At 67.0% G+C, this 54854-nt stretch carries 55 protein-coding genes (1 of these 55 running past the window's edge); 25 read left to right on the top strand and 30 right to left on the bottom strand.

What is annotated here, in order from left to right; all coding sequences use genetic code 11:
• Both AC1DN0_RS12730 and AC1DN0_RS12725 read left to right on the top strand, forming a co-directional pair.
• On the top strand, nt 1–810 hold the final stretch of the coding sequence (locus tag AC1DN0_RS12730) for an efflux RND transporter permease subunit (protein ID WP_477145755.1). The gene continues 2355 nt to the left of window position 1, outside the view; the window shows 810 of its 3165 coding nt (coding positions 2356–3165); the start codon falls outside the window, past its left edge; it ends in the stop codon at nt 808–810.
• Nucleotides 807–2252, top strand: coding sequence for an efflux transporter outer membrane subunit (locus tag AC1DN0_RS12725; RefSeq protein WP_441628935.1), 1446 nt, complete (start codon nt 807–809; stop codon nt 2250–2252). Before AC1DN0_RS12730 ends, AC1DN0_RS12725 begins: the two co-directional genes overlap by 4 nt.
• 38 nt (nt 2253–2290) lie before the next feature.
• Here the strand turns inward: AC1DN0_RS12725 and AC1DN0_RS12720 are convergent, their stop codons facing one another.
• The 3 genes from AC1DN0_RS12720 to AC1DN0_RS12710 form a co-directional block, all read right to left on the bottom strand.
• Nucleotides 2291–3595: an MATE family efflux transporter gene (locus AC1DN0_RS12720; protein ID WP_441628971.1), complete on the bottom strand. Its 1305-nt coding sequence runs from the start codon at nt 3593–3595 to the stop codon at nt 2291–2293.
• 70 nt (nt 3596–3665) lie between these two features.
• Nucleotides 3666–4205 carry a winged helix-turn-helix transcriptional regulator gene (locus AC1DN0_RS12715; RefSeq protein ID WP_441628937.1) on the bottom strand — a complete coding sequence of 180 codons (540 nt, stop codon included), beginning with the start codon at nt 4203–4205 and terminating at the stop codon, nt 3666–3668.
• Between the two features lie 377 nt (nt 4206–4582).
• Nucleotides 4583–5509: a LysR family transcriptional regulator gene (locus tag AC1DN0_RS12710; RefSeq protein WP_441628939.1), complete on the bottom strand. Its 927-nt coding sequence runs from the start codon at nt 5507–5509 to the stop codon at nt 4583–4585.
• A gap of 170 nt (nt 5510–5679) precedes the next feature.
• Here AC1DN0_RS12710 and AC1DN0_RS12705 point away from each other — a divergent pair, with 170 nt between their 5' ends.
• From AC1DN0_RS12705 to AC1DN0_RS12695, 3 genes are all read left to right on the top strand, one after another.
• Nucleotides 5680–6606 carry an SDR family oxidoreductase gene (locus AC1DN0_RS12705; RefSeq protein ID WP_441628941.1) on the top strand — a complete coding sequence of 309 codons (927 nt, stop codon included), beginning with the start codon at nt 5680–5682 and terminating at the stop codon, nt 6604–6606.
• Nucleotides 6606–8111, top strand: coding sequence for an acyl-CoA synthetase (locus AC1DN0_RS12700; RefSeq protein ID WP_441628943.1), 1506 nt, complete (start codon nt 6606–6608; stop codon nt 8109–8111). The genes AC1DN0_RS12705 and AC1DN0_RS12700 overlap by 1 nt, the downstream gene beginning before the upstream one ends.
• 63 nt (nt 8112–8174) lie before the next feature.
• Nucleotides 8175–9152, top strand: coding sequence for a Bug family tripartite tricarboxylate transporter substrate binding protein (locus AC1DN0_RS12695; RefSeq protein ID WP_441628945.1), 978 nt, complete (start codon nt 8175–8177; stop codon nt 9150–9152).
• On the opposite strand, the gene AC1DN0_RS12690 is transcribed toward AC1DN0_RS12695, so the two are convergent.
• On the bottom strand, nt 9139–9276 hold the full coding sequence (locus AC1DN0_RS12690; protein ID WP_441628947.1) for a hypothetical protein: 138 nt from the start codon (nt 9274–9276) through the stop codon (nt 9139–9141). The genes AC1DN0_RS12695 and AC1DN0_RS12690 overlap by 14 nt on opposite strands.
• A 29-nt stretch (nt 9277–9305) precedes the next feature.
• Here AC1DN0_RS12690 and AC1DN0_RS12685 point away from each other — a divergent pair, with 29 nt between their 5' ends.
• The 3 genes from AC1DN0_RS12685 to AC1DN0_RS12675 all read left to right on the top strand — a co-directional run bounded on the left by AC1DN0_RS12685 (nt 9306) and on the right by AC1DN0_RS12675 (nt 11982).
• On the top strand, nt 9306–10769 hold the full coding sequence (locus AC1DN0_RS12685; protein WP_441628949.1) for a chloride channel protein: 1464 nt from the start codon (nt 9306–9308) through the stop codon (nt 10767–10769).
• A gap of 128 nt (nt 10770–10897) precedes the next feature.
• Nucleotides 10898–11218 carry a hypothetical protein gene (locus AC1DN0_RS12680; RefSeq protein WP_441628951.1) on the top strand — a complete coding sequence of 107 codons (321 nt, stop codon included), beginning with the start codon at nt 10898–10900 and terminating at the stop codon, nt 11216–11218.
• Nucleotides 11219–11313: 95 nt separating this feature from the next.
• On the top strand, nt 11314–11982 hold the full coding sequence (locus AC1DN0_RS12675; protein ID WP_441628953.1) for a hypothetical protein: 669 nt from the start codon (nt 11314–11316) through the stop codon (nt 11980–11982).
• A 77-nt stretch (nt 11983–12059) separates the two neighbouring features.
• Here AC1DN0_RS12675 and dapB read toward each other — a convergent pair whose 3' ends face one another.
• Together dapB and AC1DN0_RS12665 are read right to left on the bottom strand one after the other, a co-directional pair.
• Nucleotides 12060–12869: a 4-hydroxy-tetrahydrodipicolinate reductase gene (gene dapB / locus AC1DN0_RS12670; RefSeq protein ID WP_441628955.1), complete on the bottom strand. Its 810-nt coding sequence runs from the start codon at nt 12867–12869 to the stop codon at nt 12060–12062.
• Between the two features lie 92 nt (nt 12870–12961).
• Nucleotides 12962–13411 (bottom strand): Lrp/AsnC family transcriptional regulator, encoded by a 450-nt coding sequence (locus AC1DN0_RS12665; protein WP_441628957.1) that lies wholly within the window; start codon nt 13409–13411, stop codon nt 12962–12964.
• A gap of 312 nt (nt 13412–13723) precedes the next feature.
• On the opposite strand from AC1DN0_RS12665, the gene AC1DN0_RS12660 reads away from it, so the two are divergent.
• The 3 genes from AC1DN0_RS12660 to AC1DN0_RS12650 all read left to right on the top strand — a co-directional run bounded on the left by AC1DN0_RS12660 (nt 13724) and on the right by AC1DN0_RS12650 (nt 16710).
• Nucleotides 13724–14851: a saccharopine dehydrogenase family protein gene (locus AC1DN0_RS12660; protein WP_441628973.1), complete on the top strand. Its 1128-nt coding sequence runs from the start codon at nt 13724–13726 to the stop codon at nt 14849–14851.
• Nucleotides 14848–16368 carry an L-piperidine-6-carboxylate dehydrogenase gene (amaB, locus tag AC1DN0_RS12655; protein ID WP_477145754.1) on the top strand — a complete coding sequence of 507 codons (1521 nt, stop codon included), beginning with the start codon at nt 14848–14850 and terminating at the stop codon, nt 16366–16368. The genes AC1DN0_RS12660 and amaB overlap by 4 nt, the downstream gene beginning before the upstream one ends.
• Nucleotides 16369–16500: 132 nt before the next feature.
• A complete protein-coding gene (locus tag AC1DN0_RS12650; protein ID WP_441628961.1) occupies nt 16501–16710 on the top strand; it encodes a hypothetical protein in 210 nt (69 codons plus the stop codon).
• 45 nt (nt 16711–16755) lie between these two features.
• On the opposite strand, the gene AC1DN0_RS12645 is transcribed toward AC1DN0_RS12650, so the two are convergent.
• The 6 genes from AC1DN0_RS12645 to hemA form a co-directional block, all read right to left on the bottom strand.
• Entirely contained in the window at nt 16756–17355 is a 600-nt protein-coding gene (locus AC1DN0_RS12645) for a UbiX family flavin prenyltransferase (RefSeq protein ID WP_045238842.1), read from the bottom strand.
• Between the two features lie 7 nt (nt 17356–17362).
• Nucleotides 17363–17674, bottom strand: coding sequence for a Grx4 family monothiol glutaredoxin (gene grxD / locus AC1DN0_RS12640; RefSeq protein ID WP_035875397.1), 312 nt, complete (start codon nt 17672–17674; stop codon nt 17363–17365).
• Between the two features lie 115 nt (nt 17675–17789).
• Nucleotides 17790–18713: a peptide chain release factor N(5)-glutamine methyltransferase gene (prmC, locus tag AC1DN0_RS12635; protein WP_441628964.1), complete on the bottom strand. Its 924-nt coding sequence runs from the start codon at nt 18711–18713 to the stop codon at nt 17790–17792.
• A gap of 200 nt (nt 18714–18913) precedes the next feature.
• Nucleotides 18914–19240, bottom strand: coding sequence for a hypothetical protein (locus AC1DN0_RS12630; protein WP_045238844.1), 327 nt, complete (start codon nt 19238–19240; stop codon nt 18914–18916).
• Nucleotides 19241–19474: 234 nt separating this feature from the next.
• Nucleotides 19475–20557 carry a peptide chain release factor 1 gene (prfA, locus tag AC1DN0_RS12625; RefSeq protein WP_441634173.1) on the bottom strand — a complete coding sequence of 361 codons (1083 nt, stop codon included), beginning with the start codon at nt 20555–20557 and terminating at the stop codon, nt 19475–19477.
• Nucleotides 20558–20690: 133 nt separating this feature from the next.
• Nucleotides 20691–21995, bottom strand: a complete 1305-nt coding sequence (gene hemA, locus AC1DN0_RS12620; protein ID WP_035875423.1) for a glutamyl-tRNA reductase — start codon at nt 21993–21995, stop codon at nt 20691–20693.
• Between the two features lie 263 nt (nt 21996–22258).
• Here hemA and AC1DN0_RS12615 point away from each other — a divergent pair, with 263 nt between their 5' ends.
• Nucleotides 22259–22495 carry a hypothetical protein gene (locus AC1DN0_RS12615; RefSeq protein ID WP_441634171.1) on the top strand — a complete coding sequence of 79 codons (237 nt, stop codon included), beginning with the start codon at nt 22259–22261 and terminating at the stop codon, nt 22493–22495.
• Nucleotides 22496–22574: 79 nt separating this feature from the next.
• Here AC1DN0_RS12615 and AC1DN0_RS12610 read toward each other — a convergent pair whose 3' ends face one another.
• Nucleotides 22575–23342 (bottom strand): 5'-methylthioadenosine/adenosylhomocysteine nucleosidase, encoded by a 768-nt coding sequence (locus AC1DN0_RS12610; protein ID WP_441634169.1) that lies wholly within the window; start codon nt 23340–23342, stop codon nt 22575–22577.
• Nucleotides 23343–23498: 156 nt separating this feature from the next.
• Between AC1DN0_RS12610 and AC1DN0_RS12605 the strand changes: the two genes are divergently transcribed.
• Genes AC1DN0_RS12605 through AC1DN0_RS12595 form a run of 3 tightly spaced genes read left to right on the top strand, consistent with a single transcriptional unit; the run spans nt 23499 to nt 26169 of the window.
• The gene (locus tag AC1DN0_RS12605; protein ID WP_441634167.1) at nt 23499–24554 is read left to right on the top strand and encodes a DUF2157 domain-containing protein; all 1056 of its coding nucleotides are present in this window, start codon (nt 23499–23501) and stop codon (nt 24552–24554) included.
• Complete coding sequence (locus tag AC1DN0_RS12600) at nt 24551–25672, top strand: DUF4401 domain-containing protein (protein WP_441634165.1); 1122 nt, start codon at nt 24551–24553, stop codon at nt 25670–25672. The genes AC1DN0_RS12605 and AC1DN0_RS12600 overlap by 4 nt, the downstream gene beginning before the upstream one ends.
• Complete coding sequence (locus tag AC1DN0_RS12595; RefSeq protein WP_441634163.1) at nt 25669–26169, top strand: GDYXXLXY domain-containing protein; 501 nt, start codon at nt 25669–25671, stop codon at nt 26167–26169. The genes AC1DN0_RS12600 and AC1DN0_RS12595 overlap by 4 nt, the downstream gene beginning before the upstream one ends.
• A 258-nt stretch (nt 26170–26427) precedes the next feature.
• Here the strand turns inward: AC1DN0_RS12595 and AC1DN0_RS12590 are convergent, their stop codons facing one another.
• On the bottom strand, nt 26428–26832 hold the full coding sequence (locus tag AC1DN0_RS12590) for a PIN-like domain-containing protein (protein ID WP_441634161.1): 405 nt from the start codon (nt 26830–26832) through the stop codon (nt 26428–26430).
• The gene (locus tag AC1DN0_RS12585; protein WP_441634159.1) at nt 26829–27467 is read right to left on the bottom strand and encodes a DUF433 domain-containing protein; all 639 of its coding nucleotides are present in this window, start codon (nt 27465–27467) and stop codon (nt 26829–26831) included. The genes AC1DN0_RS12590 and AC1DN0_RS12585 overlap by 4 nt, the downstream gene beginning before the upstream one ends.
• A 595-nt stretch (nt 27468–28062) precedes the next feature.
• On the opposite strand from AC1DN0_RS12585, the gene AC1DN0_RS12580 reads away from it, so the two are divergent.
• Nucleotides 28063–28353, top strand: coding sequence for a hypothetical protein (locus AC1DN0_RS12580; protein ID WP_441634157.1), 291 nt, complete (start codon nt 28063–28065; stop codon nt 28351–28353).
• 128 nt (nt 28354–28481) lie between these two features.
• Here AC1DN0_RS12580 and ychF read toward each other — a convergent pair whose 3' ends face one another.
• Nucleotides 28482–29573: a redox-regulated ATPase YchF gene (ychF, locus tag AC1DN0_RS12575; RefSeq protein WP_441634155.1), complete on the bottom strand. Its 1092-nt coding sequence runs from the start codon at nt 29571–29573 to the stop codon at nt 28482–28484.
• A gap of 331 nt (nt 29574–29904) precedes the next feature.
• Between ychF and AC1DN0_RS12570 the strand changes: the two genes are divergently transcribed.
• The 5 genes from AC1DN0_RS12570 to AC1DN0_RS12550 all read left to right on the top strand — a co-directional run bounded on the left by AC1DN0_RS12570 (nt 29905) and on the right by AC1DN0_RS12550 (nt 37383).
• Nucleotides 29905–31161 carry a UbiH/UbiF family hydroxylase gene (locus AC1DN0_RS12570; RefSeq protein ID WP_441634153.1) on the top strand — a complete coding sequence of 419 codons (1257 nt, stop codon included), beginning with the start codon at nt 29905–29907 and terminating at the stop codon, nt 31159–31161.
• 50 nt (nt 31162–31211) lie between these two features.
• A complete protein-coding gene (locus AC1DN0_RS12565) occupies nt 31212–31961 on the top strand; it encodes a DsbC family protein (RefSeq protein WP_441634151.1) in 750 nt (249 codons plus the stop codon).
• 81 nt (nt 31962–32042) lie between these two features.
• Nucleotides 32043–33032 carry an acrylyl-CoA reductase (NADPH) gene (gene acuI / locus AC1DN0_RS12560; RefSeq protein WP_045238857.1) on the top strand — a complete coding sequence of 330 codons (990 nt, stop codon included), beginning with the start codon at nt 32043–32045 and terminating at the stop codon, nt 33030–33032.
• 54 nt (nt 33033–33086) lie between these two features.
• Nucleotides 33087–34892 carry a M61 family metallopeptidase gene (locus AC1DN0_RS12555; RefSeq protein WP_441634148.1) on the top strand — a complete coding sequence of 602 codons (1806 nt, stop codon included), beginning with the start codon at nt 33087–33089 and terminating at the stop codon, nt 34890–34892.
• A gap of 25 nt (nt 34893–34917) precedes the next feature.
• Complete coding sequence (locus AC1DN0_RS12550; RefSeq protein ID WP_441634146.1) at nt 34918–37383, top strand: FUSC family protein; 2466 nt, start codon at nt 34918–34920, stop codon at nt 37381–37383.
• 27 nt (nt 37384–37410) lie between these two features.
• Here AC1DN0_RS12550 and AC1DN0_RS12545 read toward each other — a convergent pair whose 3' ends face one another.
• Both AC1DN0_RS12545 and AC1DN0_RS12540 read right to left on the bottom strand, forming a co-directional pair.
• Nucleotides 37411–38763, bottom strand: coding sequence for an ABC transporter ATP-binding protein (locus tag AC1DN0_RS12545; protein ID WP_441634144.1), 1353 nt, complete (start codon nt 38761–38763; stop codon nt 37411–37413).
• Between the two features lie 70 nt (nt 38764–38833).
• Nucleotides 38834–40588, bottom strand: coding sequence for an ABC transporter permease (locus tag AC1DN0_RS12540; protein ID WP_441634142.1), 1755 nt, complete (start codon nt 40586–40588; stop codon nt 38834–38836).
• A gap of 268 nt (nt 40589–40856) precedes the next feature.
• Here AC1DN0_RS12540 and AC1DN0_RS12535 point away from each other — a divergent pair, with 268 nt between their 5' ends.
• Nucleotides 40857–41129, top strand: coding sequence for an acylphosphatase (locus AC1DN0_RS12535; protein ID WP_441634140.1), 273 nt, complete (start codon nt 40857–40859; stop codon nt 41127–41129).
• 9 nt (nt 41130–41138) lie between these two features.
• On the opposite strand, the gene AC1DN0_RS12530 is transcribed toward AC1DN0_RS12535, so the two are convergent.
• From AC1DN0_RS12530 to rpe, 8 genes are all read right to left on the bottom strand, one after another.
• The gene (locus tag AC1DN0_RS12530; RefSeq protein ID WP_477145753.1) at nt 41139–41930 is read right to left on the bottom strand and encodes a uracil-DNA glycosylase; all 792 of its coding nucleotides are present in this window, start codon (nt 41928–41930) and stop codon (nt 41139–41141) included.
• A gap of 57 nt (nt 41931–41987) precedes the next feature.
• Nucleotides 41988–42629: a CYTH domain-containing protein gene (locus tag AC1DN0_RS12525; protein WP_441634136.1), complete on the bottom strand. Its 642-nt coding sequence runs from the start codon at nt 42627–42629 to the stop codon at nt 41988–41990.
• Nucleotides 42630–42648: 19 nt separating this feature from the next.
• Nucleotides 42649–43452, bottom strand: a complete 804-nt coding sequence (trpC, locus tag AC1DN0_RS12520; RefSeq protein WP_441634134.1) for an indole-3-glycerol phosphate synthase TrpC — start codon at nt 43450–43452, stop codon at nt 42649–42651.
• Between the two features lie 41 nt (nt 43453–43493).
• A complete protein-coding gene (gene trpD / locus AC1DN0_RS12515) occupies nt 43494–44522 on the bottom strand; it encodes an anthranilate phosphoribosyltransferase (RefSeq protein WP_477102476.1) in 1029 nt (342 codons plus the stop codon).
• Nucleotides 44523–44578: 56 nt separating this feature from the next.
• Nucleotides 44579–45148, bottom strand: a complete 570-nt coding sequence (locus AC1DN0_RS12510) for an aminodeoxychorismate/anthranilate synthase component II (RefSeq protein WP_441634130.1) — start codon at nt 45146–45148, stop codon at nt 44579–44581.
• Nucleotides 45149–45172: 24 nt separating this feature from the next.
• Nucleotides 45173–46690: an anthranilate synthase component I gene (trpE, locus tag AC1DN0_RS12505; RefSeq protein WP_045238889.1), complete on the bottom strand. Its 1518-nt coding sequence runs from the start codon at nt 46688–46690 to the stop codon at nt 45173–45175.
• A gap of 456 nt (nt 46691–47146) precedes the next feature.
• Entirely contained in the window at nt 47147–47878 is a 732-nt protein-coding gene (gph, locus tag AC1DN0_RS12500; RefSeq protein ID WP_441634128.1) for a phosphoglycolate phosphatase, read from the bottom strand.
• Nucleotides 47875–48576 (bottom strand): ribulose-phosphate 3-epimerase, encoded by a 702-nt coding sequence (gene rpe, locus AC1DN0_RS12495; protein ID WP_045238867.1) that lies wholly within the window; start codon nt 48574–48576, stop codon nt 47875–47877. Before rpe ends, gph begins: the two co-directional genes overlap by 4 nt.
• A gap of 164 nt (nt 48577–48740) precedes the next feature.
• On the opposite strand from rpe, the gene apaG reads away from it, so the two are divergent.
• Nucleotides 48741–49115 (top strand): Co2+/Mg2+ efflux protein ApaG, encoded by a 375-nt coding sequence (gene apaG / locus AC1DN0_RS12490; RefSeq protein ID WP_035872641.1) that lies wholly within the window; start codon nt 48741–48743, stop codon nt 49113–49115.
• A gap of 67 nt (nt 49116–49182) precedes the next feature.
• On the opposite strand, the gene AC1DN0_RS12485 is transcribed toward apaG, so the two are convergent.
• Nucleotides 49183–49392, bottom strand: a complete 210-nt coding sequence (locus tag AC1DN0_RS12485; protein WP_441634123.1) for a hypothetical protein — start codon at nt 49390–49392, stop codon at nt 49183–49185.
• 114 nt (nt 49393–49506) lie between these two features.
• Here AC1DN0_RS12485 and mltA point away from each other — a divergent pair, with 114 nt between their 5' ends.
• A complete protein-coding gene (gene mltA, locus AC1DN0_RS12480) occupies nt 49507–50676 on the top strand; it encodes a murein transglycosylase A (RefSeq protein WP_441634121.1) in 1170 nt (389 codons plus the stop codon).
• Between the two features lie 36 nt (nt 50677–50712).
• On the opposite strand, the gene paaK is transcribed toward mltA, so the two are convergent.
• From paaK to paaG, 3 genes are read right to left on the bottom strand one after another with little or no spacing between them, the layout of a single operon-like run.
• The gene (gene paaK, locus AC1DN0_RS12475; RefSeq protein ID WP_441634119.1) at nt 50713–52014 is read right to left on the bottom strand and encodes a phenylacetate--CoA ligase PaaK; all 1302 of its coding nucleotides are present in this window, start codon (nt 52012–52014) and stop codon (nt 50713–50715) included.
• 52 nt (nt 52015–52066) lie between these two features.
• The gene (gene paaI / locus AC1DN0_RS12470) at nt 52067–52510 is read right to left on the bottom strand and encodes a hydroxyphenylacetyl-CoA thioesterase PaaI (protein WP_441634117.1); all 444 of its coding nucleotides are present in this window, start codon (nt 52508–52510) and stop codon (nt 52067–52069) included.
• 51 nt (nt 52511–52561) lie between these two features.
• Nucleotides 52562–53365, bottom strand: coding sequence for a 2-(1,2-epoxy-1,2-dihydrophenyl)acetyl-CoA isomerase PaaG (paaG, locus tag AC1DN0_RS12465; RefSeq protein WP_441634176.1), 804 nt, complete (start codon nt 53363–53365; stop codon nt 52562–52564).
• 195 nt (nt 53366–53560) lie between these two features.
• Between paaG and AC1DN0_RS12460 the strand changes: the two genes are divergently transcribed.
• Nucleotides 53561–54337: an enoyl-CoA hydratase gene (locus tag AC1DN0_RS12460; RefSeq protein WP_441634115.1), complete on the top strand. Its 777-nt coding sequence runs from the start codon at nt 53561–53563 to the stop codon at nt 54335–54337.
• The last annotated feature ends 517 nt before the right edge of the window (nt 54338–54854 follow it).

The following is a 54854-nucleotide window of genomic DNA, read 5'->3' as shown; positions in this document are numbered from 1 at the left end:
CTCTACGTACGCCAGCAAAGCGGGGCGATGGCGCCGGTGTCCGGCCTGCTCAAGACCACCTACAGCAGCGGCCCCGACCTGCTGTCGCGCTTCAATAACTTCCCGGCGGCCAAGATCACCGGCGATRCTGCGCCTGGCTACAGCTCGGGCCAGGCGCTGGCGGCGATGGAGGCGGTGGCGAAGGAAGCGTTGCCGGTGGGCTACGCCTACGGCTGGAGYGGCGAGGCGTTCGAGGCGAAGAAGTCGGGCAACACCACCACCATCGTGTTTGTGTTCGGCATCGTGATGGTGTTCCTGATCCTGGCCGCGCAGTACGAGTCGTGGTCGTTGCCGCTCTCAATCCTGAGTGCGGTGCCGTTTGGCCTGTTCGGCGCGCTGCTCGCCATCCTGATGCGTGGCTTGTCCAATGACGTGTATTTCCAGATCGGCATGGTCACGCTGATCGGGCTGGCGGCGAAGAACGCCATCCTGATCGTGGAGTTCGCGGTGATGAAGCAGAAGGAGGGCATGTCGCACGCCGACGCCGCGGTGGAGGCGGCCAAGCTGCGGCTGCGGCCAATCGTGATGACGTCGCTGGCCTTTATCCTGGGCGCGGTGCCGCTGTTTATCGCCAGCGGTGCGGGCTCCAACGCCCGGCACTCGATCGGCACCGGCATCATCGGCGGCATGATTGCCGCGACCACGCTGGCGCTGGTGTTCGTGCCGCTGTTCTCCTACCTGATCGGCACGGCCGCCGACAAATGGGCCAGCCGCAAAGGCGCGCCGGCCCCGGCTGTGCAGTCCGAAGCCGCGGCGGGAGAGGCATCGTGAGCGCGCGCCGCCTGCTCCTGGCCGCATGCGCGATGGCGCTGGGCGCCTGCGCGCTCGGGCCGGACTATCGCCGTCCGGACGTCGCGCAGCCGCCGCAGTACCGCCTCGATACCGGCGCGCTGACCGTGGCCGCGGACAGCGCCTGGTGGGACAGCTTCGGCGATCCGGTGTTGAACGCACTGGTCGACGCCGCGCTGCGCAACAACTACGACGTACGCATCGCCGCCGCGCGCATCGACGCGTTCCGCGGGCAGTTGCTGGTGGCGCGCTCCGGCCTGTTCCCGCAAGTCGGGCTGTCGGCATCGGCCACGCGCCAGCGCGCCGGCACCTTCAACGGCACGCCGTTCGCATCGCTGGAGCGGCCAGGCAACAGCTACCAGCTGCTGGCCAACGCAAGCTGGGAAATCGACCTGTGGGGCCGTATCCGCCGCCAGGCGGAAGCCGCCGAAGCCGACCTGTGGAACGCGGAATATGCGCGGCGTGGCGTGGTGCTGGCGCTGGCCGCCTCGGTGGTGCAGGGCTATGCCAGCCTGCGCGGGCTTGACGCGCAGCTGGATGTTGCCCGCCAGACCCTGGACTCCCGCAGCCGCGCGCTGGATATCTTCCGCATGCGCTACGCGGGCGGCGTGGTCTCGCAGCTTGAGCTGGCGCAGGCCGAGAACGACTACTACGCCACCGAGGCATCGATCCCGCCGCTGCGCGCGTCCATTGCACAGACGGAGAACGCGCTGTCGGTGCTGCTCGGGCGCGAGGCCGGGCCGATCGAGCGCGGCAAGTCCATCGCGCAATTGCAGGTGCCGCCGGTTGGCGCCGACCTGCCGGCAGCCCTGCTGGCGCGCCGCCCGGACGTGCTGCAGGCCGAGCAGAATGCGGTGGCGGCCAACGCGCTGCTGGGTGCTGCCGAAGCGCTCTACCTGCCGGCCGTGAACTTGTCGGGCCTGTTTGGCGCAATCGCGGCCTCGCCGGGCGCGCTGTGGCACAGCGCCTCGCAGGTGTGGGGCATGTCTGCCGGGCTGACGCAGCCCATCTTCCAGGGCGGCGCCATCCGCGGCCAGGTGCAGACTGCCGGCGCACAGCGCGAGCAGGCCATGCTGGCCTACCAGAGCAGTGTGCTGGCGGCGCTGGCCGATGTGAACACCGCGCTGGCCAACGGGCTGGAAACGCGCAACCGGCTGGGCAGCCTGCAGAATCAGGAGCGCAGCCTGACGGTGTACGCCGACCAGGCCGGCGCGCGCTACGAGAGTGGCTACTCCAGCTATCTCGAAGTCACCAACGCGCAGGAGAAGCTGTTCGACACCCAGCTTGCTGCGATCCAGGGCCAGGTCGACGTGCTCAATGGCGCGGCGGCCTTGTACAAGTCGCTGGGCGGCGGATGGCCGGCGGTGCCGGCCGAGGTCAGGGACGCCGGGATGGGCGGCGACGCGCGTGTGGTGCAGCGCTGAGGCGATGCGCGCGATTCGCGCAATTCGCCTAGCTAGCCCTAGCGTGCGGACCAGTTGGCATCGCGCACGCCCAGCGCGGTCACCACGCCGTAGGCGCTGATGCCCAGCGCCACGCCCAGGAAGTGCCCGTCCAGACCCATGCCGGCCATGTTAGCCAGCACCCAGCCGCCACCGGCGGCCAGGGCGATGCGGGCCACGCCGGCCCCCATCGGCCAGCCCATGCGGCCCGCGCCCATCGAGGCAAAGTACAGTGCCATGCCCAGGCCGAAGCCACCAAAGGCCGGGGCGACCCAGGACAGCGCGCGTGCGGCGATGCCGGCGACTTCGGCGTCCTTGGTGAAGAGCCCGGCAAAGGCCTCCGGCGCCAGGCCCACCGCCGCACCCACCGCCCCGGCTACCGCCAGCGCCAGCAACGCGCCGGCCCAGGCGGTACGGCGCGCGGTCACCCAGTCGCCGGCGCCCACGGCGCCGCCCACCAGCGCGGTCAGGGCCGAGCCCACGCCGAAAGCCAGTGGAATCATCAGGAATTCGAGCCGCGCGGAGATGCCGTAGGCAGCCACGGCGGCCGTACCGTAATGACGCAATTCCGCCGTCACCAGGATGGTGGTCAGGTTAGCCACCGATGCCAGGGCGCAGGCCACCAGCCCTACCGACAGGATGCGCACGAACAGCGCGCGCGATGGACGTATCCGCAGCATTGGCACAAAGCCGGCGCCGCCGCGCAGCACTACCCAGGCCATGGCCAGCGCCGCCACCCACGACACTGCCGCGAGTGCGGCGCCGATGCCGGCCAGCCCCATGCCGGCCGGCTCGGCCAGCGCCCAGGCCAGGATAGGGAAGGCGATCCACATCAGCGACAGCACGCGCGCCGCCAGTGCATGGCGGCCACCGCCGCGCAGCACGGAAGCCAGCGTGTTGGCCAGCCACGCTGGCACCGCGCCGGCGCCGAACAGCCAGATCGCATAGGTGGCGGCCGCGTCGGCAGCCGTTTGCCCGGCCACCGCGCCCAGGATGCCGCGGGGGAAGCCCGCCATCGCCACGGCGAACACCAGCCCCGCCGTGATGGCGATGATGAGCGCATGCAACACCAGGGAGGAAGCCTCCTCGCGCTTGCCCGCGCCGAGCGCGCGGGCGATGGCGGATACCACGCCGCCGCCCATGGCGCCGGTTGACATCTGTTGCAGCAGCAGGGCGAAGGGCAGCACGACTGCCCAGCCCGCCAGTGCCGCCGTGCCCTGGCGCGCCGCCAGCCAGGTTTCGATCAGTTGTGCGCCCGCCTGCAGGAACGCGATCAGGCTGGTGGGTGCGGCCAGTACGAGAATGCGGCGCAAGAGTTCGCGCATCAACGGTTGCGTGGGGGCGGTAGTAGTCACGGACGCCAGCGTGGCTGCCGCCAGCGGATTGGCTTGGGGTTCATTCATGGCTGGACTCCGTTTCATCCGTCGTTTCGCGCTTGGCCGGTACGGCTGGATCGCCTTCGCGGGCAAGGCGCCGCCGCAGGGCGCCGCTGGCGGCCGGGCCGGGCACTACGCGCAGGTCGTCCAGCGTCAGCGGGCTGCCGTCCGCGCGTGCCAGTGCCGGCGCGGCAATCGCGGCGCCGGTGCGCTTGTCCTGCAGCACGGTGTGCGGGCCGGACGCATCGTTCATCCAGCGGTCGGCCCAGGCCTTCAGGGCGACAAAGGCGGGAAAGAAGTCGCGGCTCTTCTCGGTGAGGTGGTAGACGTGCCGCGCGCTGTCGGGGGCAGGCAGGCGTTCCAGCATGCCGTGCTCGACCAGGCTTTTCAGGCGCGCGCTGAGGATGTTGGGTGCAATGCCCAGGTGGCGCTGGAATTCGTCGAAGCGGGTGCTGCCGTAGAACGCTTCGCGTAGCAGGAGGATGGCCCAGCGCTCGCCTAGCACCGACATCGAGCGGGCGATGGGGCATGGCATGCTGGCAAAGTCGGTGTGGCCCATGGTCCTCTCCATCTGACTAGCGGTTGGCCCTCGGCGTTTACTTTCGATTTGCAAGCCAGGGCGTTCCGCGCATCTTAACTTGCAATTTGAAAGTTTGCTTGGGTGTGGGGGATAACTCTGTGCGATGTTCGGAGCGGTTTGTCTTTAGGGGCTGGTGGATGGCTACAACTGCTTGCCTGCAAAATCAAAGTCAAAGGCTTAAAGTCAAAGGCGGTTTCACCCCCTGCGGGGGGCGACCTACTTTTTTGTCTTGCCAAAAAAGTAGGCAAAAAAGGCGCCCCATACGGCCTGGTACACCTTGACGGCTCGCTTCACATCGCTTGGGGGGCTCGCTTTGCATCGCGGGGCGCCGGGGCCACACGAAAAGACCAGGGGGATCAGCAAAGTGTCTGGCGCATCGCATCGCTGAATACATCCAGGGCCGGAATCCGCGCGCGCAGGAAATCGATCAGCGCGCGCGTGGCCATCGATGGATGCAGGTTGGGCGTGGTGATGATGTAGAGCCGGCTGCCCAGGCCCTCCGGCTTCCAGTCGGTCAGCACAGGCACCAGCCGGCCCTCGCGCACATCGTCCCAGCCGGCATAGACCGGCAGCAGGCCCACGCCATGGCCGTCGCGCACCGCGCGCATCAGAAAGGGGAAATGTTCGGACTGCAGGTGCGGGATCAGTTCCACCTGCTCGCGCTGCTCGCCGCGGTCGAGCGTGAGGACGAAGCGCCGCGCGGGGTAGGGCGGGCACAGGAACTGACACCACGCCAGGTCGGCCGGGGCGTGTAGCGGCCCGTTGCGCGCCAGGTAGGCGGGCGACGCGCAGAGCTGCCAGTCGATCGCGCAGATGTCGCGCGCCACATGGTCCAGCGGCGGCTGCGAGGTGACCTTGAGCGCCACGTCGATCTCGGCGGCGATCAGGTCCACCACGCGGTTGGCAAAGAATACGCGCAGGGAGATGCCTGGATGCTGGCCGGTGAACTCCAGCAGCAGCGGGGCCAGGAAGGTGTCGCCCAGACCGGTCGGCACGCTCAGGCGCACGTGGCCGCGCAGGGTGGTGCCCAGGCTGTCGATCTCCGCCTGGGCCGAGGCCACTTCCTGCAGGATGCGCAGGCCGTGCTGGTACAGCGAGCGCCCAGGCTCGGTCAACTCCAGCCGGCGCGTGGTACGGCGCAGCAACTGCGCGCCGGCCTGGTGTTCCAGTTCGCGCAGCTGGCGGCTGACCTGCGAGCGCGTGACGCCGCGCCGCCGTCCCGCTTCGGACAAGTTGCCGGCCTCGACGATGTCGACGAAGGCCTGGATGAGGTTGAGGTCCATCCGGGATTCCCAGGAGTATTGTCGCGTATGGCGCAACATTGTGAGTCGCCGCAGGGGAATTGTCGATGCCGGGCGTCAGGACTACAGTGTCCGTTCCCTGCCGGATTGCCGGGAGCGGGGCCAGGCGGGCGCAACGACGCCAACGACGCGAACAACAAGCAGGAGACACCATGTTCAAGAACGATCTTTTCGCTGGCCAGCGTGTGCTGATCACCGGCGGCGGTACCGGGCTGGGTCTGATCATGGCCGAGCGCCTGGCCGGGCTGGGCGCGGAGCTTCACCTGTGCGGGCGCCGGCTGCCGGTGCTGGACGAGGCCGCCGGGTCGTTGCGGCAGCAGCACGGCGTCAAGGTCGTGACCCACGCGGTGGACATCCGCGATGCCGCCGCCGTCGACGCCATGATCGAGACCATCTGGACCCAACACGGCCCGCTCGACTGCCTGGTCAACAACGCCGCCGGCAACTTCATCAGCCGCACCGAGGACCTCTCGCCCAATGGCTTTCACGCCATCTCCGACATCGTCTTCCGCGGCACCTTCTACATGACGCAAGCGGTGGGCAAGCGCTGGATCCGCGACGGCCATCCCGGTTCGGTGCTCTCCATCGTGGTGACCTGGGTCTGGACCGGCTCGCCCTTCGTGGTGCCGTCGGCCATGTCCAAGGCCGGCGTGGACGCCATGACCAAGTCGCTGGCCGTGGAGTGGGGCCGCCACGGCATCCGCTGCAACGCCATCGCGCCGGGCGTGATCCCCACCGAAGGCGCGGGCTCGCGACTGCGCCCGCAGGATTCGCAGCAAGACCAGCTGAGCGGCCAGAACCCCACCGGTCGCATCGGCCAGCCGCAGGACATCGGCAACCTCGCCGCCTTCCTGCTGGCCCGCGACAACTCGTGGATCAACGGACAGACCATTGCGCTGGATGGCGGAGACTGGCTCGCCAACGGCGCTTACTTCAAGCAATACCTGGGCTGGGGCGATGCCGAATGGCAGGCCGCGCGCGAACGCATCTCCGCCAGGAACGCCGCCGACCGCGCCGCGCGCACGGTGAATGCACCCACGCCTTCCCCGACACCCGACCAATCTGGAGACAACGAATAATGGCCGCCGACCTCTGGTTCGAAGATACCCGCCTTGCCGCCGCCGACCTGCTTGAGCGGGGCACGCGCCTGGCTGGCGGCTTGCGCGCGCTTGGGCTCAACGAAGGCGACGTGGTCGCGGTGCTGCTGCGCAACGATCCGGTCTTTGCCGATATCGTCCACGCCTGTCGTACGGCCGGCGTCTATTACTGCCCCATCAACTGGCACTTCACCGTCGAGGAAATCCGCTTCCTGATGGCCGACAGTGGCGCCAGGGCGCTGATCGTCCATGCCGATCTGCTGGACGGCGTGCGCGCGGCGGTGCCCGAGGGCGTGCAGGTACTGGCGGTCGCGGTGCCGGGCAAGGACAGCGCGGCAGGCGCCACCGACTATGAAAGCTGGCTCGATGCGCAGGCGCCGTACGCCGGCCCGCGCGTGGCGCCGCGCGGCCACATGGCCTACACCTCCGGCACCACCGGCCGCCCCAAGGGCGTGCTGCGCGCCGCGGTGCCGCTGGCCACGCTGGAAACGCAACTCGCGCGCATGCGCTCGGTGGTGGCGCAGACCATGGGCATCGTGGAAGGCACCCGCGCGCTGATGGCCGCGCCGCTGTACCACAGCGCGCCGGGCGTATTCATCCAGAATGCGCTGCAGCTCGGCGAGCGCCTGGTGCTGTGCGCGCGCTTCGATCCGGAGCAGGTGCTGGCGCTGGTGGAGAAGCACCGCATCGACGTGCTCTACCTGGTGCCCATCATGTATGTGCGCATGCTCAAGGTGCCGCCGGAGGTGCGTGCGCGCTACGACCTCTCCTCGCTGCGCTTCGTCGCGTCGACCGGCGCGCCGTGCGCGCCCGAGGTCAAGCGCGCCATGATCGACTGGTTCGGTCCGGTCATCCATGAAACGTACGCGTCGAGCGAGGCCGGCATGATCACCGTGGCCACGCCGGTCGACGCGATGGCCAAGCCCGGCACCGCCGGCCGTCCGGTCGACGATGGCGAAGTGCGCATCCTCGACGAGCAGGGCAAGGCCTGCGCGCCCGGCGAGATCGGGCTGGTCTATGTGCGGCAGCCGGCTTACCCCGATTTCACCTACCGCAACAATGACGAAGCCCGCCGCGCCATCGACCGCGGTGGCCTGGTGAGCCTGGGCGACATGGGTTATCTCGACGCCGATGGCTATCTGTTCATCTGCGACCGCGCCTCCGACATGGTGATTTCCGGCGGCGTGAACATCTACCCGGCCGAGATCGAGCACGAACTGGTGCGCTACCCCGGCGTGGCCGATTGCGTGGTGTTCGGCGTGCCCGACGACGAGTATGGCGAACGCCTGCTGGCCATGGTGCAGCCGGTGCAGGGCGCCATGCTGGAGGAGGGCGCGATCATCGAATGGCTGCGCCAGCGCCTCTCAGGCTTCAAGGTGCCGCGCACCATCGTGGTGGAAGCGCAACTGCCGCGCGACGATACCGGCAAGCTGGCCAAGCGCCGCCTGCGCGACAAATACTGGGAAGGGCGCGCGCGGCGGGTTTGAGCGCGGCGCAGCCCGGACATACCGGCAAGACCGAGAACATCAGAAGAACCAAGGAGACTAGCCATGCAAAGCTGGAAAACCGGATGGCGCGCCTGCGCCGGCGTCGCCATCCTGGCCTGTGCGCAACTGGCCGTGGCCGCCTATCCCGACCGTCCCATCAAGCTGGTGGTGCCCTATACGCCGGGCGGCTCTACCGACCAGTTCGGGCGCGGGCTGGCTGACGGCATGAGCCGCGAGCTGAAACAGACGGTGGTGGTGGAGAACCGTCCCGGCGCCGCCACCATGATCGGCACGCAGAGCGTGGCGCGCGCGCCGGCAGATGGCTACACCATGGTGCTGGCCACCAATGGCAGCATGGTGCTGAACCCGATGCTCTACAAGAAGATCGCCTACGATCCGCCGCGCGATTTCAAGATCTTCAGCATCGGCGCCGAGGTGCCGCTGGTGGTGGTGACCAACAACCAGGTGCCGGCCACCAATATCCGCGAGTTCGCGGCGTATGCCAAGGCCAGCGGCGGCAAGCTCAACTACGCCTCGGTCGGGCTCGGCAACGCGCTGCAGCTGGCCACCGAAATGCTCAAGACCGAACTCGGCATCTCGGTCACTCACGTTCCATACAACGGCAGCGCGCCGGCGCTGTCGGCGCTGCTCGCCAATGACGTGCAGCTGATGGTGGACGTGGTCAGTACCTCGCTGCCGCACATCAAGGGCGGCAAGTTGCGCGCGCTGGCGGTGACCGGCCGCACCCGGCTGGAGGTGCTGCCCAATGTACCGACCGTGGCGGAGAGCGGCTATCCCAACTTCCAGGCCGCCACCTGGTTCGGCCTCGCCGTGCCGGCACAGACCCCGCCCGAGGCCGTGGCAAAGCTGCAGGCCGCGGCCGCGCATGTGCTCAAGGACCCGCAGTTCCGCGCCACCTTCAGCGCACTGGGGCTGGTGATCCAGCAACCGCGCACCCAGGCCGAGATCGATCGCTATATCGAAGCGGACCGCGCGCATTGGGGCAAGGTCATCCGCGCCAACAACATCAGCCTGGACTGAGCGCAGGCGCGCCAGGCGAGCGGCGGCAGCCGTGGCGCAGCGCCATGGCGCGCGCCGGCCGGCTGGCGGCGATCGGCGTATAGTTCTGTCGCGCCGTGATGCATTCGGCCTTCGGGCCAGTCACGGCGTTCTCTTGCCCACGCCCGCCGCGCCATGAACGACTCAGAGCCTGATCCGCACCAAGAGCCCCTTGCCGGTCCCCTGCGCGATCCCAGCGCCGAAACCGATCGCCTGCACGCCCTGCGCCGCCGCGCCCGCCTTGCCGCCGGCCGCAAATCGCGCCAGATGTGGCGCATCTCCCGAACCACCCTGCGCTACGCCGTCTTCATGTGCGGCGCTGGTTGCGTGGCGCTGTTCTCGCTGATATTCGCGTGGATTGCCGAAGTGGCGCTGCGCTGGAATTACCAGCTGACCGCCGGTACGCCGTGGCTGACCTTCGTGCTGCTGCCATTCGGGCTGGCCGCGCTGCGCTGGCTCACCATCCGGCTGGCGCCGCAGGCGCGCGGCAGCGGTATTCCGCAAGTGATCGCGGCGGTCAACCTGCCGCCCTCCGGGCCGGCGCAGACCGTGCTGGTGTCGTTCCGCCAGTCGATGTGGAAAGTGCTGCTGACGACGGGCGGCTTGCTGGCGGGCGCGTCGATCGGGCGGGAGGGCCCCTCGGTGCAGGTGGGCGCCGCCGCCATGCTGGCCTGGGGCCGCTGGTGCCAAGAGCGCCTGCAGTTCCGCATCGGCTTCCACCCCAATGCACTGATCGCCGCCGGCGCCGCCGGCGGCCTGGCCGCGGCCTTCAATACGCCGCTGGCCGGCGTGGTATTCGCCATTGAGGAACTTGGCCGCGGCACCGCCGTGCGCTGGGACCGGCTGGTGCTCTCGGGCGTGCTGACCGCCGGCTTCCTGTCGCTGGCGATCCTGGGCAACAACCCGTATTTCATCGTCAAGACGCCGATCCTTGCGCTGCACGACGCCTGGGGCCCGGTACTGCTGTGCGCGCTGGTCAATGGGGTGCTCGGCGGCCTGTTCGCCAAACTGCTGATCGGCGGCGTGCCGGCGCTGCTGCCGGCACGGCTGCGCGGCTGGCCGGTGGAGCATCCGGTGCTGGTGGCATTCCTGTGCGGCCTGGTGGCGGCGGTGATTGGCTGGTCCACCGGCGGCGCGACCTTCGGTACCGGCTACGAGCAGGCCGCCGGGCTGATCAACGGCGAGCCGCACAGCACGCTGTGGTTCGGCATCGCCAAGCTGGTGGCCACCGTGGTGTCGTATTTCGCGGGCATTCCCGGCGGCATCTTTACGCCCTCGCTGGCGATCGGCTCCGGCATCGGCGCTAATGTGGCGCAGTGGGTCGGCCACATCTTCGGCGGCATGACCGAGCCCCGCGTGCTGGCGTTGGTGTCGATGGCGGCCTTCCTGGCCGCCGCCACCCAGGCACCCATCACGGCCAGCGTGATCGTGATGGAGATGACGCGCTCGCAGGATCTCACGCTCTTCCTGCTGGCCGCTTCGCTGCTGGCTTCCTTCCTCGCGCGCCAGTTCTGCCCGCATCCGTTCTACCACCATGTCGCGCATACCTTCCGCCGCGAAGCGCTGAGCGTCACGCGAAAAGTGGCGCCGGCCACATAAGCCGGGCGAAGCCACGGTTTTGCGGCGCCGCTTTGCCTTAACATGAGCGGCGCGCAGGCCAGGTGCCCGGCTCTGTGTACCGGCGGCACATCAGGACCCGCGCCGGCACGATGAACCGGGGAGCACAGATGGCCACGCAACGACCGCCGGACAGCACCGGCGCCCAACGTCCGCCGAGCGCGCGGCGCCGCCAGCAAGGCGCGCCGGGCGTGCCGCCGCAGAAACCGCCGGGCAAGGAAAGCACCGCCCTGCGCGATCTCGGCCCGGATACGGTGTGGCATACGCGCGGCTTGCACGGCCATACCCGGCGGCGTTCACCGCTGCCGCCATCGGCGCGCTCGCCGCAGCGGCAACTGCCGCCCAGCCGGGTGCCGCGGCTGCTGTTGTGGGGGTTGCTGTTAGTCTTGCTGGCAGTGCTGGCCAACGCCGTGCTGAATATGTCGCATTAACCCCCGGCGGAGTGCCTGCCTTGCCACCTTGTGGGTCCGGCAGGAACCACGCGCGCAGGGGGCGCTCCAATCCGGAGCTTTTCTCAGGAGTCTGGATGAAATACCCCCTCGCCGGGCTGGCCCTTGCCAGCCTGCTGCTGGTTTCGCCCTGGGCGGGCGCCGCGCCCAAGGATGGCGCCGCCGACAAACTGGCGCCGATGCTCGAGAGCCTGGAGATCGGCAGCCCGCTGCCCACGCTGCCCGATTGCGCCGACAAGCGCACCCCCGATGGCCGCGACGTGACCGCCCTGTGCGTCGAAGTGCGCGGCGACGGCGTGATGCGCCAGGTCGGCGTACCGCGCGACAAGCGGCCCGCCTTCATGGACGGCCCGCACGTAGTCGCCTTTGTGGACCGCAACGCCCTGGTCGGGCTGATCGTGCCGACCGATGGCGTGCGCTCCGAAAAGACGGCGGTGGACAGCCTGACCGCGCGTTACGGCAAGCCCTTCCGCTCGGAACAGGTGGAGATGAAGGACAAGGCCGGCCAGCCCGTCAAGAGCACGCATGCCGGCTGGATGAGGAAGCCGCTGACCGTGGAGCTTTACGCCATTCCGGACGATCCCAACAACGGCACCATCGAAATGCTGCTGCCCCAGGCCCGCGTGCTGATGGCCGACCAGGACAAGGCCATGGCGCAACAGCTCAATCCCAATGCCGCTTCGGCAGCGCCGGCGGCGCCGGCGAGCAAGCCGGAGGCGAAGAAGGGGAAGGACGGGAAGTGGTGAGAGGGCGCGCCAGCGCCGCCTGAAGTGCCGGATTGTGCTTGCTCGCCTCTCCTCTCGGGGCGAGAGGCGAGCGAAGCTCAAAGCCCTTCCATCACCTTGTCCAGCCCGCGCACCAGCCCGGTCACCGCGTGCACCTTGCGGATCGCCAGCAGCGCACCGGACACATAAGGCTTGGAGCCATCGCCGGCCTCATGCTTGAGGTGCAGGCGTTGCCCGTCGGCGCCAAAGATCACCTCCACGCCCAGCTGGTACCCAGGCAGCCGCACCGCGTGCACCTGGCTGCCGGACAGGGTCGCGCCGCGGGTTTCCTTCGGGCCCTTGACCTGGTCGACGGGGACCACTTGCGCGGCTTCGCGGACCTGCCCCAGGCGATACGCCAGTTCGCGCACCGTGCCGGAGGGCACATCGATCTTGCCGGCCTTGGCGTAGTCGATGATCTCCCAGTGCTCCAGGTGGCGCGCGGCCATCTCGGCGAACTTCTGCAGCAGCACCACGGTAATGGCGAAGTTGCCGCAGGCCAGCACGCCGCGCCCGGCCTGGCGCGCGGCGGCGTCGATCTCGGCGTAGTCCTCGTCCGACAGCCCCGACGTGCCGACCACCACATGCGCGCCCTTTGCCAGCGCCTGCAGGATGTTGCGCTTGGCGACGTCCGGCTTGGTGTATTCCACATAGACGTCGCAGGCGCCGTCCGCCAGTTCGTCGATGCTGGCCACCGCCACGCCGGGTGTGCCCTTGTGCGCGGTCAGTTCGGCCAAGGTCTGCCCGGCGGCGCCGCGCGACAACCCGGCCACCAGCGTCATATCGTCCGCGTGCGCCACCCCGCGCGCCAGTTCGCCGCCGGCCCAGCCGGTCACGCCGCCCACGGCGACTCGAATGCGATTGCTCATCGTCTTGCTCTCCTGATCTGGATGGTTTTCCGGGATGTCCCGGCTGCCTGCCAAGTTGTGCAGCATAAGCCTTTTGCGCTTTCGCCGCTGTGTCAGCCCGCGGCCCGGCGCCGGTCGATCTTGCGCGCCAGCACGATCGACGTGGTGGTGTGGTTGACGCCGTCCAGCGCGCCGATTTCGTCGAGCAGCTTGTCCAGGCGGGCATGCGTGTCGCAGCGGATCACCGCCATGTAGTCCACGGGGCCACTGACCGAATTGAGTTCCTCGATCTCGGGAAAGCGCTGCAGCGCCCGCACCACGGCCGGCGCGGTCTTTGGCATCACCGACAAGCCGCAGAACGCCAGGATGGCATTGTCTTCCATCTCCTGGCCAAGCCGCACGCCATAGCCGGCGATCACGCCGTCGCGTTCGAGCCGCGCGATCCGGGCCACCACGGTGGTGCGGGCAATGCCGAGCTTGCGCGCGAGATTGGCGGCGTTCTCGCGCGCGTTGGCCTGCAGCAGGGAGAGCAGGTGGCGGTCGGTCTGATCGAGTTCGGTCATGGGCTTGGCGCGGTTCGCGAAGGCAGAAAACAAGTCGGTCTTGACGATTCGACCGATGGTCTCGTCGATTCGTTCGATTGTGAGGCCCTTTCGTCAATCTTGTCCCTTCATTCTGGCTTTGCCCGCAACCATACTTCAAGCACGGACGAAGGCCGATCCACACTTTCCACGAGGGACATCATGACCTGCATCACGCCAACCGGCCATCTGGACCAGACTGGACGAACCACCCAAGCCGCGGTGTCCGCCGCGCAGCCCGCCAACCCGGCCGTTTCCGTTACTCCCGGCACCCCCGCCCGCAATGCCAGGCAGATGCCGATGCGCGTGGTCGTGCTGGGCGCAGGCAAGATCGGCCGCACCATCGCCGTCATGCTGCATGACAGCGGCGACTACCGCGTCACCCTGGTCGACCGCGAACCCGCCCATCTCGAAGGCTTGCCCGAAGGCATCGCCGTGCGCGTCGGCGACCCGGGCCAGGACCAGGATTGCGCCTGCCTGCTGGGCGGCGCGGACGCCGTGCTCAACGCGCTGCCATTCCATGCCGCCGTCGCCGTGGCCACGGTCGCGGTCAGCCTCGGCGTGCACTATTTCGACCTGACCGAAGATGTTGCCGCCACCCACGCCGTCCGCCGGCTGGCCGAAGGCGCGCGCTCCGTGCTGATGCCGCAGTGCGGGCTCGCACCGGGGTTTATCGGCGTGGTCGGCAACGATCTCGCCCAGCGCTTCCTGCGTGGCGGCGGCGAACTGCTCGACCTGAAAATGCGCGTTGGCGCGCTGCCGCGCTACCCGAGCAATGCACTCAAGTACAACCTGACCTGGAGCACGGAAGGGCTGATCAACGAATACTGCAATCCGTGCGAAGCCATCGTCGATGGCCGCCGCGTGGAAGTGCCCGCACTGGAAGGGCTGGAGAGTTTCTCGCTGGACGGCATCGAGTACGAAGCCTTTAATACGTCTGGCGGGCTCGGCACCTTGCCCGAGACACTGGCCGGCCGGGCGCGCGACGTGGACTACAAGTCGATCCGGTATCCGGGGCACTGCGCGGTAATGAAGCTGTTGCTCAACGACCTGCGCCTGCGCGAACGCCGCGACTGGATGCGGGAAATTTTCGAGAGCGCGATTCCCGCCACGCGGCAGGATGTGGTGATCGTGTTCGCCAACGCAACCGGCTATGCGGCAGGCGGCAAGGGCGGGCGTGGCCCGCTGACGCAGGCTTCGTTCTCGGTGCGCATCGGCGGTGCCGATACGGCCGCGGGCCACGTCAATGCGATCCAGCTCACCACGGCGGCCGGCATCTGCACCGCGCTGGACCTGGTTGCCAGCGGCGAACTGCCGCAGGCCGGCTTCGTGCCGCAGGAGGCGATGCCGCTGGACACTTTCCTGGCCAACCGTTTCGGCCGACACTACACCCGTCATCCGCTTCAAGAGGCAATGGTATGAAAGCAAAGGAATTCGCGGCCTGCTGGCAGGCCATCGGGCTGACGGCGCCCTGGCGCGACGGCGAAGGTCCGGCCGGCGCATTGCCGGTGCGCTCGCCCATCGACGGCGAGGCCTTCGGGCATCTGCCCGCATGCACGTTGCCTGATGCCGATGCACGCATCGGGCGCGCCCGTGCGGTGCAGGCAAGCTGGGCGCTGGTGCCCGCGCCGGTGCGGGGCGAAGTCGTGCGGCGCTTTGGCGAAGTCCTGCGCGAGCACAAGAAGCATCTCGGGCAACTGGTCTCGCTCGAAGCCGGCAAGATCCTGCAGGAAGGGCTGGGCGAGGTACAGGAGATGATCGACATCTGCGACTTCGCGGTTGGCCTGTCGCGCCAGCTGCACGGCCTGACCATCGCTTCCGAGCGGCCCCAGCATGCGATGCGCGAGACCTGGCATCCCTATGGCCTGTGCGGCGTCATCTCTGCCTTCAACTTCCCGGTGGCGGTATGGGCCTGGAACGCGGCGCTGGCGCTGGTGTGCGGCAACGGGGTGATCTGGAAACCGTCGGAGAAGACCCCGCTGTGCGCGTTGGCGATGCAAGGCTTGCTGGACGGCGTGCTGGAGATCGCGGCGCCGCAGCACGTTGGCATCGCCACGGTGCTCCCGGGCGGTCAGGCGCTGGGCCAGCATCTGGTCGAGCATGCCGATGTGCGGCTGATCAGCGCGACGGGCTCCACCCGCATGGGCCGCGAAGTGGGCATTGCCTGCGCCGAACGCTTCAAGCGCGCCATCCTGGAGCTAGGCGGCAACAACGCCGCGATCATCGCGCCATCGGCCGACCTTGAACTGGCCATCCGCGCCATGACGTTCTCCGCCGCCGGCACCGCGGGGCAGCGCTGCACTTCGTTGCGCCGCGCCTTCGTGCATGTCGATGTGCTGGAAGCCGTGACGTCGCGGCTGGTCCAGGTGTTCGGCCGCCTGCAGGTGGGCGATCCGCTCGCCGAGTCGACCCTGGTCGGCCCGCTGATCGATGGCGCTGCCGGTGCCGCCATGGCTCGCGCGCTGCTCCGGTGCCGCGAGCACGGCAACACCGTGCACGGCGGCGAGCGCGTGCTGGCGGAGCGTTTCCCCAATGCCGAGTATGTTCGGCCGGCGCTGGTGCTGACCGATCGCCAGCACGAGACGATGCTGACGGAAACCTTCGCGCCGATTCTCTATGTGATGCCCTACACCATGCTGGAGGAGGCCGTCGCGCTGAACAATGCGTCGGAGCATGGCTTGTCGTCTTGCATCTTCACCGAGTCGCTGCGCGAGGCGGAACGCTTCATGTCGGCCGCGGGGAGCGATTGCGGGATCGCCAATGTGAATATCGGSACCAGCGGGGCGGAGATTGGYGGYGCGTTYGGTGGKGAGAAGGCSACYGGYGGSGGGCGKGAATCCGGGTCGGATGCCTGGAAGGGGTRTATGCGCAGGGCTACCAATACGGTCAACTATGGCGACGCGTTGCCGTTGGCGCAGGGGGTCAGGTTTGAGATATAGGGTGGTCGCGCGGGTTTTTACCTTCGCCTAAACGTTGCGATTCGTAACAAGGGTTACAGGGCGTTGCCCCTGTATTACCAAGCTGGCCCGTATAACGTTCTTGAGGCTACACAAAGCCGCAAGGACGATGAAATGAAGACGTGGATGATGGGAATCGCGGTAGCGGGTGCCGCCATGCTGGGCGGTTGCGCGGTGTACCCGGCTTATCCGGGCTATGGCGGCGAGGTTGCCGTTGCGCCCGCACCGGTCTATGCCGCTCCGGCGGTGGTGGTGAGCCCGGGCTATTACGGTGGATACGGCTACTACGGCGGATACGGCCGCCGTTATCGCTACTGGCGTTGACGGCGGGCACCGCAGGCGCCTGCCGCGCTGCGTTTGCGGGAGGTTTCAGGCCTGGCCGTTGAGTCCGGCCCAGCTCGGCGCCAGTGTCTGCGGTACGTCGATCAGGTCCAGCACGCGGCCAACGGTGTGGTCGACCAGTTCGGCCACGCTCTGCGGCTTCTGGTAGAAGCCGGGGACCGGGGGGAAGATGATGCCGCCCATCTCGGTGACGGCGGTCATATTGCGCAGGTGCGCTAGATTCAGCGGCGTTTCGCGCACCATCAGCACCAGCTTGCGGCGCTCCTTGAGCGTGACGTCGGCGGCGCGGGTGATGAGGTTGTCGGACATGCCGTGGGCTACCGCCGCCAGCGTGCGCATGGAGCAGGGCGCCACCACCATCGCGTGGGCTGCGAAGGAGCCGCTGGCGATGGTCGCGCCGATATCGCGCACGTTGTGGACGACGTGGGCAAACGCTTCCACCTCGGCCTTGCCCATGTCGAGTTCGTGCTGCAGGTTCATCACGCCTGCCGGCGAAATCAGCAGGTGGGTTTCGATGCCGGGCGCGGCACTGAGTATCTGTACCAGGCGGACCCCGTAGACCGCGCCGGTGGCGCCGGTGATCGCGACGACGATGCGCCGCGGCTTGGCGTCACCCGCTGCGGTCATCGCGCGCTCAGGCCTTGAGCAGCGATTGCAGTTCGCCGTTCTGGTACATCTCCATCATGATGTCCGAGCCGCCGACGAATTCGCCGTTCACGTAAAGCTGCGGAATGGTTGGCCAGCTGGCGTATTCCTTGATGCCCTGGCGGATGCCTTCGTCTTCCAGCACATTGACCGTGGTCGGCGCGTCGACGCCGCAGGCCTTCAGGATCTGGATGGCGCGGCCGGAGAAGCCGCACATCGGGAACTGGGCGGTGCCCTTCATGAACAGGACCACCGGGCTGCCCTTGACGATCTGGTCGATCTTTTGCTGCACGTCACTCATGATGTCTCTTTACGGTTGAATGCGGTGCCGGTTCGGGCGCCGCCATCTGGAAATCGGAGGGCGCGTGATGTACGCGCCTGCAAGCGATTGATTTTACCGGAATCGGCCGCTTGCTTCAGGCGCCCGCCCCGGACGCGGGTTGCAGCCGCGCGCCGGTGCAGCGCTCGTGGTCCGCCAGGTCGCGCACGGTGAAGATTTCCGTCATGCCGGCCGCGGCCAGCAGGTCGCGCGCAGCCTGGCCCTGGTCATAGCCATGTTCCATCAGCAGCCAGCCACCCGCATGCAGGCGCGCGCGCGCCCCGGCCACGATGGCGGCCAGGTCGGACAAACCATCGCCGTGATCGGTCAGCGCGTCGATCGGCTCGAAGCGCAGGTCGCCCTGGGCCAGGTGCGGGTCGCCGGCGGCGATATAGGGCGGATTGCTGACAATCAGGTCGAAGCGCAGGCCGCCGGGCAGCCCGGCATACCAGTCGGAGGCGAGAAAGCGCACATTGGCGGCGCCGAGCGCGCGTGCGTTGCCTTCGGCAACCTGCAGGGCGCCGGGCGATATGTCGGTGGCCCAGACTTCGGCGTCGGGACGCTCGCATGCAAGGGTGACTGCCAGCGCGCCCGAGCCGGTGCCCATGTCGAGCACGCGCGGGGATGGCAGCGGGGCCAGCAGCTTCAAGGCGGCTTCCACGGCGATTTCCGTGTCCGGGCGCGGAATCAGCACATCGGGCGTGACGCGGAAGCCGCGCCCGAAGAATTCACGTTCACCCAGCAGGTAGGCCACCGGCTCCCCGGCCAAGCGGCGCCCCAGCAGGGCCGCGATGCTTTCGCGCTGGACGGGGTTCAGCGTTTCGTCATCGCGGGTGATCAACTGCGTGCGGGACAACCCGGTGACGTGGCTCACCAGCAGCCGCGCTTCGAGCGCCGGCAATCCCGCTGCGGCAGCCAACGCCAGGACTTCACGCACAGTGGCCGCTTCAGGCAAGGCGACTGGCGTGGCGGCATGCGGGCCGGCGGCTGCGGAGGAGGCGTTGGACTGGGTGCTGGACATGGGGCGGCGGGGCAGGGCGAGGCGCGCCACGGGGGCGCAAGACGGAAGACCGGAAGCGAAAACGAACAAGGGAAAAGCAAAACCCCGTCGGGAGGCGCCCGGACGGGGTTTGCAGTGTAACGCGCTTGCCTGAGCGGCGGGCACTTTCGGGCCGCCCGCGCGATCGCTGCGGGCAGCGTGAAACGCGTAAGGTGCGGGAATTACTTGTTGACGGTGTCCTTGGCCTTGTCGGCGCTGGCGTTGACGGCGTCCTTGGTAGCTTCCTTGGCCTTTGCCATGGCGTTGTCGGCGTCTTCCTTGGCCTTGTCGGCAGCGGCCGAGACATCGGAAGCGGCACTGTTCGCGGCAGCCTTGGCGGCATCGGCGGCATGGCCGGCGGCGGCTGCGGCATCGCTGGCGGCGGCCTTGGCGGATTCGGCGGCGTTCTGCATGGCGCTTTCGGCGCTCGACGTGGCCGGGGCTTCGTCCTTCTTGCCGCAGGCGGCCATGGCGGCGGTGATCATCAGCAGCGCGAGCAGTTTCTTCATGATTTCGTCCTTTTGTCCGTTTTAGAGTAGCGACACGCCGACCTCTGGATGGCGGCTCGGTCGAAAACGATTATAGACAGCGAAAAATGGCACGCTAGTGCTGTTGCAAGCATTTACAACAGATACAAAGGTTTTCGTTCAGATATCTCGATTTACGCCTCGCGATTCGACTGATTACCCCGGCGATAGTTATTTTTTCGCAATAACGTGGTATTGCCGCGCGTCGATTCGCGATTAATGTCCTTCGCCGAGCGCCGCCAATTGATCGGCCTGGTGTTCCGCGGCCAGCGCGGACAACAGTTCGTCCAGGTCGCCGTCCATGATCATGTCGATCTTGTAGAGCGTCAGGTTGATCCGGTGATCGGTCACCCGCCCCTGCGGGAAGTTGTAGGTGCGGATACGGTCGCTTCTGTCGCCGGTGCCGATCAGGTTGCGCCGGGTAGTGGCTTCTTGCGCCTGGGCAGCGCGCAGCTTCTGGTCCATCAAGCGGGCGGCCAGGACTTTCATGGCCTTGTCCTTGTTGCGGTGCTGGCTGCGGTCGTCCTGGCATTCCACCACGATGCCGGTGGGCAGGTGGGTGAGGCGCACCGCCGAATCGGTCTTGTTGACGTGCTGGCCGCCGGCACCCGAGGCGCGGAAGGTATCGACGCGCAGGTCGGAGGGATTGATCTCGATCTCGCCCACCTCGTCGGCCTCGGGCATCACCGCCACCGTGCAGGCGGACGTATGGATGCGCCCCTGCGCCTCGGTGGCCGGTACGCGCTGCACGCGATGGCCGCCGGATTCGAACTTGAGCCTGGAGAATGCCGCATCGCCGGCGATCCGGATAATCACTTCCTTGTAGCCGCCCAGGTCCGACGGGGATTCGCTCATGACCTCCACCTGCCAGCGCTGGCGCTCGGCGTAGCGCGTGTACATGCGCAGCAGGTTGGCCGCGAACAGCGCGCTTTCCTCGCCGCCCGCGCCGGCACGGATTTCCAGCAGCAGATTGCGGTCATCGTTGGGGTCCTTGGGCAGCAGTAGTTTCTGCAGGCTGCCTGCCAGCGTTTCCAACTGTTCGCGGGCCGCGGTGATTTCATCGGCGGCGAACTCCCTCATCTCGGGATCGTCCAGCAGCGCCTGCGCGGTGGCGAGGTCGTCCTGCGCCTGGCGATACTGCGCATATTGCTCGGCCACCGGAGACAGTTCGGCATGCTCGCGGGTGAGCTTGCGGTACTGGTCGATCTTGGCGGTGGCGTCCTCGCGCGCTAGCAGGGCGTTGACTTCGTCGAGCCGCTCGGCCAGTTGGTCGAGCTTGGTGAGCATGCTGGCTTTCATGGATATCCGGGGACGCGATGAAACGGTGGGTGCGAAATGTTGCTGGGGTGAGGCTGCGTGCGGCGCGGCGGAACGGGCCGGGGCAACGCAAGGCTGGCCACGCGCAGGACACGCGCGGCCGAGGTGAGCGCGGCTAGCGCTCGGAGTGGCTGCTGTGGCGGAACAGGCCGGGCACCAGGCGCAGCAGGGTTTCGCGGTCGTCGCCCTGGGTGTGGTTCAGCGCGTGGGTGGGGCCATGCAGGAATTTGCGGGTCAGCGCGCCGGACAGTGCTTCGAGCACAGCCTCGGGGTCGTCGCCGCGCGCCAGCATCCGGCGCGCGCGCTCCAGCTCGGCCTGGCGCATGGCCTCGCCCTGCGCCTGCAGGTCACGGATGACCGGCACCACGCTGCGGGTTTCCAGCCAGTGCATGAAGTTCTGCACGCGGCTCTCGATGATGGCTTCCGCCTGGGCCACGGCCGCCTGGCGCATGGCGTTGCCCTCGCGCACGATGGCACCGAGGTCGTCCACGGTGTACAGGAAGACGTCATCCAGGCGTGCGACTTCGGGCTCGACGTCGCGCGGCACGGCCAGGTCCACCATCATGATGGGGCGGTGGCGGCGCAGCTTGACCGCGCGTTCCACCGCGCCCAGCCCGATGATGGGCAGGGAACTGGCGGTGCACGACACCACGATGTCGAACTCGTGCAGGCGCGCGCCCAGGTCCGACAGGCGGATCGCCTCGGTGGTCAGGCCCTGGCCGGCAAGCTGCTCGGCGAGCTTCTCGCCGCGCTCGACGGTGCGGTTGGCCACCACGATCTGGCGTGGCGTTTGCGCTGCAAAGTGCGTTGCGCACAGCTCGATCATTTCTCCCGCGCCGATAAACAGCACGCGCTGGGTCGAGACGCTTTCAAAAATCCGCTGGGCCAGCCGTACCGCGGCGGCCGCCATGGACACCGAATGCGCGCCGATCTCGGTCTGGCCGCGGACTTCCTTGGCCACCGCAAAGGTGCGCTGGAACAACTGGTTCAGGTAGGTGCCCAGCGCGCCGGCTTCGCCGGCTGTGCGCACCGCATCCTTCAGCTGGCCCAGGATCTGGGTTTCGCCCAGCACCATCGAATCCAGCCCGCTGGCTACCCGGAACGCGTGGCGTACGGCTTCCGACTGCGGCAGGGAATAGAGGTGGGGCGCGAGTTCTCCGGCCGGCACGTTATGATGCTGCGCCAGCCAGCGCAGCGTGTGCTCGAAGCCTTCCGACCCCGACACCAGCACATCGGTCGCGCAGTAGATCTCGGTGCGGTTGCAAGTGGAGAGGATGGCGGCTTCGGTGCCGTTCCTGCCCGCCAGGTGGGTGCGCAAGGCGCCCAGCGCGGGTTTGATCTGCTCGAGCGGAAACGCCACCCGTTCGCGCAGCGAGACGGGCGCCGTGGTGTGATTGATACCGATCGCGAGCAGTTGCATGGTGGGGAGCATGTCTCTCTGGCCGGGCTCCGGGCAGCGGCTTTGCAGGCTGCAGCGCGGGAGTCAGGTGCAATCCGGGCATGAATTCAAGCGCGGATTCCGGCGCAAAGCGCCGCCGAACCGGGCTACATTATAGCGCCCGGCGCGGATCTTGCCGTGGTACGGATGGGTGAAGGCCGGCATTACCGTATTGTTATGGCCACGCACGGCCTTCAGGGGAGCCGTCGAAGCAAGCCGCCATTTCAGGAATACAGGAGAAAGTGATGTTGGGTACGCTGGTGGTAGGGGTGCTGGTCGGGCTGGCGGCGCGGTGGCTGCACCCGGCGGGCCGGGTCAGCCTGCTGGCGGCGATGCTGTTCGGGGCGTTGGGGGCGCTGGCCGCGTTTTACGGCGGGCAGGGCTTGCACTGGTTTGTTGCCGGGCAGATGGCGGGCTGGTTTGCGGCGATCCTGGGAGCAGGCCTGCTGGTGGGTGTTTGGGGTGTTGCCAGGGGGCGGTAGACGGTGCCCGGATGCCTGGCTCAAAGTGAATGCCGAGTTTAAATACAAGGCATCCGAATCTCAGTTCGAAAACCTCCCCTTACCCGCGCAGTTCCAAAAACCGCCTCAAAACCCCGCTCGAATAGTGGCTGGCCACCTCGGTCAAGAACGCCGGGAAATCCACATGCGCACTATCGTCGGCCCGATCAGATAGCGTGCGCATCACCGCATGCCGCACGCCATACTCATGGCAAACCTGCGCCACCGCGGCGCCTTCCATTTCCACCGCCAGCACGCCGGGCAAGCGCTCGCGCAACTCGGCCGCGGCGGCGGGGGAGCCGATGAACTGGTCGCCGCTGGCGATCATCCCCACATGCAGCCTGGGCGCGCTGACCCCGAAGCGCGCCAGCACGCCGGCCGGGACGGAGGTCGGCAGATCATCCCGCAGGTAGCCTGCCACTGCATCGCGCAGCGCGGCGGTAAGCGCCGGGTCGGTGGGGAATTCAGCGCGATCCAGCAGCGGGACCTCATGCCGGGCAAAAAACGGCCGCGCGTCCAGGTCGTGCTGCAGCGTGCGGTCCGCCACCACCACGTCCCCGACCCGCGTCTCGGCCCCGATGCCGCCGGCCAGGCCGGTGAAGACGATCTCATCCACGCCGAACTCGCGCACCAGGGTGACCGTGGTGGCCGCCGCCGCCACCTTGCCCATGCGCGCGAGCACCAGCACGCAGCGCTGGCCGTAGAGATGGCCAACGTGATAGTCGCGCATGCCGATAGTCCGCACGGTGGCGCGGGCGTCATCGTGGCGCATGGCGGCGATCAGGCCGTCGACTTCATCGTGGATGGCGGCGAGGATACCAAGGGTCATGGCGAGGCGTGGCTGGGTTGGAGAAACGCACAGCATACCGGGCCGGGACAGGGCGGCAAAGCAGCGCTGTTGCATGTTCCCGCTCACGCAAGGAAAGCTGCGCAGAGGCGGCGCCTTTGCTACAGTGCGCTGGCGTATCCATCACATGGGGCATCAATGCAGGCAACCACAACGCAGGGTTTTCAAGACCGGCGGGCAGCGCGCCAGGCGCTGGCACACTGGCGTGAGCAGGGCGTGCTCGGCGCCGACGGCGTGGCCGCCGGCTGGCCAGGGACCGAGCCCGACGCGGCGCAGTGGCGGACCTGGCTCGATCGCACGTTGCTGATGCTGGGCGCCGCGCTGCTGTGCGCCGGCGTGATCGTGTTCTTCGCCTTCAACTGGCAGGACCTGCACAAGTTCGCCAAGTTTGGCCTGCTGGCCGGCGCGCTGACGCTGCTGGCGGGATTCGCCTGGCTGCGCCCGCCCGCCGACATGGCGGGGCTGGCGGCGCTTTGCGGCGCCCAGGTGGTGGCCGGCGTGCTGCTGGCCGTGATCGGGCAGGTCTACCAGACCGGCGCGGACGCGTGGCAGCTGTTCGCCCTGTGGGCACTGCTGGCGATCCCGTGGGCGCTGGCCGCGCGCGCGGCGCCGCACTGGTGGGTGGTGATCGTGCTGGCCAATGTCGCGCTGCTGCGGTATTTCAGCGTGCGCCTTGGCGTGGGCGGCATGTTCGACCTGCTGTTTGGCGCGGCTGGCGAACGCGCCACCACGCTCTCGCTGCTGGCGGCCACGCTCGTGCAGCTGGTGCTGTGGTTCGCGCTGCGCGCAGCGGCGCCGGCCTACGGCTTTCGCGGGCTGGCCAGCGCGCGCATCCTTGCCACGCTGGCGTGCGCCTACGCCGGCTGGCTCGGCCTCGCCAGCATCCTGCACAACCGCTTCGATCCCGCCATGTTCGGCGTGGCCATGCTCACGCTGGGCGGGCTGCTGGCCTGGTTCCGGCTGCGGGCATTCGATGTGGTGGCGCTCAGCCTGGCCAGCTTCTCGGTCATCGTGCTGCTGGTGACCGGGGTTGCCCGGCTACTGCTGGAGGGCAGCCGGGACGCGTTCGGCGCCTTCCTGATCCTCGGGCTGCTGACCATCGGTCTGTCCGCGGCGGCGGCGGCTTGGCTGCTGCGCGCCTATCGACACCACGGTCAAGCCCAAAGCGGCGCGCCCAATGGAGAGCCGGCATGACCAGCGACCGTCACGTAGTACAAAGGTTGTGGCAGGACCTGGCCGCGCTCGGCTTGGTGCAAGGGCAGCCGCAAGCCGCACAAGGGCGCACGCCATGGGCCGTCAGGCTGTTGATGGGACTTGCGGGCTGGCTCGGTGCGGTGTTCTTCCTCGCCTTCCTGCTCGGCTCGGTTTTTGTGGCCGCGCGCGACAACGCCACGGCAATGGCGCTCTGCGGCGCCGCCATGATCGCGCTGGCCGCGGTGCTGTACCGGCGCCGCGCGGGCGCCACCGCGCTCGAGCAATTCGCGCTGGCCGTCAGCCTCAGCGGCCAGGGCCTGCTCGTGTACGGCGCGAGCCAGGCCTACGGCGGCGGCCGCCTGCTCGAATCGGCCGCCTTCTGGGGCGCGCTCGCGCTGCTGGAGGCCGTGCTCTATGTGCTGGTCAGCAACCGGCTCCATCGCTTCCTGGCCGCGCTGGGCGTATGGACCGGCGTGGCCCTGGCGCTCCACCTGGCCATGACGCCCGGCCTGCGCCACGTCTGGCAAGCCATGAGCTTCTCGCTAGGCTGGCTCGCGCCCTTCGCCATGACGCTGCTCACCGGCTTCGTGGTGGCGGAAGGGCGGCTCTGCGCCGCCGGTCTGCACAACTGGATCGAGCCGGCCGCGGATGCCACGCTGCTGTTCGCACTGGGCGCGGCCCTGGTGGTGACCGGCCTCAGCCAGCCTCAGGCACTGCTGTTCGATGCCGATACCGGGCGCCACGCCGGCAACTACTGGATGGCTGGCGCGCTGTTTGGCGCGGTGCTCGCCGCGTTTGTACTTGCCGAGGCAGGCCGGATGCAGCTAAGCCCGGCAGTGCGGGGCAGCGCGCTTGTCGGCGCGGTGCTGTTCAGCGCGTTGCTCGCCGGTGCGCCGGCGGTAGTCGCCGCCGCCCTCGCGCTCGGCCTGGCGCTGCGCCGCGGCTCGCTGCCCTGGCTGGGCCTGGCCGTCGCCGCGCTCGGCAGCGGCTTCATCTGGTACTACAGCGCGCTGCACTGGACGCTGCTGATCAAGTCCGCCACGCTCGCCGGCGCCGGCATCGCCGTGCTGCTGCTGCGCCTGGCGCTGCGCCGCGAAGGCGCAAGGAGACAAGCATGAAACGCTGGATATTGTTGGCATGGGTGCTCACGCTCGGGCTGGCCGCCTTCGCCATCGCCGGCAAGGAACGGCTGCTGGCGCATGGCGGCACCGTCTACCTGCGACTGGCGCCAGTCGATCCGCGCTCGCTCATGCAAGGCGACTACATGGCACTGAACTTTGCCATCGCCGAGTCCATCCGCCAGGCAGGCAAGCTGCAAGGCATCGAGCCCACCCGCGAGCAAGTTGCCGTGATCCGCCGCGATGCACGCGGCGAAGCCACCTTCGTGCGCCTGTACACGGGCGCGGCACTGGCCGGCGGCGAGCAACTGCTGCGCTTCCAGAACGTGCCGACCCGCTGGGGCGGCGTGCAGGCACAGGTGTCCACCGATGCGTTCTTCTTCCAGGAAGGGCAGGGGGCGCGGTTCGAGAAGGCGCGCTATGGCGAGTTCCGCGTAGGGCCGGACGGACAGGCGCTGCTGGTGGGGCTGCGGGGGGAGGATTTGGGGGCACTGTGAGAGGTGACAGTTGCCGTCAGCATGCCGCTGTGCGCCAACCATGATTGGATCGGCTGGAACATCAGAGCCGATTCACATTGCTGCGTTGTGTGACCGCCGGCTTGATGGCGCTCGCAGATGCCGGAGGCCCGACGCAAAGCGCGCACTGGTTGCAAGCCCGCGCCTTTTGTAGCTTCCTTGTCCAGGCCAGGTCGAGATCGGGCGTTGGTGCCACAGCCATTGGCATAGGGTGTCGTGAGACGCCGCTTTGCGCCTGTCCTAGAGTTTGACTTGTTCGAACTGGCCTTTGCCAGAGAAGTTGAAGGGAACCTTGAAGGCGGCTCCGCCTTTGATTCCTTCAGATTGCTCGATGATCCGTAGCCACCACCGCACCAGATTGTGCGCAATATCCCAGAGCCTATGGTTTGACCAGCTTTTGTCGAGAAAGAAGACAATTAGCCCCGCACGGCGTAGTGCTTCTCGCTCGAGGCCTTTGTTCAGCTTGTCGTGCGTGATGACCGCCCATCCACCTTCTTGCGAGAGAGCGTCGATCCAGGCCGCATCCGTTGTGTCTTGTGGGAAGCGGTCTCGCAAGGGAGCGACGGAGTGCCCGTATGGTTCGGAAAGCGAGTGGAGCGCCCGTGCCAGCGCTGGAGAGAGATTGTTGTCAGCGAAGAACTTCACGCTACCAGGCGTTCTTCAAACGCGACTGCGGCCTCCACCGAGGCAACAGGCACTTCATACAACCTGGCAACAAGCTGTTTGTCGCCTTCGGCCTGGAATGCCTCGGCGAGGATTGAAGTTCTGATGGCGCCATCAGTGACAATGGGCTTGCCGAAGGCGATTGCAGGATCCAAGACCACGGCCTTGCTGCGCAGCGTCGGGTACCAGCGCGCGGCGGCATCGTCAGCACCAAATTCGATGCCACGATACAAAGAGGGCTCGATGATCTTCTGAAACGCGTACTGGCTTTTCACCAAGTCCAGCAATTCGGTCTCACCGGATTCTTGTATGGTGGACGCGAAGATTGTGCGGCCGTCCGTCTGGAAACGGCGGGAGGTAAAGGGATGTGGCAGGGCAAAAAGCTCGCGTGCCTTGCGGCTGGCGAGGCGTATCGTTTGCAGGCTGACGCCGTGCTGGCGAAACGCTCGGACGAATCGGACTTCCAGCAAATCATGAAAACTGATCCCATCCACGTCCGCTTCCGCCAGTTCGGTCTCCCAAAGTGGAGCAACCGGGACCGCATGCCGGGTTGTCTTGTCCCGATATGCATAGCCGTCCAGCCAGCGCCGCAGGTCGCGCACGGGTCGCAGCTTCATGGAAGGTGTATAGGCCAATGCCAGTCAACTTCATCATTGCCCCCTCCTTCCACGTAGTGTCCTGCCAGCTAAATGCCGGCGGCGAATCTGGATATTTTAGCGGCTTCGCGGGCGTGCAGTTGTCATGTTTTCGTTAACACGCTCCGGTGCCTGACCGGCGTGAGTCTACTAGGGAGCAGCTCCAATCTGTGTTTGTGCTTCTTCGTGGAGTCAGCAGCCGATGCCTCGGGAATGCGCAAGATCATTGCTGCCGGCGCTATACTAGGGGAGCCGCTGCAACCACAGCGACCGGGATTGGCGTCCCGAAAACGTAGGCGGATAACCGCCGCCAGGCGGTTTTTTCCGTCGCGCCTTCGCACGTCCCTATGGGCGGGCCTGGGCGGGGGAGCCTTCGGGCTCGCCGGTTCCCTACGTTCTGGTACGCCAACCCTGCCTTGCGCCCGCCCACCCCGATTGGCGTCGGGGGAGCGGAGTTGAAACCGCAACGTAGGAGGCATCTGCATGCCCCAGTCTTCGTACGCCCATTTCGGGCAATCTGTATTTCCCCAAACTCCTCCCGGTTAGCGCGAGCGCGCTTCCCAACGGAGGGCGTTCGATGTGTAAGCACCCGCAGTACAACATTAGCGCCGAGCAGACAGGCCGCGATATCTTCGTGACCGCGCACGCTGCATCCGAAAGCCCGCTTAGCCTCGCCGCGGAAAAGGCTGCCCAACTCAACGCGCTGCTGTCGGTCGCGATCGAGAACGCTGCCGGTGGCACCCTTGCGAACTTGACTGACGAGACACAAGGTCACCTGCTCTCGCTGGCGGCGACACTCGCTAACGAAGCGCTGGTGTTGAGCGAACTCGCGGTCTTGCGGGACTCGGAGGGCGCGCATGATGGATGAATTTGCGGTGGCTCGGCACGAGCGACGGGCCGTCACCTGAAACAGAAAGCCCCGCAGGCACACATGCCTTGCGGGGCTCATTTTTCGTCGCCCGCCGAATCCAGCCGGCGGACAGTGGCGCAGTCTGCTTAGACGTTAAACAAGAAGTTCATCACGTCGCCATCCTTCACCACATACTCCTTGCCTTCCGCGCGCATCTTGCCGGCTTCCTTGGCGCCTTGCTCACCTTTGTAGGTAATGAAGTCTTCATAGGCGATGGTCTGGGCGCGGATGAAGCCGCGTTCGAAGTCGGTGTGGATCACGCCGGCCGCCTGCGGAGCGGTGTCGCCCACATGGATCGTCCACGCGCGCACTTCCTTCACGCCGGCGGTGAAATAGGTCTGCAGGCCCAGCAGGGTAAAGCCCGCACGGATCACGCGGTCCAGGCCGGGTTCTTCCATGCCGAGGTCGGCCAGGAACTCGGCCTTGTCCGCATCGTCGAGGTCGGCGATCTCGGCTTCGATGGCGGCGCAGACGGCCACGACCGGCGACTTGGTCTTGGCGGCGTGGGCGCGCACGGCGTCCAGGTGCGGATTGTTCTCGAAGCCGTCTTCACGCACGTTGGCTACGTACATGGTGGGCTTGGCGGTGATCAGGCACAGCGGCTTGATGGCGGCCCATTCTTCGTCCGACAGGTCGAGCGTGCGCACGGCCTTGGCTTCGTTGAGCACGGCCTGGGCCTTTTCCAGCACGGCCACCAGGCGCAGCGCTTCCTTGTCACCGGCGCGCGCGGGCTTGATGTAGCGGGCGTGGGCCTTTTCCACGGTGGCGAGGTCAGCCAGCGCCAGTTCGGTATTGATCACCTCGATGTCGGACAGCGGATCGACCTTGCCGGCGACGTGGATGACGTTCTCGTCCTCGAAGCAGCGCACCACGTGGGTGATGGCGTCGGTTTCGCGGATATTGGCCAGGAACTGGTTGCCCAGGCCTTCACCCTTGGAGGCGCCCGCCACCAGGCCGGCGATGTCGACGAATTCGACCACGGCCGGCAGGACGCGCTCGGGCTTGACGATCTCGGCCAGGTTGACAAGCCTCGGATCCGGCACTTCCACCACGCCCACATTGGGCTCGATGGTGCAGAACGGGTAGTTCTCGGCGGCGATGCCGGCCTTGGTCAGGGCGTTGAACAGCGTGGACTTGCCGACGTTGGGCAGGCCGACGATGCCGCATTTGAGGCTCATGGTAAACCTTTAAAAATCAATGGGTTGCGGTTCGCCCTGGGTGCGTCTGGCGCGGTTGGCGCGGCGATTGGGACGCAGAGGGGAAAAGTGCAGCACGAGGCAAGACAGCCAAAGCGGGGCTTCACTCACCGCTTTTGTGCCGGAATTGCCATCGGAAAGATGGCTATTGTAACCTCGCCAGACGTTGCGCTGAACCCGCCGGCCGCTCCCTCTGGTCCTCGTATTTCCTCGCTCTCCGCAGGTACCCCCGTTTGCCCTGCACGTTACGCGGCCGGTTCCGACGCGCGTGGGTACGGCAAGGGCAATGTGCCGGGGTGGCTATAATTCACGCATGACTCGTCCATCTCCCTCCCGTTTCCAGGTTGCCGTGGTCGGCGGCGGCATCGTCGGCAAGGCTTGTGCGTTGCTGCTGGCCCAGCAGGGCATGCAGGTGGCGCTGATCGCGCCGCGGCCCCGCGGGGCCGTGCCGGAGCCGGACCAGTGGGACAGCCGCATCTACGCCTTCTCGGCGAGTTCGCAGGCGTTGCTGGAGCAGTTGCGTGTGTGGGAGGCGCTGGATCCCGCACGGATGCAAATGGTGTCCGATATGCGTGTGTTCGGCGATGTGAGCGCAGCGCAGGCCGATACCCCGGCCGCCGGCGACCTGCATTTTTCGGCATATGCCGCGACCGTGCCGCAACTGGCCTGGATCATCGAATCCGGCCATGTCGAGCGCGTGCTCGATACCGCCTTGCGTTTCCAGCCACAGGTGCACTGGCATGACGATACCGCGGCGGCCTTCGCGCGCGACCACGAGGGCGCCACGCTGACGCTCGCCGGTGGCGACAAGGTGCGCGCCGCCTGCGTGGTGGGCGCGGATGGCGCGCGTTCGTGGCTGCGCGACCAGTGTCATATCGCAGTTGCGAAGCGCCGCTACCGCCAGCTCGGCGTGGTGGCCAATTTCGAGTGCGAGCTCCCGCATCAGGACACGGCCTGGCAGTGGTTCCTGGGTACGCCCCCCAAGCTGATGGCCGACGAGGAGCCCGCCAACGGCGAGATCCTGGCGCTGTTGCCTTTGCCCGGACGCCGCGTCTCCATGGTGTGGTCGGCCGAGGAGGGCCACGCGAGCGACCTGCTGGCGCTGTCTCCGGAGGCACTGGCTGATACCGTGATGCAGGCCGCCAGCGGCGCCGTGGGGCGCCAGTTCGGCGCGCTGCGCTGCGTGACGCCGGCGCAGGGCTTCCCCCTGGTGCTGCAGCGCGCCGAGCAGTTCGTCCAGCCGCACGTGGTACTGGTAGGCGACGCAGCGCACGTGGTGCACCCGCTGGCCGGCCAGGGCATGAACCTGGGTTTGCGCGATGTGGCGGAACTTGGCCGCGTAATGGCCGACAAAGAGTCTTTCCGTGGCGAAGGCGACCTGCGCCTGCTGCGCCGCTATGAGCGGGCGCGCGCCACAGACCTGCTTTCCCTGACGGCTGCCACCGATGGCCTGCACCGGCTGTTTTCCCTGCCTGGCGGCATCGCACGCGCAGTGCGCAATACCGGCATGAGGGCGGTGGGAGGGCAGCCGCTGCTTAAACGTTTTCTTATCGGGCGCGCGCTGGGCTGAGCCCCGAGCCCGTCTCACGCGTACCGAACCATCGATTCACTGGAGTCAACATGTTGCAATTCCTGCGCCGCCGTACCGCCCTGTCAGCCACCATCGTTGGCGGTTTGGCGGCTGCCGGCTTCGCGCTCCACGCCATGGCTGCCGGCGATCCCGGCACCGACCGCATCAAGGAATCGATGCAGAAGATGCTCGGCGGGCGCGCCGAAGTGAAGAGCGTGGCCAAGACCCCGGTGCCCGGCTTGTTCGAAGTCAATGTCGGCGGCCAGGTGGTCTATACGGATGCGACCGGCCGCTACATCATCAATGGCGAGATGGTCGACAGCAAGACCGGCACCAACCTGACCGAGGAGCGGCTGGCCGAAATCAACCGCATCAAGTGGTCGGACCTGCCGCTGGCGCGCGCCATCAAGTGGAGCAAGGGCGACGGCAGCCGCCAGGTGGCGGTGTTCTCCGACCCGAACTGCGGTTACTGCAAGCGCATCGAGCAGACCTTCCAGCAGATGGACAACATCACGGTCTACACCTTCCTCTATCCGGTGCTGTCGCCAGATTCCTCCGTGAAGGCCAAGCAGGTCTGGTGCGCAACCGACCGCACCAAGGCCTGGCGCGACTGGATGCTGAGCCATGTGGCGCTGACCGGCAACGGCAGCTGCAAGACGCCGGTGGATGACAACCTGGCGCTCGGCCAGAGCCTGAATATCACCGGTACCCCGGCAGTGTTCTTCATGGACGGCACCCGCATCCCCGGCGCCGCGGACGTTGCCACGCTCGAGCGCAAGCTCGCCAGCCTCAAGAAGTAAGCACTTGGCGCCGGCGGCCTCCCGGCGCTGCCGTGCCGGGGGCGTCCGGATGTCTTTCATCAAGAATCCGAAGGAGACACCATGACGTTCCAGGCTTTGCTGCTGACCCAGGCGGACGGCGCCACCCAGGCCGCCGTTACCGCGCTCGATGAATCCAGCCTCCCCGCCGAGGGCGACGTGCTGGTCGCCGTCGATTACTCCACCATCAATTTCAAGGACGGGCTGGCCATCACGGGCCGCTCGCCGGTGGTGCGCAAGTGGCCGATGGTCGCGGGCATCGACGGGGCCGGCACGGTGCTGGAATCCACGCATCCGCGCTGGAAGGCCGGCGACAAGGTCGTGCTCAACGGCTATGGCGTGGGCGAGACGCACTGGGGCTGCCTGGCGCAGCGCGCGCGCCTCAAGGGCGACTGGCTGGTGGCCTTGCCGGATGCCTTCACCACGCGGCAGGCCATGGCCATCGGCACCGCGGGCTATACCGCCATGCTGTCGGTACTGGCGCTGGAGCGCGCCGGGGTCAAGCCGGGCGATGGCGAGGTGCTGGTGACCGGTGCCTCGGGCGGGGTGGGCTCGGTCGCCATCGCGATCCTGTCCCGGCTGGGCTATCGCGTGGTGGCGTCCACCGGCAAGACTGCCGAGGCTGACTTCCTCAAAGCGCTGGGCGCGGCGGATGTCGTCGACCGCACCGAACTCGGCAAGCCGAACAAGCCGATGCAAAAGGAGCGCTGGGCCGCGGTGGTGGACTCGGTGGGTTCGCATACGCTGGTCAACGCCTGCGCGCAGGTGCGCTACGGCGGCGCCGTGACGGCCTGCGGGCTGGCGCAAGGACTGGACTTCCCGGGCTCGGTGGCGCCCTTTATCCTGCGCGGCATCACGCTTTACGGCATCGATAGCGTGATGGCGCCGATGGCGCGGCGCGAGGAAGCCTGGCAACGCCTGGCGCAAGACCTGGAGCCGGATCGCCTGCGCGCCATTACCCGCGAGATCGGCTTGTCCGAGGCGATCGAGGCTGGCCGCAAGATCGTCGATGGCGGCATGCGCGGCCGCGTGGTGGTGAACGTCAACGCCTGAGCCGGCGCGGGGTCCGGGGCAGGCGGGGCCGGGCATGGCGCTACAATCACGCTCATGAAGCCGATCCATTACGCCATCGCCCCGCTTCAACCCGAAGCGCACTTGTTCGCCGTCACTGTCACGGTCGACGCCCCCGATCCCGCCGGCCAGCAGTTCTACCTGCCGGCGTGGATTCCCGGCAGCTACATGATCCGCGACTTCGCACGCAATATCGTGCGCATCCGCGCGGATGCCGGCGGCAAGCCGGTGGCACTCGCCAAGCTCGACAAGCAGAGCTGGCAGGCGGCGCCGGTGGACGGGCCGCTCGCGCTCAGCTACGAGGTCTACGCCTGGGATCTGTCGGTGCGCGCCGCGCACCTCGACGCCACCCACGGATTCTTCAACGGCAGTTCCGTGTTCCTGTGCGCCGAAGGGCAGGAAGATCGTCCCTGCACGGTGGACATTCATGCGCCAGCCGGCGAGGCCTATACCGGCTGGCGCGTCGCCACCGCCATGCGCGAAGCGGCTGGCCGCGGCGGCGCCAAGCGCTACGGCTTCGGCCGCTACCAGGTTGCCGACTACGACGAGCTGGTCGACCACCCGGTCGAGATGGGCAACTTCACCATGGGCAGCTTCCGGGCCTGCGGCGCCCAGCACGACGTGGTGTTCACGGGCCGCGTGCCGCAACTCGACCTCGACCGCGTGTGCCGCGATCTGAAGCAGATCTGCGAAGCGCAGATCCGGCTGTTCGAGCCCAAGACGGAAAAAGCACCGTTCCTCGACAGCAACCGCCGCTACGTGTTCATGACCATGGTCACCACCGACGGCTACGGCGGGCTGGAGCATCGCGCCAGCACGGCGCTGATTTGCGGGCGCGCGGACCTGCCGGCGCTTGGCAAGGAGGAGGCCACCGAGGGCTACCGCACCTTCCTCGGGCTGTGCAGCCACGAATATTTCCACACCTGGAACGTCAAGCGCGTCAAGCCCGCGGCCTTCGTGCCGTACCGGCTGCGCGAAGAAACCTATACGCCGTTGCTGTGGCTGTTCGAGGGTTTCACCAGCTATTACGACGACCTGATGCTGGTGCGCAGCGGCCGCATCACCGAGAAGCAGTACGTGGAGCTGCTGGCCAAGACCTGGAACGGCGTGCTGCGCGGCAATGGCCGCACCAAGCAGAGCGTGGCCGAAAGCTCTTTCGATGCCTGGACCAAGTACTACCGCCAGGACGAGAACGCGCCCAACGCTATCGTCAGCTATTACACCAAGGGTTCGCTGGTGGCGCTGGCGCTGGATCTCACCATCCGCGCCAGGACCCGCAACCGGCGCTCGCTCGACGACATCATGCGCGCGCTGTGGCAGCGCTATGGCAGCGGCTTCTATGCGCCGGGCGCGCAGCAGCGCGGCGTCACCGAGGCGGAGCTGCATGCCTTGTTCGACGAGGTCAGCGGCCTGCGCCTGGGCGCGCTGCTGCGCTCGCTGACCGAGGGCACCGGCGAGCTGCAGCTGGCGGCGCTGTTCAAGCCTTTCGGCATCAAGGCGGTGCCGGCCAAGCCGGAGCGCAACGCCGCGCTCGGCATCAAGACCAAGAACGAAGACGGCTGGGTGCGCGTGACCCAGGTACTCGATGGCGGCGCGGCGCAGGCGGCCGGGCTTTCGGCGGGCGACCTGCTGGCCGCGGTGGATGGCCTGCGCGTGGCACCGGGGCAGCTCGACAAGCTGCTGGCGCGCTACCGCACCGGCGACAGCGCCGAATGCCACGTGTTCCGCCGCGACGAGCTGCACGTGCTGCCGCTGACCTTCGCGCGCGAGCCGGCGGCGCAGTACACCGTGACGGCCGAAGGCGGCCGCCAGGCCATGCGCGCGCGCTGGCTGGGCCTCTAGGCCGGTAAGGACCACACGCCGCCACATGCAATACGCGCACGACGCCCGCACCTTCGTCTATTCGCATTACGTCTATCGCGGGCTGCGCTCCGCGACCGGGGTGATCGGCGCCACGCTGATCGCCATGCAGTTCACGGACCTGCCCACCGCCATGGTGGTGTCGATGGGCGCGCTGTGCACCAGCCTGATGGACCTGCCCAGCCCGTTCAGCCACAAGTTCAATGAGATGCTGGCCAGCGTGCTGCTGTGCACGGCGGTGACCTTGCTGGTGGCCATGGCCACGCCGTTCCCGCGCGTGATGCCGCTGGTGCTGGTACTGGTGACCTTCATGGCCGGCATGATGACGGTGTATGGCAACAAGACCCTGCCATTGCAGTTCTCGGCCTTGTTTGTCATGACGCTGACCATCAACGAGGACTTCGTGGTGCGGCGCGCGTTCGAGCATGCCTTGTTGTTCGGCATTGGCGCGGTGGCCTACATGGCCTACGCGATGGTGGTGAGCTGGGCAACGCAGCGGCGCACCAAGCAGCAGGTGCTGGCCGAGGCGCTGTACGAGATGGCGGGCTACCTCCAGATCAAGGCGGGCTTTTACGATGCCGGCAATGACTACGAGGCGCAGTTCAACCAGCTGGTGCGCCAGCAGATCGTGGTGGCGGAGCGGCAGCAGGCGGCGCGCGACCTGGTGCTGCGCGGCAACACCACCACCCACGACGGGCTGCTGGTGCAGGTCCATTTGCGCATGCTGGACCTGTACGAGTACATCCTTTCCACCAATACGGATTACCCGCTGCTGCGCCAGACCTTTGCCGGCACGCCGGTGCTCGATCACCTGAGCCGGCTGGTACAGCTGATGTGCAAGGATGTGGAAGGGATCGCCTACGACATCACGCGTGGCCGGCCTTCCTACGCCACCGTGGACTACCGCCAGGAGCTGCGTGCGGTCGAGCACGAGATCGCGCAGCTGCGCCATCACCACATCAACGCCGCGGCGATGACGGCGGTGGCGGAGACGCTCGACATGATCAAGGGCGCCATCGTGCTGGTGGAACAACTGCACGAGGCGTCGCGCACGCCGGTGGAGCCCAGCAAGGTGCTGCCCGGGCCGGACATGACGCCCTTCCTCACGCGCCAGCGCTACGAGCTCAAGGTGCTGCGCGACAACCTGCACTGGAAATCGCCCGCCTTCCGCTTTGCGGTGCGCATCACCATGGCGGTGGGGGCGGGGCTGTGGATCGCCGATCACCTGCCGTATGTGTCGCACAGTTACTGGATCCTGCTGACCATCATCGTGATCCTGAAGCCCAACTTCAGCATGACCAAGCAGCGCTACAACGATCGCCTGATCGGCACGCTGATTGGCTGCGTGATCGCGGTAGCCGTGCTCAGGGTTGTGCACCAGCCGCTGATCCTGCTGGGCGTGCTGTTCCTGGCGCTGGTGGCGAGCACGGCGTTTTCCACCATCAAGTACCGCTACACCGCGGTGGCGGCCTGCGTGCAGGTGCTGATCCAGATCAACCTGCTGATGCCGGGCAGCCCCACCGTGGCTGGCGAGCGGCTGATCGATACCGTGATCGGCGGGCTGATCGCCACGGTGTTCAGCTTCGTGCTGCCCAGCTGGGAATACCGCGCGCTGCCCGCGCTGGTGGAGACCGTGCTTGAGGTCAACCGCCGCTACATTGCCGCCACGCGCGACCTGCTGCTGCGCGTGGCCAAGGACGATTTTGCCTACCGGGTGCAGCGCAAGCAGTTCATGGACAGCCTGTCCGCGCTGATTGGTTCGTTCCAGCGCATGCTCGACGAGCCAAAGAGCCGGCATCGCGCGGTGGACAACCTGAACCGCTTTATCGTGCAGAACTACCTGGTGGCGGCGCACGTGGCCGCGGCACGCATCCAGGTGCGCGAGCATTATGGCGAGCTGGATTTGCCGGCCGCCGAAAGCGCTATCCGCCAGGCCACCGATGCCGCTGTTCACAGTCTGCAACTGGCCAGTGAAAGGCTGGCCGAGGGCGATCGCTTCGGCGGGCGTGGCGCGGGATTCATTCGTCCGGCGAAGGGCAAGGCGGCGGTAAAGGAACCGAAGGCGGCTGACGTGGCCAACGAGAGCACCGGCGCCGCGATGGCAGGCGCTGCCGGGGTCGCCGTTGCGGGCGTAGCCGCCAGCGTCTCCGATGCCCATGCGGCCCGGACCGCCGACCTGGCGCTTGCCGCGGCCACCGCCGATGCGCCGCCGCCGTCCGAAGACGCCAGCGAGCGCCGTGCCCGCCTGGCCGATTCGGCCGACCGCCGCCGCGCCGATGTGCTGGTGCATGCCGCAGCGTCGGGCGAGCTGACACGCGCTGCCAGCGAAGCCGGCGGCACCGCCAGTACGGCCAGCTCAACCGGCCGCACCGCCAATGCCGTCCTGGAGCGCCGCCTGCGCGCGTTGCGCGAGGACACCGCAAAGATCGCCCTGCGCACCGGCGCGATCGGCCGCGCGATGCGGGAGCGCTAGGCTACCGGGCCGCCGGGCCAAACGCAATCAGGGCTGGGTGTCCGTGCCCGCGCCCGGCGCCGGCTGCTCTTCCCGCGGCAGCGTCAGCATGCCGCTGTTGTAGCTGTATTCATAGACCTCCCCGTAGCGCCCCCATTCGATGCCGATGGTCAGCACGCGCTTGGCTTCTTCCGGTTTGAGGAAAGCCTCGAGTTCCCGCAGCACGTGTTCTTCGCGGATCTCGCCGTCCTCGGACTGTTCGAGCTCGCGGCGGATGTGCGCGGCCAGTGCCACGTGTTGCAGCAGTTGCCTGCCGAACAGCACCTTGCGCTCCGGTGGCTCCGTCTCGTAGTAGGCGCGGCCGAGGTCGGTGGCGTTGATGTCGCCGCGTTCGATGGTCGCCAGCTTCAGCAGGTGCAGGGCCTCGCAGGCGGGCAGCAGGTCATCGTCGGTGAGGCTGGCTTCCTCGGCCAGGTGCGGCAGGTCGGCCCGGCCGAAGAAAGGCGCTTCGCAGAGCAGGTCGAGAATGGCCTCCATCTGGCTGATGTCGGCGTCCGGCAGGCGGTAGCCGATGTCCTGGGCCGCCGCCAGCGCGGGCGCGCGTGGCTCAAGCGCCGCGGGCGACGTCATCAGCGTGTAGACCTCGTCGATCAGCGCGCGTACCTGCGCCGAATCGCGGTTGCGCGGGCGCGGGAACGGGATCTTCACCTCGGCGCGGATGCGGCCCGGATCGCTCGACAGGACTACGATGCGATCGGCCATCATCACCGCTTCTTCGATATTGTGCGAGACGATCAGGATGCACTTGATATTGGTGCGGCCGTCTTCCCACAGGTCGAGCATCTCGTCGCGCAGGGTCTCGCCGGTCAGCACGTCGAGCGCGGAAAAGGCTTCGTCCATCAGCAGCAGGTCGGGTTCGGTCACCAGCGCGCGGGCAATGCCGACGCGCTGGCGCATGCCGCCGGAGAGTTCGCGCGGCAGCGCGCTGTTGAAGCCCGACAGGCCAATCATGTCGATCGCCGCCTCGGCCCGGCGGCCGCGCTCCTCCTTGTGCACGCCCTGGGCTTCCAGCCCCAGTTCCACGTTCTGCTGCACGGTCAGCCACGGGAACAGCGCGAACGACTGGAACACCATGGCGATGCCTTCGGCCGTGCCGCGCAACGGCTGCCCGCGAAAATGCACCTGGCCGCGATCCGCGCCTACCAGCCCGGCCATGATGCGCAGCAGCGTGGACTTGCCCGAACCGGACTTGCCCAGCATGGCGACGATCTCGCCGCGCTTGAGGGTCAGGTCCACGCCTTCGAGCACCGCGCGGTCGGTACGGTCCGCGGTGCGGAAGATTTTCGAGACGCCGCGCAGTTCGATGACGGATTCGACTGCGTTTGCGATGGGGCTTGCCATGATGATGTTCCGTTCGAGTTCAGGGCTTTGCCGCCTGTACGGCTTGTATGGCTTGTGCGGCTTGTGCGGGTCAGAGGCGCGTGCGTTCCTGCGCGAGCAGGTACAGGCGGTTCCACAGCAGGCGGTTGAAGCCCACCACGAACACCGCCATCACGCCGATGCCCAGCGCGATGCGGGGAAAGTCGCCCTTGGCGGTCATTTCCGCGATATAGCTGCCCAGGCCGGTGGCGACCAGCGTGCGGTCGCCCCAGGTGACGTATTCGGAGACGATACTCGCATTCCATGAGCCGCCCGCCGCGGTCACCAGGCCGGTCAGCAGGCTGGGGAACACGGCCGGGATCAGGAAGCGCTTCCACAACAGCCAGCCGCGCAGGCCAAAGTTGCGCGCCGCCAGTTTGAGTTCGGTGGGGATGCCGGAGGCGCCGGCAATCACGTTGAACAGGATGTACCACTGCGTGCCGAAAATCATCAGCGGACTCAGCCAGATTTCGGGGTTCAGGCCGAAGCGCACGATCAGCATCACCACCAGCGGGAACATCAGGTTGGCCGGGAAGGCGGCCAGGAACTGCGCCACCGGCTGCGCGATGCGCGCCACCTTCGGGTTCAGGCCGATGCGGATGCCGATCGGCACCCAGATCACCGCCGCCAGCGCGATCAGCACGATCACCCGCACCATCGTCAGCGAGCCCAGCCACAGCACATGGCCCACCTCCGCCCAGCCCACCTCCGTACGCACGAAATGCATCACGCGATACAAGGCCGCCACCGCGATCAGGATGATGACGAGATTGCTCAGGCGCTCGAACCACAGCGCGCGCCGGTCATCGCTGGCTTTGGGGTCCACTGCCTTGCGGCCCGAGCGCCAGGCCAGCGTGCGTTCCGCCAACGCTGCCGTGCGGCCCAGCAGCATGCGCACCCATTCCGAGCGGCGCAGCAGGTTGAGCAGCCACGATTGCGGCTCGCTTTCCTGTGCCATGGTCTCGAAGCGGAAGCGGTCGGCCCAGGCGATCAGCGGACGGAAGAACAACTGGTCATAGAGCACGATGCCGATCAGCATGGCCAGGATGGCCCAGCCGATCGCCGCCAGGTCTTGCTGCTGGATCGCCAGCGCGATGTAGGAGCCGATGCCCGGCAACCGGATGTCGTTGCCCGACACCGAGATGGCCTCGGAAGCCACCACGAAGAACCAGCCGCCGGACATCGACATCATCATGTTCCACAGCAGGCCCGGCATGGCGAAGGGCACTTCGAGGCGCCAGAATTTCTGCCACGCCGAGAGCCGGAACATGGCGGCCGCTTCCACCAGGTCGGTCGGAATGGTGCGGATCGACTGGTACAGGCTGAACGCCATATTCCAGGCCTGCGAGGTGAAGATGGCGAAGATGGCGGCGCACTCGACGCCTACCAGGCTGCCGGGGAACAGCGCGATGAAACCGGTCACGGTGATCGACAGGAAGCCCAGCACCGGAATCGATTGCAGAATGTCCAGCGCCGGGACCATCACTTTCTCGGCGGTGCGGTTCTTGGAGGCCAGCGCGGCAAAGGCAAAGGTGAACAGGAGCGACGCCATCAGCGCCACCAGCATGCGGATGCTGGTGCGCATCAGGTAATACGGCAGGTAGGCGATGTCCAGATGCACCGCCAGCGGCTCGCCGGGCTGGTAGGGCACGTTCATTTGCCGGGCGGCAAAGGCCACCAGCACGATCACCGCCAGGATGATGGGCAGYAGCGCCAGGTCGAATCGGTTCGGCGGCGCGGTCAGCAACTGGCTGGCATAGCCTCGGAGTGTGACCGAGCTGGCCTGGTCGTGTTCGGCTTGCTGCATTATCTTGACAGTGGATCGTTGAGCGGTTGCCGGTGCGGGGCCGGCTGGCCCCGGGGCCTGGATGGATCGGCGGCGCGCGCGTGGCGCCGCGCCGGCGTTGGCGGAGAGCGGGATTTGCAATGATGCCGCAACGCCGGGCGCATCGTTGTGCTTTTGGCGTTACCCGTGTTGGGGTGTCCTTACTGGTAACGCTTGGGATCGCAGTCTAGTTTACTTGTGATGCATGCCGCGGCTGTTTCAGCCGCCGCGTCGGGCAAGGGGAACCCAGATGGAAACATGGCACATCGTGGTCAAGGGGCGGGTGCAGGGCGTGGGCTACCGCGCGGCCTGCGCAGGGCAGGCCGGGGCGCTCGGGCTGGGCGGCTGGGTGCGCAACCGGCAGGATGGCTCGGTGGAAGTGATGGCCTACGGGCCGCCTGATCGGCTGGAGGCACTTTGCGCCTGGATGCGGCGCGGGCCGCCAGCCGCGCAGGTCAGCGCGCTGGTGGCGCTGCCCGGCGCGGGCGAGTTCGACGATTTCGACTGCCTGCCGACAGCCTAGCGTCCGGGGTCAGTTGGCGCGCCAATCCACCGGTGCGGCGCCGTGCCGCTGCAGCCAGTCGTTGGCCAGCCGGAAATGTCCGCACCCCAGGAAACCCCGATGCGCCGAAAGCGGCGACGGGTGCGGCGCTTCCAGAACGCAGTGCGAGCCGGCCAGCAAGGGTTTCTTGGCCTGGGCGTGGCYGCCCCACAGCAGGAAGACCAGGTTGGGGCGGGCGGCGGACAAGCCCTGGATCAGGCAGTCCGTTATCGCTTCCCAGCCGCGCTTGGCGTGGCTGGCGGCTTGGCCTTGCTCCACCGTGAGCACGGTGTTGAGCAGCAGCACGCCCTGGCGCGCCCAGCCTTCCAGGTTGCCGGAGGTGGGCGCCGCCGTGGCGCCGTCACCGTATTCCGCGGCGATCTCCTTGAAGATATTGCGCAGGCTGGGCGGCACGCGCACGCCGTCGGGTACCGAGAAGGCCAGCCCGTGCGCCTGCGGAATCTCGTTGCCGTTGACCACGCCAGTGCCGTGGTAGGGATCCTGTCCGAGGATGACCACCTTGACGGTCTCGGGCGGCGTCAGGTGCAAGGCGTGGAACACCTCATGCGGAAAGACGGGCTTGCCGTTGGCACGTTCGCCGTCGACGAAGCTGGCCAGTTCCCGCCAGCCGGCCGTGTTCATGCAGGGGGCCAGCAATTCGCGCCAGGCAGCCGGCAGCGCCGCGGCTTGCGCGGACAGGCTGGCGGCGGCCGGAGCGGGGGCGGCATCGGCAACGGCCGGGGCTGCGAACAGGTCGGCCTGTACGCTGTTGTGCTTGCTCATGCTGGAGGAATACCTGGTTCTTTGTTGGGAGGGGCCGAGGAGGGCGCCGGCGCGACGTCAGGCGCGGCCCGCTCCGGCCGCGAGCCGGTAGCCGCGTGCGGCTTTGCTCTGGTCGGACGGCTTAAGGGGCGCGACATGCTGGAGGCGCAACGCCAGTGCGCGCAGCGCGGCCTCGGCTTGTTGCTGCGTGGGCGCCTGTCCGGCATCGCCGGGAAGCCACTCAAGCTCCAGTTCCCGGATCGTCTCTTGCTCGGCGCTCGCCGGCGCCGAAATCGTTCCGACGTCGAGTGCGGCCTCGATACGAACGCCATCCTGTTCGACCAGCCAGGTGCGCCGCGCGAAATCGGTGCGGAATACCGGCGCCAGTGTTGCGGCGAGCGGCGTCAGCAAGGCGCGGGCTTCGGCCGGGAAGGCGTCGAGTTCGATGGCTTCGGCGGCCACCTTGGTTTCCCACTCGTGGCGGGTGGCCATGCCGGCCTCGCTCTTGCCGGCGGTCTTCAAGGTCTGCAGCCATTGCTCGCCGTGGCGGCGCAGCCGCAGGGCGGCACGGGCGCCGGCCAGGTCGCGCGCGGGGGTGTCGAGGTAGACATTGAGCAGGGTGTGCTCGCCGCGCGCCTGGCCTTGCGCATCCAGCCAGGCCGCGAGCGCCGGCATGGCGCCGTCCGGCACCGCCAGTTTGAGTTCGATTTCCTGGGCCATTTTGGTGTGTGCTTCCCGCTCAGGCAAACAGGCGTGCCAGCTCGGCACCGGGGTCGGGCGCGCGCATGAAGGCCTCGCCCACCAGGAATGCATGCACATTGGCGTCGCGCATGCGCTGCACGTCGTCCGGGCCGAGAATGCCGGATTCGGTCACCACCAGGCGGTCTTCCGGGATGCGCGGCAGCAGGTCCAGCGTGTTGTCGAGCGTGACTTCGAACGTGCGCAGGTTGCGGTTGTTCACGCCCAGCAGCGGCGTCTTCAGGCGCAGCGCGGCATCCAGCTCTTCGCCGCCGTGCACTTCCACCAGCACGTCCATGCCAAGCTCATGGGCGCAGGCTTCGAGTTCCGCCATCAGGCCGTGGTCGAGCGCGGACACGATCAGCAGGATGGCGTCGGCGCCCCAGGTGCGGGCTTCATAGACCTGGTAGAGGTCGATCATGAAGTCCTTGCGCAGAGCCGGCAGCGGGCAGGCGCCGCGGGCGCGCTTGAGGAAGTCGGCGTGGCCCTGGAAGAAATTCACGTCGGTCAGCACTGACAGGCAGGCCGCGCCATGGCTGGCATAGCTCTCGGCAATCGCCTCCGGCACGAAATTCTCGCGCAGCACGCCTTTGGAGGGGGAGGCTTTCTTCACTTCGGCGATCACCCCGGCGTCACCGGCGGCGATCTTTTCGCGCAGCGCGCGCTCAAAGCCGCGCGGCGCCAGGCCCGGCTCGCCGCGCAGGCTCTCGGCCTCGGCGCGCAAGCTGGGCAGGTCGCGCTTCTTGCGCGCCGCGTTCACTTCGTCGGCCTTCACGGCCAGGATCTTCTGCAGGATATCGGACATGCGGTAATTCTCTCGCTCGACGGATGGGCTACGGGGCCGGCTTATTTGAACTGCTGCGTGGCGCGCACGAACTGGTTGAGCTTCTCGCGCGCCGCGCCACTGGCGATGGCTTCGCGCGCGCGCTGGATGCCGTCCTCGATCGAGGTGGCCACATTGGCCGCGTATAGCGCGGTGCCGGCATTGAGCGTGACGATCTCGCGCGGAGTGCCTGGCACGTCGGTCAGTGCTTCGAGCAGCATCTCCTTGGACTCGGTGGCATCAGCCACCTTCAGGCCGCGATTGGAGATCATCTGCAGGCCGAAGTCCTCGGGGTGGATCTCGTACTCGCGCACCTCGCCGTCCTTCAGTTCGCCCACCAGCGTGGCGGCGCCCAGTGAGACTTCGTCCATGCCGTCCTTGCCGTAGACCACCAGTGCATGCCTGGCGCCCAGGCGCTGCATCACGCGCACCTGGATGCCGACCAGGTCGGGGTGGAACACGCCCATCAGGATATTGGGCGCGTCTGCCGGATTGGTCAGCGGGCCCAGGATATTGAAGATGGTGCGCACGCCCATTTCCTTGCGGATCGGCGCCACGTTCTTCATGGCCGGGTGATGGGTGGGCGCGAACATGAAGCCGATACCGGTCTGCTCGATGCACGCGCCGACCTGTTCCGGCGTCAGCATGATATTGACGCCCAGCGCTTCCAGCACGTCGGCGCTGCCCGACTTGGAGCTGACGCCGCGGTTGCCGTGCTTGGCGATGCGCGCGCCGGCGGCGGAGGCGACGAACATCGACGCCGTGGAGATATTGAAGGTGTGCGAGCCATCGCCACCGGTGCCGACGATGTCGACGAAGTTCTCGCGGTCCTTGACGGGCACCTTGTTGGCGAACTCGCGCATCACCTGCGCCGCCGCCGAGATCTCGCCGATGGTCTCCTTCTTGACGCGCAGCCCGGTCAGGATGGCCGCCGCCATCACCGGCGACATCTGGCCCTGCATGATCTGCCGCATCAGGTGCAGCATCTCGTCATGGAAGATCTCGCGGTGTTCGATGCAGCGGGTCAGGGCTTCCTGGGGCGTGATGGACATGGCGGTTTCCGTCTTGATATTTGATGGCGCGGGCGCGTTCGGCGTATCGAGCAGTCTCATCGCGGCGCCTTGATGAAGTTGGCCAGCAGCGCATGGCCATGCTCGGACAGGATGGACTCGGGATGGAACTGCACGCCCTCGACGGCTAGCGTCTTGTGGCGCACACCCATGATTTCGCCATCCGGTGTCCAGGCGGTCACTTCCAGGCAATCCGGCAATGTCTCGCGCTCGATCGCCAGGGAATGATAGCGCGTCACGTCGAAATGCTTGGGCAGGCCGGCGAAGACGCCTTCCTGCGTGGTCTCGATGCGGCTGACCTTGCCGTGCATGACCTGCTTGGCGCGGATCACCTTGCCGCCGAAGGCCTCGCCGATGGCCTGGTGGCCCAGGCACACGCCCAGCATCGGGATGCGGCCGGCAAAGTGCTGCAGCGTCGCCACGGAGATACCGGCTTCCTTCGGGCTGCACGGGCCGGGCGAGACGCAGATATGGTCGGGCCTGAGCGCCTCGATCTCTTCCAGCGTGATTTCGTCGTTGCGATAGGTGCGCACGTCGGCGCCGAGTTCGCCGAAGTACTGGACGAGGTTGTAGGTAAACGAATCGTAGTTGTCGATCATCAGCAGCATGGCGGTTCCCCTGTTCCCTTTACCTTAGATATCCGAATCCAGGCCGTCCTGGACCTGCTCGGCGGCGCGGATCACGGCGCGCGCCTTGGCTTCGGTTTCCCTCCATTCGGCTTCGGGGTCCGAGTCCGCAACGATGCCGGCGGCGGCCTGCACATAGAGATTGCCGTCCTTGACGATGCCGGTGCGGATGGCGATCGCCAGGTCCATTTCGCCGCCGAAGGACAGGTAGCCCACCGCGCCGCCATAGATGCCACGCTTGCGCGGCTCCAGTTCGTCGATGATCTCCATCGCATGCACCTTGGGCGCGCCCGACAGCGTGCCGGCCGGGAAGGTGGCGCGCAGCACGTCCAGGTTGCTCATGCCGGGCTTGAGCGTGCCTTCCACGGAACTGACGATGTGCTGCACGTGGGAGTACTTCTCGATCACCATCTGGTCGGTGACCTTGACCGAGCCGGTCTCGGCGATGCGGCCGATATCGTTGCGCGCCAGGTCGATCAGCATCACGTGCTCGGCGATTTCCTTCGGGTCGTTGAGCAGTTCGGTGGCGAGCTGCGCGTCCTTTTCCGGCGTGTTGCCGCGCGGGCGGGTGCCGGCCAGCGGACGGATGGTGACGATGTGATCCTCGCGCTGGTCGCCATTGCTGCCAACCCGGCGGGTTTCCTGCCGCACCAGGATCTCGGGCGAGGCGCCCACGATCTGGAAGTCGCCAAAGTTGTAGAAGTACATATAGGGCGACGGATTCAGCGAGCGCAGCGCGCGGTACAGCGTCAGCGGCGAGTCGCGGTACGGCTTGACCAGGCGCTGGCCGATCTGCACCTGCATCATGTCGCCGGCCATGATGTACTCCTTGGCCTTGTGCACGGCGGTGAGGTAATCGGCCTTGTCGAACTCGCGGTAGACGTCGGTCTGCACCGAGGGGCTGGTGATCGGCACATCCACCGGCTGGCGCAGCTTCATGCGCAGCTCGCGCAGGCGCTGGCGGGCACGGGCGTAGGCCTCTGGCGTGGTCGGGTCGGCGTAGACGATCAGGTAGAGCTTGCCTGACAGGTTGTCGATTACCGCCAGCTCTTCGCACAGCAGCAGCTGGATGTCAGGCAGATTCAGATCGTCCGGCTTTTGCGTGTTGGCCAGCTTCTTTTCGATATAACGCACGGCATCGTAGCCGAAGTAGCCAGCCAGGCCGCCGCAGAAGCGCGGCAGGCCGGGGCGCAGCGCCACCTTGAACCGCTTCTCGAAATCGGCGATGAAGTCGAGCGGGTTGCCTTCATGGGTTTCCACCACGCGGCCGTCGGTGACCACTTCGGTGCGCATGCCGTGGGCGCGCAGCAGGGTGCGGGCGTGCAGGCCGATAAAGGAGTAGCGGCCGAAGCGCTCGCCGCCCACCACGGATTCCAGCAGGAAGGTGTTGACCCCGCGCGTTTGCGACTGCGCCAGCTTCAGGTACAGCGACAGCGGCGTTTCCAGGTCGGCGAAGGCTTCGGCGATCAGCGGGATGCGGTTGTAGCCCTGCTCGGCCAGCGATTTGAATTCCAGTTCGGTCATGTCGATCCTCTTGTGCTGCGGCGCCTGCGTATCAGTATGGCGCACGCCGCGATGTCGGCAACTTGGGGCTGGAAGGTCGTCAGACCCGCCCCGGAGAGACCATGGCGCGGACGAGTGTCCACGCACGGCCGGGGTGGGCGTGCAGCGCGTTCGGGTGACACCGGCGCAAGGCTGGGATGTCGGGCGGCTGGAAAATCAGTGAGGGTCCGGCAACCTGCCGGTCTGGCCGGCCCCATCCTGGTACGGATGCATCGCGGGGATGCGGGAAGGGGGCGGTCAGGAGACTCGCGAACGCACTTTACGCCTGTTGGGAGGCGCGCCAGCGACGCCAGGGCCAGGCCTGCCGATCACTGCCAGAAGAGATGCGTTTGCGGTTCAGAAACATGAAATCGTGTTCAGCGATTTATGGTTTGGGTGTTTGGCGATGCTGGTGTCCGACGGCCGTGGCCGCCAGGGTCATGTCCGATGTGCCGCAAAAAGCTCCGCAGCCAGGACAATGGAATCGACTATACCATCGGCGTCGACGCCTTGTACAGGATTGCCATGGTTGTAGCCATAGGGCACCAGGAGCACTCCCATGCCCGCCGCGCGCGCTGCCTGCGCATCGTTTTCCGAGTCGCCGATCGCCGCCATCTGGGCCGGCTCCAGCCGGAACGCATCGGCCACCTTGAGCAGCGGCAGGGGATCCGGCTTGCGCAGGGCGAAGGCGTCGCCACCGTAGACCAGCTCGAAGAAGCGCCCCAGGCCTGTCTTCGCGAGTAGCGGCTCGGTGAAGTTGTGTGGCTTATTGGTTACGCAGGCCAGCCGCAGGCCTGCTGCCTTCAGCGCCGCCAGCCCCTCGGTGACGCCGGCGTAGACTCGCGAGAACTGGCCATTGATGCGCAGGTATTCGCGGTCGTACAGGGTCAGCGCATCCGCGAACATCCCATTGGCGTGGGCTGGCGAGAAGCGCGCGTCAAGCACGCACCGGATCAGGTTTTCCGAGCCCTTGCCGACGAAGCTGACGATTTCCGCCTTGCCCATCGGCTCGGCGCTGCCGAGTTGCGGATGCAGGTGGACCAGCGCCTTGAGCATGGCATTGACCGCGGCATGGAAGTCGCCCGCGGTGTCCACCATGGTGCCGTCCAGGTCGACAATGACGCCCCGGATACCGCGCCAGTCGGTGCGTTTAGGCTGGACCACGCTCATTGGCCAACCTTGGCCAGTTCGGCGCGCATGGCCGACAGCACGCCCTTGTAGCCGCCATCGGCGTCCGGCTTGCTGAACACGGCCGAGCCGGCGACAAAGGTGTCGGCGCCGGCCGCGGCAATCTCGGCGATGTTGTCCACCTTCACGCCGCCGTCCACTTGCAGCAGGATGCGACGGCCGGTGCGCTCGGCGTAGGCGTCGATACGCTTGCGGGCCTCGCGCAGCTTGTTGAGCGTTTCGGGAATGAAGGACTGGCCGCCGAAGCCGGGGTTGACCGACATCAGCAGGATCAGGTCGATGCGGTCCATCACGTGGTCCAGATGGTGCAGCGGCGTGGCCGGGTTGAACACCAGACCCGCCTGGCAGCCATGATCGCGGATCAGCGACAGCGTGCGGTCGATATGGTCGCTGGCCTCCGGGTGGAAGGAGATGATATTGGCGCCGGCCTTGGCGAAGTCCGGGACGATGCGGTCCACCGGGCGCACCATCAGGTGCACGTCGATCGGGGCGGTCACATGCGGGCGGATCGCCTCGCACACCAGCGGGCCCACGGTCAGGTTCGGCACGTAATGGTTGTCCATCACGTCGAAATGGATCCAGTCGGCGCCGTCCGCGGTCACGCGCCGCACTTCCTCGCCCAGGCGGGCAAAGTCGGCGGACAGGATGGACGGGGCGATGCGGTAGGTGGGCGTGCTCATGGCGGGGCTCGGAGGAGGGTGCTTCAAGGGGAAGGCGGTATTTTACCCTCCCCGCGCAGCGTGGCGCTGCCCGCAGGCGGGCAACTCGCGGCGGCTTTGCTTGCCGCCCCCGGAGCCTTGCCGCACAATGCGGCTACCCTGATCCCGCCTGCGATGTGCCGACAATGAGCGAATACGCGTTTTCCGTGGCTGTACGGACCCAGTACCTGACCGACCAGTCAGACCCCGAGCGGGGGCGCCATGCCTTCGCCTACACCATCACGATCCACAATACCGGCGAGGTGGCGGCGCAGTTGATCTCGCGCCACTGGGTCATTACCGATAGCGACAATGGTACCCAGGAAGTGGCCGGCCTTGGCGTGGTCGGGCACCAGCCGCTGCTCAAGCCGGGCGAGCATTTCGAATACACCAGCTGGGCCACCATCTCGACGCCGGTGGGCTCGATGAAGGGAGAGTATTTCTGCGTGGCCGAGGATGGTCATCGCTTCGAGGTGCCGATTCCGGAGTTTGCGCTGGTCCTGCCGCGCATGCTGCATTGAGGCGCGCCCGCCGGGGCGGGGCCGGGCTGCAATGCGTGCAAGGCTGCCCGCCGGCGCGGCGCGGAACCTATTGGCCCGGCGTGCGGTCCTGATCCTGTCGGGTATGGGCAGCGTCCTGGCCGGCACGTGAAGGATGATTGTCCGGAGCGCGGCTTGGGCGCGGGTTTTTCTTGGCCGTGCCCATGGTCCAGAGCACGATAAAGATCAGCAGGAAGAGCGCCAGTCCGGCCTCAAGGGCGAACAGCAGCATGGGATGGGCTTCGAAAAACTTGCTCATGACAGGGCGACAGGGCTACGTGGAGGCGACGGTGGGCATTGTAGGCCATAGCCCGCCACGGCTGGCCGTGGCATCCGCTGCATCCGCGACAAGCTGAGTTTTCATCCAATCAAGATGGCATACCTGCATTCCTTTTTCCGTTTTCCATTTTCTCCCCCCCGGGCCTCGGCCGCACAGGCACGCAAGGAGGCCGGCGGGTGCCGGCTCGGCTGGCTGGGGCTGGCCGCCGCGGCCTCGCTGCTGGCCGGCTGCATGAGCGGTCCGCCGCCCCGCGTCGAGGGGCCCGGGACGCGGCCCGTGACACCGCCGACCGGTTCCACGCAGAAGGGCGTCCTGCAGGCCGCCAACTGGAACGAGATCGGGGGCTGGGGCCAGGACGACGTGCGCGCCGCCTGGCCGGCGCTGCAGGCCAGCTGCCAGGCCTTGAAGAAGCGCGCCGAATGGAACCGCGTTTGTGCGCTTGGCATGCTGGTCGATGCCGGCGACCTGGGCGCCATGCGCGCCTACTTCGAATCCAACTTCCAGCCCTTCCGCGTGGTCAACGGCGACGGCACCGACAGCGGGCTGATCACCGGCTATTACGAGCCGATCCTGCATGGCGCGCGCACGCGCCAGGGCCAGTACCAGATCCCGCTGTACCGCAAGCCGCCCCAATGGGCCAACCGGCCGCTGCCGGCGCGCGCCGAACTGCTGCAGAACCCGGCGCTGCGCGGCCAGGAGCTGGTCTGGGTGGACGATCCCGTGGAAGCCGCCTTCCTGCAGATCCAGGGCTCAGGCCGGATCCGCCTGCAGGACGGCAGCGTCATGCGGGTGGGCTTCGGCGGTACCAATGACCAGCCGTTCCGCTCCTTCGGCAAGTGGCTGCTCGACCGTGGCGAGATCACGCCGGCGCAGGCCACCATGCAGGGCATCAAGGCCTGGGCGCGCGCCAATCCGGGCCGCGTCGAGGAAATGCTCAACGTCAATCCGCGCTTTGTGTTTTTCCGTGAGCTGCCGGCCAACAACGATGGGCCGGTCGGCGCACTGGGCGTGCCCCTGACTGCGGAGCGCTCCATCGCGGTAGATCCCGCCACCATTCCGCTGGGCGTGCCGGTCTTCCTCTCCACCACCAGGCCGCTCTCCACCGAGCCGATCCAGCGCCTGATGTTCGCGCAGGATACGGGGACCGCCATCAAGGGGGGCGTGCGCGCTGACTTCTTCTGGGGCGCCGGGGATGCGGCGGGCGAAACCGCCGGCCGCATGAAGCAGGGCGGGCGCATGTGGGTGCTGATGCCGCGTAGCTAGGCCGCCGGCCGGCCAGTCCTGGCCGGCCACGGGCTTTCAGCGCGGGCGCTGGTCGACGATGCGCCGCGCCTTGCCCACGGAGCGCTCCACGCCACCGGAGGGCAGGATCTCGATGCTGACGGTGACGCCGATATAGGCCTTGATGTCGTAGGTCAGCTGCTTGTTGGCCTGCTGCGCGGCCGCAGGATCGACGCCATGCGCGCATTCCACGCGCACGGTCAGCACATCGAGATGGCCGTCCTTGCTCAGCACGCACTGGTAGTGCGGCGCCAGTTCAGCATGCTTGAGGATCAGTTCCTCGATTTGCGAGGGGAACACATTGACGCCCCGAACGATCATCATGTCGTCGGAGCGGCCGGTGATTTTTTCCATCCGGCGGAAGGCCGGGCGGGCGCTGCCGGGCAGCAGGCGGGTCAGGTCACGGGTCCGGTAGCGGATGATCGGCAGCGCCTCCTTGGATAGCGAGGTGAAGACCAGTTCGCCAAACTCGCCATCGGGCAGGACTTCGCCAGTGACCGGATCGATCACTTCCGGATAGAAATGATCTTCCCAGATGGTCGGGCCGTCCTTGGTCTCGGCGCACTCGTTGGCCACACCCGGCCCCATCACTTCCGACAACCCATAGATATCCACCGCCGAGATGCCCATGCGCTTCTCGATGGCCAGGCGCATCTCGGGCGTCCAGGGTTCGGCGCCGAAGATGCCGACCCGAAGCGAGGTGGACGCGGGATCGATGCCCTGGCGCTCGAATTCGTCCGCGATGGCCAGCATATAGCTGGGCGTGACCATGATCACTTCGGGCTTGAAATCCTGTATCAGCTGAACCTGCCGCTCGGTCTGGCCGCCGCCGAAGGGGATCGCTGTGAGCCCCGCTTTTTCCACTCCATAGTGCGCGCCCAGGCCGCCGGTGAACAGCCCGTAGCCATAACTGATATGCACCTTGTCGCCGCGCCGGGCTCCTGCCGCGCGGATCGAACGCGCCATCACCGTGGCCCAGGTGTCGATGTCCTTCAGCGTATAGCCCACCACCGTGGGCTTGCCGGTCGTGCCCGACGAGGCATGGATGCGCGCCACACGGTCCTGCGGCACGGCAAACATGCCGAACGGATAGTTGTCGCGCAGGTCCTGCTTGGTGGTGAAGGGAAAGCGGGCGAGGTCGGCCAGGGTCCGCACCTGGTCCGGATGCACGCCGGCGGCGTCGAACTTGGCACGGTAGACCGGCGAGTTCTGGTAGGCGTGGTTGAGCGACCATTTCAGGCGTTCCAGCTGCAAGGCCTGCAATTCGTCGCGGCTGGCGGTCTCGATCGGATCGAGCGGCAGATCTGTCAGGCGCGTCATAGTGTCTCCTGCGCGTGGGGGCTTATGTATTGGTGTGTCTATGTCGATGGATTCACGCCGGTTCCGGCGGGGTAACCACATGCCCCTTGATCTGGGCGGACTTGCCGCGGAACATCGCCACCACTTCGCCCGCACGGTTGATTACGCGGATATCGTAGATGCCATGCCTGCCCGACAGGACCTGTTCCGTGGCTTCGGCGGTCAGCACGTCGCCATCGTGTACGGGTTTGAGGAATTCGATGCTGCAGCCCGCGGCCACCGTGTTGATATTGTGACTGTTGCAGGCGAAGGCAAAGGTCGAATCGGCCAGCGTGAACATCAGGCCGCCGTGGCAGATGCCGTGGCCGTTGAGGAACTCCTGCCGTACCGGCATGGACAGGCGCGCGTAGCCGGGCCGTACGGCCTCAAGGGTAATGCCCAGCCAGCGGCTGCAGGCATCGGCTTCGTACATGCTGGCGGCGGCCGCTTCGGCAAGGGCCTGGGGATTGTGGGTCAAGCTGGTCTCCTGTCGGGGGCGGGGAGGGTGGATTACCGGTGGGGGCCGGCCTTAGCGGCCGGTGAAGCGCGGCGCGCGCTTTTCCAGGAAGGCGTTCACTCCCTCGGCATAGTCATGCGAGGCGCCCAGTTCGCGCTGCAGGTCGCGTTCCAGGTCGAGCTGGACGTCGAGCCCCTGGCTTGCGCCGGCGTACATCGCCTGCTTGATGGCTGCCAACGCCCGCGTCGGCTGAGCCGCCAGGTGGGTGGACAGGGCCAGCGCTTGCTCGGGCAGCAGGGGGTCGTCCATCGCCTCCCAGATCAGCCCCCATTTCTCGGCCTCTTCCGCGCTGAGCTTGTCGCCCGTCATGGCCAGGCCCATGGCGCGCGCCATGCCGATGCGTTTGGGGAGCAGCCAGGTGCCGCCGGAATCCGGGACCAGCCCGATTTTGACGAAAGCCTGGATGAAGCTGGCGGAGCGCGCCGCCAGCACCATGTCGCAGGCCAGGGCAAGGTTGGCACCCGCGCCGGCCGCCGTGCCGTTGACAGCGGCGATCACGGGCAGCGGCAATTTTTGCAGGCGCCGGATCAAGCGGTTGAACCACACATCGATCAATTCGCCCAGATCCGTCATCGCACCGGGTGTGAAATCCAGGTCGGCCAAATCCTGTCCCGCGCAGAAGCCACGCCCTGCGCCGGTCAGCAGCAAGGACCGCGCGCCGCCGGCCTCGACATGGTCGAGCGCCTGCTGCAGCACGGCGTGCATCTCGCGGGTGAAGCTATTGAGCTTGTCGGGGCGATTGAGCGTGATAACCGCTACCTGGCCGTGCCATGCGAGCAGTATCGGGCCGGAAGTCAGGCTGACCTGTGGGGGCATTTCTGGCATCTTTGTCTCCTGCCATGTTTGTGGCTGCTATGTCTGGTGGTACGCCGGCGCTCCCTTATATATAGACGGAAGCGGAGCGCCGTTTAAATAAACCGACCAGTCGGTCGGCGAATGGTAGCACTAATTTCCACGCGCGAGTATTGTCTCGCTGGGTAACGAATCGATCCACTTCCAAGAGGAGAGCACATGTCGTACGAGAACATTCTGGTGGAGACGCGCGGCCGCGTAGGCCTGGTGACGTTGAATCGCCCGAAGGCCCTGAACGCGCTTAACGACGCGCTGATGGATGAACTGGGCGCGGCCCTGCTTGCCTTTGATGCCGATGAGGCCATCGGCAGCATCGTGATTACCGGCAGCGAGCGTGCCTTTGCCGCGGGCGCGGATATCGGCATGATGGCCAAGTACTCCTATATGGATGTGTACAAGGGGGACTACATCACGCGGAATTGGGAGGCTATCCGCCGCGTCCGCAAGCCGGTGATCGCGGCGGTAGCGGGATACGCGCTGGGCGGTGGCTGCGAACTGGCCATGATGTGCGACATCATCATCGCGGCCGATAGCGCCCGCTTCGGCCAGCCGGAAGTCAAGCTGGGCACGATGCCCGGGGCCGGCGGCACCCAGCGCCTGCCGCGCGCCGTGTCCAAGGCAAAGGCCATGGACCTGTGCCTGACCGCGCGCATGATGGATGCGGCGGAAGCCGAGCGTGCAGGCCTGGTGTCGCGCGTGGTTGCGGCCGACAAACTGCTCGACGACGCCCTGGCCGCCGCCGAGACCATCGCCGGCTTCTCGCTGCCAGTGGTCATGATGATCAAGGAGTCGATCAACGCCGCTTACGAGACGAGTCTTTCCGAAGGTGTTCACCTTGAGCGCCGCCTGTTCCACTCGACCTTCGCGACTGAGGACCAGAAGGAGGGAATGGCCGCATTTGTGGAGAAGCGCGCGGCCAATTTCCAGCATTGCTGAAAACTTGATAGGTAAATACCCGAGTAACCTTATCGGGTACTCATCTTCCCGATGCGGCTGGAAAGGGCATATTTTCTTTATAGATCAATGGGTTGATTTCGATCGCCAAAAACCTCTCTCATACTTGTGTGACAAAGCTGTTGCCAAGTTGGGTTGATCCCCTTAAGATTCGCCCCCTCGCAACACAACTACCGCGCTGCAAAGCAGGCGGGACAAGGGTTGCGGGGTTGGCAGGGGTGGTTGGCGGCGCGAAAGGCGCGGCGAACTGAAGTAAAAAAACCTGTTGACGAAACGCTGATTGCTCTTCATAATCTCGTTTCTCTGCTGCAGCAAACGCAGCGACGCGGTGAGCAAAGCGAACCGCGGCCAGTTCTTTAACAAACAAACAACCGATAAGTGTGGGCGCTTGATAGCGGATGCGGAAGACTTCGGTCTTTTAGCTTACAAGTTATAAAGTGCTCGCACAGTAAAACATGTTGGTTATGTCCGGGGTGCAAATCACGGATGTAGCCAGTCA

This window comes from Cupriavidus sp. 05N39 (assembly GCF_056397325.1).
The sequence above is the reverse complement of the archived record's forward strand: the minus strand, read 5'-3'. Positions and strand labels throughout refer to the sequence as shown.

Coding starts and splice junctions, on each gene's coding strand:
- AC1DN0_RS12720 (WP_441628971.1), bottom strand. CDS start 3,595: ATGCGCGAACTCTTGCGCCGCATTCTCGTACTGGCCGCACCCACCAGC.
- AC1DN0_RS12715 (WP_441628937.1), bottom strand. CDS start 4,205: ATGGGCCACACCGACTTTGCCAGCATGCCATGCCCCATCGCCCGCTCG.
- AC1DN0_RS12710 (WP_441628939.1), bottom strand. CDS start 5,509: ATGGACCTCAACCTCATCCAGGCCTTCGTCGACATCGTCGAGGCCGGC.
- AC1DN0_RS12705 (WP_441628941.1), top strand. CDS start 5,680: ATGTTCAAGAACGATCTTTTCGCTGGCCAGCGTGTGCTGATCACCGGC.
- AC1DN0_RS12700 (WP_441628943.1), top strand. CDS start 6,606: ATGGCCGCCGACCTCTGGTTCGAAGATACCCGCCTTGCCGCCGCCGAC.
- AC1DN0_RS12695 (WP_441628945.1), top strand. CDS start 8,175: ATGCAAAGCTGGAAAACCGGATGGCGCGCCTGCGCCGGCGTCGCCATC.
- AC1DN0_RS12685 (WP_441628949.1), top strand. CDS start 9,306: ATGAACGACTCAGAGCCTGATCCGCACCAAGAGCCCCTTGCCGGTCCC.
- AC1DN0_RS12680 (WP_441628951.1), top strand. CDS start 10,898: ATGGCCACGCAACGACCGCCGGACAGCACCGGCGCCCAACGTCCGCCG.
- AC1DN0_RS12675 (WP_441628953.1), top strand. CDS start 11,314: ATGAAATACCCCCTCGCCGGGCTGGCCCTTGCCAGCCTGCTGCTGGTT.
- dapB (WP_441628955.1), bottom strand. CDS start 12,869: ATGAGCAATCGCATTCGAGTCGCCGTGGGCGGCGTGACCGGCTGGGCC.
- AC1DN0_RS12665 (WP_441628957.1), bottom strand. CDS start 13,411: ATGACCGAACTCGATCAGACCGACCGCCACCTGCTCTCCCTGCTGCAG.
- AC1DN0_RS12660 (WP_441628973.1), top strand. CDS start 13,724: ATGCCGATGCGCGTGGTCGTGCTGGGCGCAGGCAAGATCGGCCGCACC.
- AC1DN0_RS12650 (WP_441628961.1), top strand. CDS start 16,501: ATGAAGACGTGGATGATGGGAATCGCGGTAGCGGGTGCCGCCATGCTG.
- AC1DN0_RS12645 (WP_045238842.1), bottom strand. CDS start 17,355: ATGACCGCAGCGGGTGACGCCAAGCCGCGGCGCATCGTCGTCGCGATC.
- grxD (WP_035875397.1), bottom strand. CDS start 17,674: ATGAGTGACGTGCAGCAAAAGATCGACCAGATCGTCAAGGGCAGCCCG.
- prmC (WP_441628964.1), bottom strand. CDS start 18,713: ATGTCCAGCACCCAGTCCAACGCCTCCTCCGCAGCCGCCGGCCCGCAT.
- AC1DN0_RS12630 (WP_045238844.1), bottom strand. CDS start 19,240: ATGAAGAAACTGCTCGCGCTGCTGATGATCACCGCCGCCATGGCCGCC.
- prfA (WP_441634173.1), bottom strand. CDS start 20,557: ATGAAAGCCAGCATGCTCACCAAGCTCGACCAACTGGCCGAGCGGCTC.
- hemA (WP_035875423.1), bottom strand. CDS start 21,995: ATGCAACTGCTCGCGATCGGTATCAATCACACCACGGCGCCCGTCTCG.
- AC1DN0_RS12615 (WP_441634171.1), top strand. CDS start 22,259: ATGTTGGGTACGCTGGTGGTAGGGGTGCTGGTCGGGCTGGCGGCGCGG.
- AC1DN0_RS12610 (WP_441634169.1), bottom strand. CDS start 23,342: ATGACCCTTGGTATCCTCGCCGCCATCCACGATGAAGTCGACGGCCTG.
- AC1DN0_RS12605 (WP_441634167.1), top strand. CDS start 23,499: ATGCAGGCAACCACAACGCAGGGTTTTCAAGACCGGCGGGCAGCGCGC.
- AC1DN0_RS12600 (WP_441634165.1), top strand. CDS start 24,551: ATGACCAGCGACCGTCACGTAGTACAAAGGTTGTGGCAGGACCTGGCC.
- AC1DN0_RS12595 (WP_441634163.1), top strand. CDS start 25,669: ATGAAACGCTGGATATTGTTGGCATGGGTGCTCACGCTCGGGCTGGCC.
- AC1DN0_RS12585 (WP_441634159.1), bottom strand. CDS start 27,467: ATGAAGCTGCGACCCGTGCGCGACCTGCGGCGCTGGCTGGACGGCTAT.
- AC1DN0_RS12580 (WP_441634157.1), top strand. CDS start 28,063: ATGTGTAAGCACCCGCAGTACAACATTAGCGCCGAGCAGACAGGCCGC.
- ychF (WP_441634155.1), bottom strand. CDS start 29,573: ATGAGCCTCAAATGCGGCATCGTCGGCCTGCCCAACGTCGGCAAGTCC.
- AC1DN0_RS12570 (WP_441634153.1), top strand. CDS start 29,905: ATGACTCGTCCATCTCCCTCCCGTTTCCAGGTTGCCGTGGTCGGCGGC.
- AC1DN0_RS12565 (WP_441634151.1), top strand. CDS start 31,212: ATGTTGCAATTCCTGCGCCGCCGTACCGCCCTGTCAGCCACCATCGTT.
- acuI (WP_045238857.1), top strand. CDS start 32,043: ATGACGTTCCAGGCTTTGCTGCTGACCCAGGCGGACGGCGCCACCCAG.
- AC1DN0_RS12555 (WP_441634148.1), top strand. CDS start 33,087: ATGAAGCCGATCCATTACGCCATCGCCCCGCTTCAACCCGAAGCGCAC.
- AC1DN0_RS12550 (WP_441634146.1), top strand. CDS start 34,918: ATGCAATACGCGCACGACGCCCGCACCTTCGTCTATTCGCATTACGTC.
- AC1DN0_RS12545 (WP_441634144.1), bottom strand. CDS start 38,763: ATGGCAAGCCCCATCGCAAACGCAGTCGAATCCGTCATCGAACTGCGC.
- AC1DN0_RS12535 (WP_441634140.1), top strand. CDS start 40,857: ATGGAAACATGGCACATCGTGGTCAAGGGGCGGGTGCAGGGCGTGGGC.
- AC1DN0_RS12525 (WP_441634136.1), bottom strand. CDS start 42,629: ATGGCCCAGGAAATCGAACTCAAACTGGCGGTGCCGGACGGCGCCATG.
- trpC (WP_441634134.1), bottom strand. CDS start 43,452: ATGTCCGATATCCTGCAGAAGATCCTGGCCGTGAAGGCCGACGAAGTG.
- trpD (WP_477102476.1), bottom strand. CDS start 44,522: ATGTCCATCACGCCCCAGGAAGCCCTGACCCGCTGCATCGAACACCGC.
- AC1DN0_RS12510 (WP_441634130.1), bottom strand. CDS start 45,148: ATGCTGCTGATGATCGACAACTACGATTCGTTTACCTACAACCTCGTC.
- trpE (WP_045238889.1), bottom strand. CDS start 46,690: ATGACCGAACTGGAATTCAAATCGCTGGCCGAGCAGGGCTACAACCGC.
- gph (WP_441634128.1), bottom strand. CDS start 47,878: ATGAGCGTGGTCCAGCCTAAACGCACCGACTGGCGCGGTATCCGGGGC.
- rpe (WP_045238867.1), bottom strand. CDS start 48,576: ATGAGCACGCCCACCTACCGCATCGCCCCGTCCATCCTGTCCGCCGAC.
- apaG (WP_035872641.1), top strand. CDS start 48,741: ATGAGCGAATACGCGTTTTCCGTGGCTGTACGGACCCAGTACCTGACC.
- AC1DN0_RS12485 (WP_441634123.1), bottom strand. CDS start 49,392: ATGAGCAAGTTTTTCGAAGCCCATCCCATGCTGCTGTTCGCCCTTGAG.
- mltA (WP_441634121.1), top strand. CDS start 49,507: ATGGCATACCTGCATTCCTTTTTCCGTTTTCCATTTTCTCCCCCCCGG.
- paaK (WP_441634119.1), bottom strand. CDS start 52,014: ATGACGCGCCTGACAGATCTGCCGCTCGATCCGATCGAGACCGCCAGC.
- paaG (WP_441634176.1), bottom strand. CDS start 53,365: ATGCCCCCACAGGTCAGCCTGACTTCCGGCCCGATACTGCTCGCATGG.
- AC1DN0_RS12460 (WP_441634115.1), top strand. CDS start 53,561: ATGTCGTACGAGAACATTCTGGTGGAGACGCGCGGCCGCGTAGGCCTG.